This is a genomic window from Actinoplanes sp. NPDC048988, assembly GCF_043197815.1.
Classification (GTDB): Bacteria; Actinomycetota; Actinomycetes; order Mycobacteriales; family Micromonosporaceae; genus Actinoplanes.
This window is the reverse complement of the sequence record NZ_JBICTW010000002.1, coordinates 230,079-286,788: the sequence shown is the minus strand read 5'-3', so window position 1 is coordinate 286,788 and position 56,710 is coordinate 230,079. Positions and strand designations below refer to the sequence as shown.

The 56,710-nt window shown below is 72.3% G+C and carries 51 protein-coding genes and 1 pseudogene (1 of these 52 running past the window's edge); 26 read left to right on the top strand and 26 right to left on the bottom strand.

All coding sequences use genetic code 11. The features are described from left to right. Window positions 1–1,026 carry the 5' portion of a hypothetical protein gene (locus ACGFJ7_RS08330; protein WP_360244388.1) on the bottom strand. Its footprint begins 249 nt before the window's first position, so the window shows 1,026 of its 1,275 coding nt (coding positions 1–1,026); its start codon is at window positions 1,024–1,026; the stop codon falls past the left edge of the window. 115 nt (window positions 1,027–1,141) lie between these two features. On the opposite strand from ACGFJ7_RS08330, the gene ACGFJ7_RS08325 reads away from it, so the two are divergent. Together ACGFJ7_RS08325 and ACGFJ7_RS08320 are read left to right on the top strand one after the other, a co-directional pair. Further along, window positions 1,142–2,797, top strand: coding sequence for an L-lactate permease (locus tag ACGFJ7_RS08325; protein WP_392641559.1), 1,656 nt, complete (start codon window positions 1,142–1,144; stop codon window positions 2,795–2,797). A gap of 75 nt (window positions 2,798–2,872) precedes the next feature. Further along, the gene (locus ACGFJ7_RS08320; RefSeq protein WP_360244382.1) at window positions 2,873–3,700 is read left to right on the top strand and encodes a serine protease; all 828 of its coding nucleotides are present in this window, start codon (window positions 2,873–2,875) and stop codon (window positions 3,698–3,700) included. Window positions 3,701–3,704: 4 nt separating this feature from the next. Here the strand turns inward: ACGFJ7_RS08320 and ACGFJ7_RS08315 are convergent, their stop codons facing one another. Continuing rightward, window positions 3,705–4,061 (bottom strand): VOC family protein, encoded by a 357-nt coding sequence (locus tag ACGFJ7_RS08315; protein ID WP_360244379.1) that lies wholly within the window; start codon window positions 4,059–4,061, stop codon window positions 3,705–3,707. Between the two features lie 10 nt (window positions 4,062–4,071). After that, window positions 4,072–4,800 (bottom strand): hypothetical protein, encoded by a 729-nt coding sequence (locus tag ACGFJ7_RS08310; protein ID WP_360244376.1) that lies wholly within the window; start codon window positions 4,798–4,800, stop codon window positions 4,072–4,074. A gap of 352 nt (window positions 4,801–5,152) precedes the next feature. Between ACGFJ7_RS08310 and ACGFJ7_RS08305 the strand changes: the two genes are divergently transcribed. Continuing rightward, window positions 5,153–6,034: a carbon-nitrogen hydrolase family protein gene (locus tag ACGFJ7_RS08305; protein WP_360244373.1), complete on the top strand. Its 882-nt coding sequence runs from the start codon at window positions 5,153–5,155 to the stop codon at window positions 6,032–6,034. Window positions 6,035–6,092: 58 nt separating this feature from the next. Here the strand turns inward: ACGFJ7_RS08305 and ACGFJ7_RS08300 are convergent, their stop codons facing one another. The 5 genes from ACGFJ7_RS08300 to ACGFJ7_RS08280 all read right to left on the bottom strand — a co-directional run bounded on the left by ACGFJ7_RS08300 (window position 6,093) and on the right by ACGFJ7_RS08280 (window position 14,359). After that, a complete protein-coding gene (locus ACGFJ7_RS08300) occupies window positions 6,093–10,505 on the bottom strand; it encodes a fibronectin type III domain-containing protein (protein WP_392641556.1) in 4,413 nt (1,470 codons plus the stop codon). A gap of 139 nt (window positions 10,506–10,644) precedes the next feature. Continuing rightward, window positions 10,645–11,418 (bottom strand): hypothetical protein, encoded by a 774-nt coding sequence (locus ACGFJ7_RS08295; RefSeq protein ID WP_360244367.1) that lies wholly within the window; start codon window positions 11,416–11,418, stop codon window positions 10,645–10,647. A gap of 98 nt (window positions 11,419–11,516) precedes the next feature. Further along, window positions 11,517–11,816, bottom strand: a complete 300-nt coding sequence (locus ACGFJ7_RS08290; RefSeq protein ID WP_360244365.1) for a hypothetical protein — start codon at window positions 11,814–11,816, stop codon at window positions 11,517–11,519. Window positions 11,817–11,902: 86 nt separating this feature from the next. After that, the gene (locus tag ACGFJ7_RS08285; RefSeq protein WP_360244362.1) at window positions 11,903–12,916 is read right to left on the bottom strand and encodes a polysaccharide deacetylase family protein; all 1,014 of its coding nucleotides are present in this window, start codon (window positions 12,914–12,916) and stop codon (window positions 11,903–11,905) included. Window positions 12,917–13,156: 240 nt separating this feature from the next. Continuing rightward, window positions 13,157–14,359, bottom strand: coding sequence for a YncE family protein (locus ACGFJ7_RS08280; RefSeq protein ID WP_392641553.1), 1,203 nt, complete (start codon window positions 14,357–14,359; stop codon window positions 13,157–13,159). 93 nt (window positions 14,360–14,452) lie between these two features. Here ACGFJ7_RS08280 and ACGFJ7_RS08275 point away from each other — a divergent pair, with 93 nt between their 5' ends. The 3 genes from ACGFJ7_RS08275 to ACGFJ7_RS08265 all read left to right on the top strand — a co-directional run bounded on the left by ACGFJ7_RS08275 (window position 14,453) and on the right by ACGFJ7_RS08265 (window position 19,304). Further along, the gene (locus ACGFJ7_RS08275; RefSeq protein ID WP_360244356.1) at window positions 14,453–15,022 is read left to right on the top strand and encodes an RNA polymerase sigma factor; all 570 of its coding nucleotides are present in this window, start codon (window positions 14,453–14,455) and stop codon (window positions 15,020–15,022) included. After that, window positions 15,015–15,707 (top strand): hypothetical protein, encoded by a 693-nt coding sequence (locus ACGFJ7_RS08270; RefSeq protein WP_392641551.1) that lies wholly within the window; start codon window positions 15,015–15,017, stop codon window positions 15,705–15,707. The genes ACGFJ7_RS08275 and ACGFJ7_RS08270 overlap by 8 nt, the downstream gene beginning before the upstream one ends. A gap of 114 nt (window positions 15,708–15,821) precedes the next feature. After that, window positions 15,822–19,304 (top strand): S8 family serine peptidase, encoded by a 3,483-nt coding sequence (locus ACGFJ7_RS08265; protein ID WP_392641549.1) that lies wholly within the window; start codon window positions 15,822–15,824, stop codon window positions 19,302–19,304. A gap of 52 nt (window positions 19,305–19,356) precedes the next feature. On the opposite strand, the gene ACGFJ7_RS08260 is transcribed toward ACGFJ7_RS08265, so the two are convergent. Further along, window positions 19,357–20,304: a helix-turn-helix domain-containing protein gene (locus ACGFJ7_RS08260; RefSeq protein WP_360244347.1), complete on the bottom strand. Its 948-nt coding sequence runs from the start codon at window positions 20,302–20,304 to the stop codon at window positions 19,357–19,359. Window positions 20,305–20,378: 74 nt separating this feature from the next. On the opposite strand from ACGFJ7_RS08260, the gene ACGFJ7_RS08255 reads away from it, so the two are divergent. Genes ACGFJ7_RS08255 through ACGFJ7_RS08230 form a run of 6 tightly spaced genes read left to right on the top strand, consistent with a single transcriptional unit; the run spans window position 20,379 to window position 25,718 of the window. Then, a complete protein-coding gene (locus ACGFJ7_RS08255; RefSeq protein WP_360244344.1) occupies window positions 20,379–21,515 on the top strand; it encodes a type III PLP-dependent enzyme in 1,137 nt (378 codons plus the stop codon). A gap of 31 nt (window positions 21,516–21,546) precedes the next feature. Beyond that, window positions 21,547–21,897 (top strand): DUF4874 domain-containing protein, encoded by a 351-nt coding sequence (locus ACGFJ7_RS08250; protein WP_392641547.1) that lies wholly within the window; start codon window positions 21,547–21,549, stop codon window positions 21,895–21,897. 11 nt (window positions 21,898–21,908) lie between these two features. After that, the gene (locus ACGFJ7_RS08245) at window positions 21,909–22,625 is read left to right on the top strand and encodes a DUF4832 domain-containing protein (protein WP_392641545.1); all 717 of its coding nucleotides are present in this window, start codon (window positions 21,909–21,911) and stop codon (window positions 22,623–22,625) included. A 52-nt stretch (window positions 22,626–22,677) separates the two neighbouring features. Continuing rightward, window positions 22,678–24,054 (top strand): polyprenol phosphomannose-dependent alpha 1,6 mannosyltransferase MptB, encoded by a 1,377-nt coding sequence (gene mptB, locus ACGFJ7_RS08240; protein ID WP_360244341.1) that lies wholly within the window; start codon window positions 22,678–22,680, stop codon window positions 24,052–24,054. Continuing rightward, window positions 24,051–25,184, top strand: coding sequence for a glycosyltransferase 87 family protein (locus ACGFJ7_RS08235; RefSeq protein WP_360244338.1), 1,134 nt, complete (start codon window positions 24,051–24,053; stop codon window positions 25,182–25,184). The genes mptB and ACGFJ7_RS08235 overlap by 4 nt, the downstream gene beginning before the upstream one ends. A 9-nt stretch (window positions 25,185–25,193) precedes the next feature. Next, complete coding sequence (locus tag ACGFJ7_RS08230) at window positions 25,194–25,718, top strand: YbhB/YbcL family Raf kinase inhibitor-like protein (RefSeq protein ID WP_360244335.1); 525 nt, start codon at window positions 25,194–25,196, stop codon at window positions 25,716–25,718. Window positions 25,719–25,781: 63 nt separating this feature from the next. Here ACGFJ7_RS08230 and ACGFJ7_RS08225 read toward each other — a convergent pair whose 3' ends face one another. From ACGFJ7_RS08225 to ACGFJ7_RS08215, 3 genes are all read right to left on the bottom strand, one after another. Next, a complete protein-coding gene (locus ACGFJ7_RS08225) occupies window positions 25,782–26,285 on the bottom strand; it encodes a hypothetical protein (protein ID WP_360244332.1) in 504 nt (167 codons plus the stop codon). An 11-nt stretch (window positions 26,286–26,296) separates the two neighbouring features. Continuing rightward, window positions 26,297–26,719, bottom strand: a complete 423-nt coding sequence (locus ACGFJ7_RS08220; protein ID WP_360244329.1) for a hypothetical protein — start codon at window positions 26,717–26,719, stop codon at window positions 26,297–26,299. Window positions 26,720–26,884: 165 nt separating this feature from the next. After that, window positions 26,885–27,844 (bottom strand): zinc-binding alcohol dehydrogenase family protein, encoded by a 960-nt coding sequence (locus tag ACGFJ7_RS08215; protein ID WP_360244326.1) that lies wholly within the window; start codon window positions 27,842–27,844, stop codon window positions 26,885–26,887. Between the two features lie 136 nt (window positions 27,845–27,980). Here ACGFJ7_RS08215 and ACGFJ7_RS08210 point away from each other — a divergent pair, with 136 nt between their 5' ends. After that, a complete protein-coding gene (locus ACGFJ7_RS08210; protein ID WP_360244323.1) occupies window positions 27,981–29,024 on the top strand; it encodes an L-dopachrome tautomerase-related protein in 1,044 nt (347 codons plus the stop codon). A gap of 25 nt (window positions 29,025–29,049) precedes the next feature. Beyond that, a complete protein-coding gene (locus ACGFJ7_RS08205; RefSeq protein ID WP_360244320.1) occupies window positions 29,050–29,760 on the top strand; it encodes a hypothetical protein in 711 nt (236 codons plus the stop codon). Here the strand turns inward: ACGFJ7_RS08205 and ACGFJ7_RS08200 are convergent. Further along, window positions 29,732–30,871, bottom strand: a complete 1,140-nt coding sequence (locus ACGFJ7_RS08200; protein WP_360244317.1) for a helix-turn-helix domain-containing protein — start codon at window positions 30,869–30,871, stop codon at window positions 29,732–29,734. The two genes, ACGFJ7_RS08205 and ACGFJ7_RS08200, sit on opposite strands and share 29 nt — an antisense overlap. Window positions 30,872–31,004: 133 nt before the next feature. On the opposite strand from ACGFJ7_RS08200, the gene ACGFJ7_RS08195 reads away from it, so the two are divergent. Genes ACGFJ7_RS08195 through ACGFJ7_RS08180 form a run of 4 tightly spaced genes read left to right on the top strand, consistent with a single transcriptional unit; the run spans window position 31,005 to window position 38,402 of the window. Next, a complete protein-coding gene (locus ACGFJ7_RS08195) occupies window positions 31,005–33,605 on the top strand; it encodes a LuxR C-terminal-related transcriptional regulator (protein ID WP_392641540.1) in 2,601 nt (866 codons plus the stop codon). Between the two features lie 10 nt (window positions 33,606–33,615). Then, window positions 33,616–36,396, top strand: a complete 2,781-nt coding sequence (locus ACGFJ7_RS08190; protein ID WP_392641538.1) for a LuxR C-terminal-related transcriptional regulator — start codon at window positions 33,616–33,618, stop codon at window positions 36,394–36,396. Further along, the gene (locus ACGFJ7_RS08185) at window positions 36,393–37,097 is read left to right on the top strand and encodes an ABC transporter ATP-binding protein (RefSeq protein WP_360244308.1); all 705 of its coding nucleotides are present in this window, start codon (window positions 36,393–36,395) and stop codon (window positions 37,095–37,097) included. The genes ACGFJ7_RS08190 and ACGFJ7_RS08185 overlap by 4 nt, the downstream gene beginning before the upstream one ends. Then, window positions 37,098–38,402 (top strand): FtsX-like permease family protein, encoded by a 1,305-nt coding sequence (locus ACGFJ7_RS08180; protein ID WP_360244305.1) that lies wholly within the window; start codon window positions 37,098–37,100, stop codon window positions 38,400–38,402. On the opposite strand, the gene ACGFJ7_RS08175 is transcribed toward ACGFJ7_RS08180, so the two are convergent. Further along, on the bottom strand, window positions 38,388–39,239 hold the full coding sequence (locus ACGFJ7_RS08175) for a LysR family transcriptional regulator (protein WP_360244302.1): 852 nt from the start codon (window positions 39,237–39,239) through the stop codon (window positions 38,388–38,390). The genes ACGFJ7_RS08180 and ACGFJ7_RS08175 overlap by 15 nt on opposite strands. 70 nt (window positions 39,240–39,309) lie before the next feature. Here ACGFJ7_RS08175 and ACGFJ7_RS08170 point away from each other — a divergent pair, with 70 nt between their 5' ends. Continuing rightward, window positions 39,310–40,167: an NAD(P)H-binding protein gene (locus tag ACGFJ7_RS08170; protein WP_360244299.1), complete on the top strand. Its 858-nt coding sequence runs from the start codon at window positions 39,310–39,312 to the stop codon at window positions 40,165–40,167. 33 nt (window positions 40,168–40,200) lie between these two features. After that, a complete protein-coding gene (locus tag ACGFJ7_RS08165) occupies window positions 40,201–40,992 on the top strand; it encodes a metalloregulator ArsR/SmtB family transcription factor (protein ID WP_360244296.1) in 792 nt (263 codons plus the stop codon). 152 nt (window positions 40,993–41,144) lie between these two features. Here the strand turns inward: ACGFJ7_RS08165 and ACGFJ7_RS08160 are convergent, their stop codons facing one another. From ACGFJ7_RS08160 to ACGFJ7_RS08135, 6 genes are read right to left on the bottom strand one after another with little or no spacing between them, the layout of a single operon-like run. Further along, entirely contained in the window at window positions 41,145–43,391 is a 2,247-nt protein-coding gene (locus tag ACGFJ7_RS08160; protein WP_392641535.1) for a putative bifunctional diguanylate cyclase/phosphodiesterase, read from the bottom strand. Between the two features lie 50 nt (window positions 43,392–43,441). Beyond that, entirely contained in the window at window positions 43,442–44,497 is a 1,056-nt protein-coding gene (locus ACGFJ7_RS08155) for a VWA domain-containing protein (RefSeq protein ID WP_392641533.1), read from the bottom strand. Continuing rightward, window positions 44,497–45,465: a VWA domain-containing protein gene (locus ACGFJ7_RS08150; RefSeq protein WP_392641531.1), complete on the bottom strand. Its 969-nt coding sequence runs from the start codon at window positions 45,463–45,465 to the stop codon at window positions 44,497–44,499. Before ACGFJ7_RS08150 ends, ACGFJ7_RS08155 begins: the two co-directional genes overlap by 1 nt. Then, window positions 45,462–46,343, bottom strand: a complete 882-nt coding sequence (locus tag ACGFJ7_RS08145; RefSeq protein ID WP_392641529.1) for a DUF58 domain-containing protein — start codon at window positions 46,341–46,343, stop codon at window positions 45,462–45,464. The genes ACGFJ7_RS08150 and ACGFJ7_RS08145 overlap by 4 nt, the downstream gene beginning before the upstream one ends. Before the next feature lie 3 nt (window positions 46,344–46,346). Further along, a complete protein-coding gene (locus tag ACGFJ7_RS08140; RefSeq protein WP_360244281.1) occupies window positions 46,347–47,348 on the bottom strand; it encodes a MoxR family ATPase in 1,002 nt (333 codons plus the stop codon). Between the two features lie 15 nt (window positions 47,349–47,363). Continuing rightward, window positions 47,364–47,975 carry a S1C family serine protease gene (locus ACGFJ7_RS08135; RefSeq protein ID WP_392641527.1) on the bottom strand — a complete coding sequence of 204 codons (612 nt, stop codon included), beginning with the start codon at window positions 47,973–47,975 and terminating at the stop codon, window positions 47,364–47,366. Here ACGFJ7_RS08135 and ACGFJ7_RS08130 point away from each other — a divergent pair. Together ACGFJ7_RS08130 and ACGFJ7_RS08125 are read left to right on the top strand one after the other, a co-directional pair. Then, window positions 47,965–48,147 (top strand): hypothetical protein, encoded by a 183-nt coding sequence (locus tag ACGFJ7_RS08130; protein ID WP_392641525.1) that lies wholly within the window; start codon window positions 47,965–47,967, stop codon window positions 48,145–48,147. The genes ACGFJ7_RS08135 and ACGFJ7_RS08130 overlap by 11 nt on opposite strands. Window positions 48,148–48,295: 148 nt before the next feature. Continuing rightward, a complete protein-coding gene (locus ACGFJ7_RS08125; protein WP_360244275.1) occupies window positions 48,296–48,781 on the top strand; it encodes a TspO/MBR family protein in 486 nt (161 codons plus the stop codon). On the opposite strand, the gene ACGFJ7_RS08120 is transcribed toward ACGFJ7_RS08125, so the two are convergent. After that, on the bottom strand, window positions 48,778–49,062 hold the full coding sequence (locus tag ACGFJ7_RS08120) for a hypothetical protein (RefSeq protein WP_392641523.1): 285 nt from the start codon (window positions 49,060–49,062) through the stop codon (window positions 48,778–48,780). The genes ACGFJ7_RS08125 and ACGFJ7_RS08120 overlap by 4 nt on opposite strands. A 103-nt stretch (window positions 49,063–49,165) precedes the next feature. Here ACGFJ7_RS08120 and ACGFJ7_RS08115 point away from each other — a divergent pair, with 103 nt between their 5' ends. The 4 genes from ACGFJ7_RS08115 (at window position 49,166) to ACGFJ7_RS08100 (ending at window position 54,032) form a co-directional block, all read left to right on the top strand. After that, window positions 49,166–50,884, top strand: coding sequence for a YncE family protein (locus ACGFJ7_RS08115; protein WP_392641521.1), 1,719 nt, complete (start codon window positions 49,166–49,168; stop codon window positions 50,882–50,884). Further along, a complete protein-coding gene (locus ACGFJ7_RS08110; protein ID WP_392641519.1) occupies window positions 50,881–51,306 on the top strand; it encodes a sigma factor-like helix-turn-helix DNA-binding protein in 426 nt (141 codons plus the stop codon). Before ACGFJ7_RS08115 ends, ACGFJ7_RS08110 begins: the two co-directional genes overlap by 4 nt. Next, on the top strand, window positions 51,303–51,986 hold the full coding sequence (locus tag ACGFJ7_RS08105; protein WP_360244263.1) for a zf-HC2 domain-containing protein: 684 nt from the start codon (window positions 51,303–51,305) through the stop codon (window positions 51,984–51,986). The genes ACGFJ7_RS08110 and ACGFJ7_RS08105 overlap by 4 nt, the downstream gene beginning before the upstream one ends. A 117-nt stretch (window positions 51,987–52,103) precedes the next feature. Beyond that, window positions 52,104–54,032: a hypothetical protein gene (locus ACGFJ7_RS08100; RefSeq protein WP_392641516.1), complete on the top strand. Its 1,929-nt coding sequence runs from the start codon at window positions 52,104–52,106 to the stop codon at window positions 54,030–54,032. Window position 54,033: 1 nt separating this feature from the next. On the opposite strand, the gene ACGFJ7_RS08095 is transcribed toward ACGFJ7_RS08100, so the two are convergent. The 5 genes and pseudogenes from ACGFJ7_RS08095 to ACGFJ7_RS08075 form a co-directional block, all read right to left on the bottom strand. Then, the gene (locus ACGFJ7_RS08095; RefSeq protein WP_360244257.1) at window positions 54,034–54,672 is read right to left on the bottom strand and encodes an SDR family oxidoreductase; all 639 of its coding nucleotides are present in this window, start codon (window positions 54,670–54,672) and stop codon (window positions 54,034–54,036) included. Window positions 54,673–54,768: 96 nt separating this feature from the next. Next, a complete protein-coding gene (locus tag ACGFJ7_RS08090) occupies window positions 54,769–55,083 on the bottom strand; it encodes a hypothetical protein (RefSeq protein ID WP_360244254.1) in 315 nt (104 codons plus the stop codon). Window positions 55,084–55,173: 90 nt separating this feature from the next. Continuing rightward, complete coding sequence (locus ACGFJ7_RS08085) at window positions 55,174–56,136, bottom strand: zinc-binding dehydrogenase (protein WP_360244251.1); 963 nt, start codon at window positions 56,134–56,136, stop codon at window positions 55,174–55,176. Then, a complete protein-coding gene (locus ACGFJ7_RS08080; protein ID WP_392641975.1) occupies window positions 56,133–56,537 on the bottom strand; it encodes a 4'-phosphopantetheinyl transferase in 405 nt (134 codons plus the stop codon). Before ACGFJ7_RS08080 ends, ACGFJ7_RS08085 begins: the two co-directional genes overlap by 4 nt. 3 nt (window positions 56,538–56,540) lie before the next feature. After that, a pseudogene (locus tag ACGFJ7_RS08075) lies at window positions 56,541–56,690 on the bottom strand (hypothetical protein); the annotation flags it as partial. Window positions 56,691–56,710 lie beyond the last annotated feature (20 nt).

The window sequence follows — 56,710 nt, the reverse complement described above, 5'->3', positions numbered from 1 at the left end:
GGCCCGGGCGTGCTCGGTCAGCAGCCGGTACCAGTCGATCAGGGCCGGATGCCGGCCGAGCAGCCGGTCGAGGTCGGCCGGCTCGGCCACGGCCAGGTCGTCCACCGCCACGTCGATCGCGTCGAGCAGCCGCTCGGGCAGGGTCGGCTGGGTCATCAGGCCGTCGAGCGCGGCCCGTTCGCCGTCGAGCAGTGCCGGGTAGATCCGGCGTACGTGCCGGTCGTAGTCGGGGATCGCGATGCCGAGCAGGAAGTCGCGCTTGAGTGCCTCCGGGTCGAGGGCGCCGCTGGGCGGGATGTCGTCCTCGGTCCAGTGCACCGCGAACTGCCGGAACACGTCCATGAAGAACTCCGGCGGCATGCTCCTCTCCGGCGGCAGGGCCGCGAAGTCGAGGAACAACTGGCGCAGGGCGGTCAGCAGTTCGGTCGCCAGCCGTACCCGGCCGACGGCGTCCTCGCAGGTGAGCCCGGCCCCGTCGCGGGTCAGCGGATCGAGGACGTCGTTCACCGCGAGTTCCAGCACCTCGCCCTGCTTGACCAGCAGGAAGAACCGCTGCTCGCTGGCCGTCCCGGTGTAGCTGCGGATCCGCCCGTCGTCGAAGACCCCCGGCAGTTCGGCCAGGCACTCGTCGCCGCGATGCACCTGGAGGGTGCCCACGTTCCAGCGGACGAGGGAGGCGTAGCTGTCCCGGCCGTAGTGCCCGTGCCCGGTGTGGGTGGCCAGGGCCGCGAAGTAGTCCCGGAACGGCATCTCGTCGGTGCCGGCCAGCAGCCCGTCGAAGGCCCGTTCCGGATGGTGCCGCCCGTGCGGCGTCCACTCCTGGTAGTGCCGCGACAGCGAGGCGCCGACGAAGCCGAGCCGGACGACGAGCCGTTGCGCCTCGAGCTGGTCCAGCCGGCAGACGGCCGGCAGATGCGGGAGCAGGACCTCGCGGGTCTGCTCCGCGAGCAGCCCGGGCGGGGCGTCGCCGTCGAGGATGGCGCGGTTGAGGCGGGGCACCTCATCGTCCAGCCAAGCGTCGATCATGTTCCTTCTTTTCGACGTGATACCGCATTTCCTTAATCCCGAGGTGCGCTTCGGCGTCGATTCGGCGACCATGGCGGTTCAACCAGGGAATATCGATAACTCTGGATGGTGAGCCATGGATGAGACGTTCCGGATCGTCACCGACCCCGTGTCCGATTCCGTCGCGATCTCCGCGATCTTCGCGGCCCTGCCCCTGTTGACCCTGTTCGTCCTGCTCGGCGCGCTGCGCATGAGAGCCTGGCTGGCCGGGCTGATCTCGCTGGTGGTGGCGCTCGTGGTCGCCGTCGCGATCTACGCGATGCCGGTCGGCCAGGCGCTGCTGTCGGCCGGCGAGGGCGCGGCGTTCGGCTTCTTCCCCATCCTGTGGATCGTCATCAACGCCATCTGGGTCTACAACCTGACCGTGGCCAGTGGCCACTTCGACGTGCTGCGCCGCTCGATGGAACGGGTCAGCCCCGACATGCGGATCCAGGCCGTGATCGTGGCGTTCTGCTTCGGGGCGCTGCTCGAGGCACTGGCCGGATTCGGCACGCCGGTCGCGGTGACCGTGGTGATGCTGATGGCGCTCGGCTTCAAGCCGATCAAGGCGGCGGCGGTGGCGCTGATCGCCAACACGGCGCCGGTTGCCTTCGGCGCCCTGGCCACGCCGATCACCACGCTGGGTACGGTGACGTCCGGCGCCGCCGACGATCCGCGACTCAACACCGACACGCTCGGTGCGATGGTGGGCCGCCAGACGCCCGTACTCGCCGTGGTCGTGCCCCTGGTCCTGGTGGCCGTGATCGACGGCAGGCGGGGAGTGAAGCAGACCTGGCCGGTCGCCGTCCTGGCCGGCGTGGTCTTCGCGGTCGCCCAGTTCGTCGCGTCCAACTACATCTCGGTGCCGCTGACCGACATCATCGCCTCGCTGGTCGCGGCCGCCGCCGTGATCCTCCTGCTGCGGATGTGGCAGCCCGTCTCCTCCTATGCCGAGCCGGGCGGCGGCGGTGGTGGGGGATCGGTAGCGGTCAAGCGGGACACGACAATCGAGGTGGTGCGCGCCTACGCGCCGTACCTCATCATCATCGTCATTTTCGCCATCGCGAATCTCGGGCCGATCAAGGACGCCCTCGCCACCGAACCGTGGACGGTGAAATTCGCGTGGCCGGGCCTGCACGTGCTCGGCGAGAACGGGCAGCCACTGGCCTCGACCACCTTCTCCTTCGGCTGGCTCCCGGCCGCCGGCACCCTGATGATCCTGGCCGGCGTCATCACCGCGGTGGTGCTGCGTGTGCGCCCGGGCCGGGCCCTCAAGGCGTACGCGGACACGTATGTCGAACTGCGGCACGCGATCGTCACGGTGATGGCCGTACTGGCGCTCGCCTATGTTCTGAATCAGTCCGGGCAGACCAATACGCTCGGCGAATTCCTGGCCGGGGCGGGCGCGTTCTTCGTCTTCCTCTCGTCGATTCTGGGCTGGATCGGCGTGGCCGTGACGGGGTCCGACACGTCGGCCAACGCGCTCTTCGGCGCCCTTCAGGTGCAGACCGCGGCCGACGCCGGCCTCGACCCGCTCCTGCTGGCCGCGGCCAATTCCTCCGGCGGCGTCCTGGGCAAGATGATCAGCCCGCAGAACCTGGCCATCGCCGCGGCCGCCGTCGGCATGGCCGGCAAGGAGGGTGACATCTTCCGCCGCGTCGTCGGCTGGAGCGTCATCCTGCTCCTGGCCATGTGTGTGCTGGTCACCCTGCAGGCCACGCCCGTGCTGGATTGGATGGTGCCCTCGGTATGACGCCGACGTTATGCATTGACATCTATTAATTGGCGGTGCGAGGGTCGGGACTGCCAAAAGCAGAAAGGAACACCCATGCGCGTACGCCGTGCCCTCGCTCTTGCCGCCGCCGCGGTCGCCGCCGCGACCGGAGTTCTGGCCGGGCCCGCATCGCCCGCCCAGGCGGTCGCCGCCACCACGCTCGCCAACACCATCGCCCTGAGCAACTGCTCGGCCTCGCTGGTCCGCTATCCCAGCTCGGTCAGCAGCGACCGGGCCATGATGCTCACCAACGGCCACTGCTACGAGGGCGGCTTCCTCAGCGCCGGCCAGGTGCTGGTCAACCGCACCTCCAGCCGCTCCGGCACGCTGCTCAACAGCTCCGGCGGCTCACTCGGCACGGTCCGGGCCGACCGCGTGCTGTACGCCACGATGACCGGCACCGACGTCACGCTCTACCGCCTCACCAGCACCTTCGCCACGCTCCAGTCCCGCTACGGCGCGACCGCGCTGACCATCGCCGGCGCCAAGCCCGCGGTCGGCGCGAGCATCGCGATCCCCTCCAGCTACTGGAAGAGGATCTGGAACTGCAAGGTCGACGGCTTCGTGGGCCAGCTCCGCGAAGGCGAGTGGACCTGGAAGGACTCCATCCGGTACGACGCCGCCTGCGACACCATCCACGGCACGTCCGGCTCGCCGATCGTGAGCGCCTCCAGCGGACAGGTCGTCGGCATCAACAACACCGGCAACGACGACGGCGAGATGTGCACGCTGAACAACCCGTGCGAGGTCAACCCCGACGGCACGACCAAGGCGGTGCAGGGACAGAGCTACGGCCAGGAGACGTACTGGTTCACGACCTGCCTCACGTCGACCCGCACGATCGACCTGAACAAGTCGGGCTGCCTGCTGACCAAGCCGTAACGGGTCAAGCCACGCAGAACTCGTTGCCCTCCGGGTCGAGCATGACCACATGACTCAGGTCAGGGCCATACCGATGATCCCGTACGGACGTCGCCCCGGCGGCTTCGAGCTCGGCCACCTTCGCCCGGATGGCCGGCTCGGAGCCGACCCGGACGTCGACGTGCATCCGGTTCTTGGCCGTCTTGGACTCGGGGACCCGGAGGAAACTCAGCGCGGGCGCCCGCCCCTCCGGATCCACGATCGACGCGCCGTCCGGCTCGTCATGACCCGGCTCCGGTACGTATCCGAGGGCCAGCGCCCAGAAAGCGGCCAGCCGATGCGGATCCACCGCGTCGCAGCCGAGCGTCCACAACGTCGTCATGACACCGAATCTACGGCTCCCGGCGCCCGAACTCGATGTCGTCGAGATCCCCGTGGAACTGGTCGGTGTCGACGTCCGTCTGCGCCGCGTTGATCCGCTTGCCGCCGATCACCACGTTCCCGCTGGGCAGGATGTCCCGCAGCGGGGCGGTCTGCTGCCGGGGCGGCGTGACCTGCCGTCCGGTCACGGCGTCGTGCACCCTGATCTGGAACAACACCGGCGACAGGCGGATGCAGGTCACCCGGTACCAGCGCCCCACGGCCAGGGTGAGATCCGCCGGCAGCAGGACGAAATCGGTGCCGTCCGACCACCGGCACGACGGCACCCCGTAGTCCACCTGGAGCTTCCACTGGCTGATGCCGGCGGCGGCCGCGCCGAACTGGAACACGTTCATGCCGGCCTCGGGCGACGGCGGCTCGGTGAGCCGGATGTCGGCCCCGTAGACGAACCGCCCGTCGCCCGGCGTGAGGGTGACGGCGCTCGCCGGCCGGACGATCCCCTGCGGGCAGGGCGCGGTCGTGCAGTGCCCGCCCGGGAAACGCAGGAAGCGGTTGCCGTCCTCGGTCACCGACGTGACCGTGCCCCCGCCGCCGGTCAGGATGGTCCCGTTCAGCCCGTTGCCGCTGCTGTCGGCGACCTGGGTGGGACCGGCGAGATCACCGGCATAGCGAAGCTCCAGATGCCCGGGCGGCGGAGCGGCCAGGGCGAGGACACAAACGGCGCTGGTCAGAATCGTCATGCTGAGCAGTGCAGCGTCATCCCGGCCGACGGGCACGGCGGTTTTGTGCGACGCCACCCGACGGGGATCTGTGCTAGCGTCCGGATCGGCGTAGCCCACGCCCAACCTCCAGCGACCGTCCCCGACGCGCGGTCCCCGACGGAGGCAAAGGGACTCGTCGTCTCGGGCCGCTGTCCTGACTCGTTCGTCTCGGACGCATCGATCGCGCGGGGGATCGGCGTGCGGGACAGCGGAGGTCCAGATGACAGCCAACCGGAATCTCAAACGCCGGGTCCGTGCCCGCGCGGCCAAGACCGGCGAGTCCTACACCGCTGCTCTGCGGCACTTCCGCACGACTCCGCGAGGAGATTCGATGCCTTCTGTACGACTGTCAGTCGCCCAGCTTCCGGTCGGAACCGACCCGGGCGACACCGCGGCCCTGCGCGACAGCGGCGAGCGGATCCGCCGCCTCATGCGCGAGGCCCACACGGCCGGCGCCCGCCTGCTGCACCTGCCCGAGGGCGCGCTGACCAGCCCCAGCAAGAAGATCATGTCCGCCACCGGCCCCGACCTGATCGGCCCGGCCGACTGGCAGCGGGCCGACTGGGCGACGCTCGCCGCCGAACTCCAGAAGATCGCGGCCCTGGCCGGTTCGCTCAAGCTGTGGACGGTCCTGGGCTCGGTGCACCCGCTGACCCCACCCCGCCGCCCCCACCTGAGCCTGTACGTCATCGCCGACGACGGCACGATCGCCACCCGCTACGACGAGCGGATGCTGTCGAACACCAAGGTCAGCCACATGTACACGCCCGGCTCGGAACCGATCACCTTCATCGTCGACGGCGCCCGGTTCGGCTGCGCGCTGGGCATGGAGGCCACCTATCCCGAGATCTTCAGCGAGTACGAACGGCTTGACGTCGACTGCGTCCTGTTCTCCACCCACGGCCCCGGCGCCGGAGTGAACAACGGCCCGTTCGCCCTGCAGGCCCAGGCTTTGGCGGCCGCGAACAGCTACTGGGTCAGCTACGCCGGCACGGCCCAGGACGCCCCCAACGCCCCCTCGGGCATAGTGACGCCCTCCGGCGACTGGCTGACCCGCTGCCCCGCAACCTCCGAGCCGTCCCTGGTCACCGCCGACCTGGACCTGACCGCCGAAAACCAGGCCCGCCCCTGGCGGCGAGCGGCCCGCTCCGGCCTCTACACCCAGTACCAGGCCCCCGCCGACCCCAGAAGCCTGAACCGGGCCACCAGCTGACCGACCCACCCCGTCCCGGCCACGCGAGTCCAGCCCCCGGGCTGGACTCGCGCGGCCGCTAGGCCGATCCGCCGGGGTTGACGCAGGCGCGGTCCGTGCGGGTTCGTTTGATCCAGTTGCCGTTCTGGTCGAGGAAGTATGGCGCCCAGGCCAATGTGTTCACGCACACCGTGGGGCCGACCGGGCTTGCCGGTGGGCGGCTCGTGCCGTGGTTCCAGGTGACCTTCCGGCTGGTCGAGACCGTGCAGCTGCCCCGGGGCACGCCGGGGTCGAGCGGCTCGCAGACGGCGATCGCGGGGGCCTCCGAGTCGGAGCCGGAGAAGCCCCACTCGACGTTGAGGTTCAGCCCGGCCCGGAAGTCCTGCGACCAGTCGGTCAGCCGCGCCGTCGTGGTGATCGTGCTCTGGCAGATCCAGAAGATGTCCACCGGGTGGCACGACGACGGACCGGCCGAGGTGGCGGTGACCAGGTTCCCGGCCGGCGGCGTCGGGTGCTGCGGGCCGAGGGAGGCGACATTCGACGGGGCTGTCTCGCCGCCGTAGCCGATCCGGGTCACGTAGAACTCGTACGAGCTGGACCGCAACGGGGCGATGATCTGCGAGATCCGGCCGCTCGTGGGCAGGCTCTGCCGCTGGAAGCCGCCGCCCGCGGCCACGTCCCGCACATAGATCCAGTACATGCCGGCCGGATCGCCGTCCCAGGCCAGCTGGGCCGAGCGGTGGTCCTCCCAGTGGGCGGTGAGCCGGGTCGGCACCGGCATGAAGGTGACGCCGCGGGCGACGTTGGACAGCGGGCTCTCGCCGCCGGCGTTCGCGGCGGCGACGCGGAACTCGTACGTGTGGTTGAGCACCAGGCCGGTCGCGGTGAAGGTCGTGCGGTCCTGCAACGGCAGGTCCAGCCGGCGGAAGGACTGGCCCGCGCTCACGTCGCGCATCTCGATCCAGTAGAACATCGACGGCCCGGACGACACCCAGGACAGCCGGACGTTGCCGTCCGCGTCCGGGGTGGCGGTCAGGTTGCCCGGCGCCGGTGGTGGCGGCACCTGTGGCCGGGCCTGGACGACGTTCGACGGGCTGCTCTCCACGCCGGCCTTGACCGCTGTCACGTAGAACTCGTACGTCTGCCCGTTGGTCAGCGGCAGGGCGGTGAAGGTGGTGACGTTGTTCGCCGGCAGGTCGAACCGGTTGAACGCCGCCTGCCCGACCGGGCGGTAGTAGACCCAGTACATGAGCCCGGCCTCCGGGGCCGACCAGGTGAGCGTGGCCCGGCCGTTGCCGGCGGTGGCGCGCAGGTTGGCCGGGGCGCCCGGTGGGGGGATCCGCGAGGTGGCGCGGGCGGTGTTCGACTGGGCGCTCTCCGCCTCGCCCGGCCCGAGCGCGCTGACCCGGAACTCGTAGACGTCGCCGATCTCGAGCCATCCGGCGGTGTGCGTGGTGCCCGAGACCACCGGGTAGACGGACTTGCCGAACTCGGTCTCGCCGTTGCTGACGTTGCGGGTCCACACCCAGTACCAGATGCCCGGCCCGGAGCTCGACCACGACAGCCCGATGCTGCCGTCGTTGTTGGAGGTCGCGGTCAGGTTCGCCGGCACCGGCGGCGGGGCGTACCGGGAGGTGGCCGACGCGATGGCCGAGGGCGGCCCCTCGGCGCCGTTCGTGCTGATGGCCGACACGCGGAAGTCGTACGCCTGATTGTTGGTCAGGTAGGAGGCGGTGAAGGTGGTGCCGGTGGTGACCGGGTACTCCAGCTTGGTGAACTGGGTCTCGCCGGACTTGCGCATCCACACCCAGTACCAGTGGCCGGGCCCGGTGGCCGTCCAGGCCAGCCGGATCGAGCCGTCGGTGTTCGGTGTGGCGGTCAGGCCGGTCGGCGCGGGCGGTGGCGGCGCGGTCGGTGTGACGCGCACGGTGTTCGAGCGCGGGCTCTCGCCCGAGTTGTTGTACGCGGTGACCTGGAACTCGTACGGGGTGCCGCTTCGGAGCCCACTGACCCGCGCGGTGGTCCCGTTGACCACGGCGTTGCGGGCCGGGCGGAGTTGCGGATCGTCCGACGTGGTGTCCCGTTGGTACACGCGATAGTTGACCAGCCACGGCTCGGGGGTCGTGACCTCGTCCCAGATCAGCGTGACGCTGCCGTCCGGGTTGGCCGTGCCGGTCAGGTTCGGTGGCGCCTGCGAGGGCGCGGGCAGGGGCACGGGGAGTGAGGCCGGTATGGACGGCGGCCCCTCCCCGGTCAGGGTCTCGGCCGAGACGCGGTACTCGTAGACGCCCGCGTAGGCGACATCGAACTCCGTCTCGGGGCTGGGGACGGGCGTGCTCCGGCGGGTGAAGTGGGTCGCTCCGACGTCCCGGCCGGTCGGGGTGAACGTCTTGCGCCGTTCGTAGACCCAGTACTGGACGAGGTTCACTTGCGGCACCGGGTCCCAGGTGAGTCGTACCTTGGCGTTCCCGGCCAGGACGGCTTGCAGGTTCCGCGGTGCGTCGGGCAGCCAGGTGCCGCTCTCCGGCGGCCCGGGGATGGTGGCGTTGACGAACCGGGGCCGGTAGACGCGCGCGTCGCGGTAGACCTCGTCCGGGTCGAAGCTGTTGACGTTGTACGAGATCACCGCGGTCGCGCCGCCCGCGTCCTGCTCCAGGTGCAGCCGGGCGTTGTACGTGTACCGGCTGGCCGTCGCCTCCGTCGCCCGGTGGATCAGCGAGCCGTGCCGGAACGGCCCGGTGGGCACGCCCGCGTGGTAGGCGAAGATCCGGTTGTCCAGCCCTTCGCTCTCGTCGAAGGTCACCAGGACGAACGACTGGTAGGCCGGGATGTACTTCACGCTGAAGCTGGCCCCGACACCGGTCATGACGCTGCTCGCGTCGGCCTGGCTCGCGGACCACTGCTCGGCCGGCGTGGCGGCGCCGGTCCAGAACCGCCACTGCGCCCGGTCGGTGAGCTGCCCCTGGGGCACGCGGGCCACGTACAGCCGGCGGTGTTTGTCGACGATCTCCCGGCCGTAGACGTAGGTGTACCCGTCCTCGCCGTCGACCAGGGCCGAGCCCCAGCTGATGGGACGGTCGACGCCCAGGCCGGGCAGCCGGGACAGGCCCAGCAACGCCAGTGTCGACGCCGAGAACCGGGCGACCGCGATCTCGTCGGTCTTGAACGGCAGCGGGCCGCCCTGCCCGTCGTCGACGACGTGCGTGTAGAACACCTGCACCTCGTCGCCGGCCACCAGCCCCTCGGACGGCCACCAGCCGAAGTCACCCGGCGTGTCGTCGGGCCCGGTGGCGACCAGCGACGACGGGCTGGCCGCGGTGCCGCCGTGCAGCGTCGCGGTCAGCGTCAGGCCGTCCTGCACGACCACCGAGTTGTGGATCATCCTGGTGTCGCGGGACCGGCTGTGGTCCGGCTCGACCTGCCCGAGGAACGTGTCGCCGAAGAACCACGCGACCCGGCCGTCCGGCAGCTTCAGCGACATGGTCTCGTCGCCGCCGGTCCAGTGGCCGCCCGCGTCCCCGTACCGGTTGAACAGCTCGTTCAGGTCCCGGCTGGGGGTGGCTTTCCCGGGCTGGGCCGGCGGCGCCACGAACAGCAGCCGTTTCGGCGAGTCGGCGCTCGTGCCGTAGATCTCCTTCTTGGTCGCGTCGGCCATCAGGGCCGCCTCGACCTGGCCCGGGGTGTAGTTCGGATGTGCCGCGATGATCAGCGCCGCCGCCCCGGCGACCTGTGGGGCGGCGCCGGAGTTGCCCTCGAAGAAGGCCGTCGCCGCGGCGTCCTCGGTGGACGCGAGGTCGAGGTCGGCGGCCGGGGCGAAGATCTCCACGCACGACCCGTCGCCCGAGCCCTTTTCCGGCGTGACCCACCGATTGTCATTCTGGTCGCTGCCGCCCACCGTGATCATGCCGGCCAGGCGCGGGGCGAGCTGCGCCGGGGACCAGCCACAGGCCGGCTCCATGGTGTTGTTGGCGCCGGTGACCACCGTGTAACCCCTTTTCACCAGGGTTTCGATGGCCGACTCGATCTCGGGCAGCACTCCCTTGTAGGCCAGGCTGATGTTGACCACGGCCGGGGCACGGCCGTGGAGGGCGATGGCGTCGAGGCCCGCCCGCAGCTGGACCGAGGTGGCCTCGTCGCAGTGGGACACCTTGACCGACATGATCGGGGACTGCTTCGACACGCCCCGGGTGCGGCCGGCGGCGGCCGAGGCCACCGCGGTGCCGTGCGGACGGCAGGGTTTCCCGTCCTGTCCGGCCCCGGTCACGTCGGCGAACTTGACCACCCGGCCGCCGAACTCGGTGTGCTCGGCCCAGACGCCGGAGTCGACGATGTAGATGGGCACGTCGCTGACGCCGTGGTTGAACCGCTGGTCGCGCTTGACCGGCCGTTGATCGTCCCGGTCGAGATGCCAGGGCAGATCGGCCGTCTGGGTGTCCTTCGCGGCGGCCGGCGACGCCAGCCCGGCGGCGATGATCGCCGCGAGCGCGAGCACGGCTGTTCCTCTGCGCACCATGGTCCTGCCTTCCCCCGTCGGCAGACTGCTGTGGTGGGCATCACATTGACCGTGGCGGGGTCACGCGCGCTACCCCGCCCCGTCGTTTAGGCGCGGGCTGCGAATCCGGTCAATCGGTTCAGAGGAGGCCCGGGCGGGCGGCCATCGCGTGCGGGGCCAGGCCGGTCGCGGTGGTGGGGAGCAGGTGGCGCAGGCGGTTCGCGCGGTCGGTGGCGGACCACGATTCCTGGCGGAGGCTGTCGCTGGTCGAGCGGGCCAGGCCGGCGTCGTGGCGGGCCTCCTGCTCCGCGCGGACGGCGCGTTCGTAGCGGTCGCGCAGGTGACCCTCGGCCGCGCGGTGAACCACCAGTTCCTGCTCCAGCGGGTGCAGGCGCGGGTCCCAGCCGGCGCGGCCGGCCAGGGCGTCGGCCACGGCCGCGGTGGGCAGCCAGCCGTGGGCGGCGGCCTCGCGGACGGCGCGGTGCAGGAAACGCTCGCGGGCCGCGTATTCGGTGGGGGTCTGTGCGCTCCACGGTGTGCCGAAGGCGGCGGCCGAGCGGCGGGCCCGCAGCCGGGCGTCGGCGTCCAGCCAGGACTGCCAGGCCTCGGTGACGTCGTCGGTGGTCTGCTCCCAGCGCTCCTGCCAGCGGGCCGCCGCCAGCTCGGCCCGGTCGGCGGCCACCCGCACCTCGTCGGCGTACTGGGCGGCGGCCAGGGCCTCCAGCGGGAGCCGGCGGCGGCGGTCGCCCCGTTCGCGGATCAGGGCGACCACGTCGCGCAGGGCCTGCCGGGGGTGGCGCACGCCCTGCGGGCTGGCCAGCACCAGCACCGCCGGAAGGGTGAGCAGCATCAGGGTGGCCCAGATGGCGGCGGGGGCGGGGGTGGTCAGCAGCATTTCGGCGACGACGTTCATGGGTGTGGGAGTCCTGTCCGCTCAAAGGAGAAAGTCCGCAAAAGGGCAGCGACCACCTGGGCGCGGCGGCGGGGCCGCGGCGCGATGTCAGAAGGTGGTCAGGCGTGCGCGGACGGCGGACCGCGGGATCCGGTGGCCCCGACGGTGTGCTGAGCGGAGAGGACGCGCGTGCGGTCGGCGGCTGGAGCGCCGGGCGTACGGGCGGGCGCCGTGTCCGGGGATTCCGGAGTGTCGGCTGTGGACCCTGCGGCCGGTGCGGCGGGGGAGTTGGTGCTGTGGGTGACCCCGGCGGCGATCGGCCCGGCGGCCGCTGCGGGGGCGACGAGGCCCAGCGTCAGCAGCAGGAGCAGGGCAGGCAACGATCGCAGCAGAGCGCCGCGTAGAGAGATCGTTGCCATGTCCCTAATGTACCGATTTGGTCACGGGAAGTTCGTACGCCACTCCGGCGCGACGCGACAAGAGCGCCGCGCCGGAGCGCGAACCGTCAGGCCGTTCGGCAGGACAGGGACGGCCAGGTCCAGTTGCCGCCGTGCTGGACGGTGAAGCCGAAGACATTGCCGCTTCCGTTGGGGCGCGCGGTCATCACCAGGCCGGTCGAATCCCAGCTGGCCGCGGTGTTCCAGGTGGCGATGACCCGCTGCGGGGAGCGGAAGGTCACGGTGACGATCCAGTTCGGCGAACCGCTCACGGTCACCTGGCCGTTGAAGCGGTCCGACCACTTCTGACCCTCGGCGTACGTGGCGGTGCAGCTGCCCCCACCCGTCGGCGGCGGGGTCGTGGTGGGCGGCGTGGTGGGCGGCGTGGTCGGGCCGTCCGAGGGTGCCACCGCGCGACCGGTCGACGAGGAGATCATGCCGGCGCAGAGGCCGCGCTGGGCCAGGCCGGCCGCGATCTGGGGGATGGCCTGGATCGTGGTCTGGTAGTTGTCGTGCATCAGGATCAGCTGGCCGTTCGTGAGCCGGCCGGCGGCCTGCACGATCTGCGCGGTGCTGGCCCCGTTCCAGTCCTGCGAGTCGACGTCCCAGGTCACCGTGCGCAGGCCGAGGGCCGACGCGGCCGATTGCAGGGTGCCGTTGGTCTCCCCGTACGGCGGCCGGAAGATCGTCGGTGTGCCGCCGCCGCCGTTGCGGATGGCGGTCTGGGTGCGCGACAGCTCCGAGGACATCTGGCTCTGGTTCAGCGAGAGCATGTGCGGGTGGGTGTAGCTGTGGTTGCCGACCCACATGCCGGCCGCGACCTGGGCACCCACGAGGCTCGGGTTGGCGGCGGCGTTCTGGCCGGTGTTGAACATGGTCGCCCGCAGGCCGGCCGAGCGCAGCGCCGACAGCAGCTGGTTGGTGGTGCTCGGGTTCGGCCCGTCGTCGTACGTCAGGCCGACGTAGCCGTTCTGGCAGGAGGCGTCGGCCGAGGCGCTGAGCGGGGGCGCCACGGCGACGGCGCCGGCGGCGAGCAGAGCGCCGGCGAGGAGCAGGGATCGAGGACGGATCCAGCGGGGCATGGGGAGTCACCTCTCGTCGCTAAGGGGGAGTGGGGCGGGCCGCCGGTGGAAGCGGCCCGTCCACGCGAATCGACGATCGTCGTTGAATCCCATCTTGGGAGCCACGACACAGGTGCGTCAACCATTAACTTCCGGCAATTCTCCGTAACTTTCGAACGGTTCGACCAGTAGCTCAACCGAGCAAAGATCAACAGATCGAAAAATTCAAACCCGCAAGTTCCGGTCGTACGCCGGAAAGTGTCATCCCACGTGCGCCAACCCCGTCAACCCGTCGACGGCCGCCCGGCCCAGCACCCGGCCCGACGACACGTCCAGCCAGGCGATCCGGTCACGGCCACCCGCGTACAGGAGCCGGCCGTCGCGGCCCAGCCGCAACCCGCACACCGGATCGGCCAGCGACCACTGCGCGGCGACCCGGCCCGTGTCCCGGGCGAGCGCGTGCACCTCCGTACCGCAAGCGGCGTAAGCCCGGCCCCCACCCAGAGCGAGATGACCGGCGGCCCGGCCCGCCGGAATCCGGGCGGTCTTCTCGATCGCCAGCGAGCTCGCCGAGGCGAACGCGACCGAGCCGCTCGACGCGTCCAGAACGGCGAGGTGCGTGGCGTCGGCGGCCAGCGCGTGCCCCTCCGGCGGCCCGTGCCCGAACGGCTCGGGCAGGTCGAGGCAGAAGGCCCAGCGCTCGCCGAGGTGCAGCACGTGCACGAAGGCGTGCACGTCGTTGCGGGTCCCGGCGAGCAGGTTGCGGGTGTGCTGGTGGTCGGGCTGATGCGTGTACAGCGTGTAGAGCACCTGCCGGTCCGGCGACAGCACCGCCTGCCGCCCACTGCCGCGCATCTCCTCCTCGGCGCCTGGCGGCACCGGCACCTTGGTCCGGGTGAACAGCGGCTCCAGCTTCCCGGTGGCCAGATCGAGCAGGCGTACCCGGTAGCGGTCCGGCAGGTCGGGCGGAAGCCACTCCAGCACGAAGAGCCCGGCGCCGTCGGTGGTGAACGCATCCGGTTCGACCACTCCGGACAGGTTGAACTTCCGGCGCTGACCGTCACCGACCACGAGCAGGCCGCTGGACGTCCGCGGCGCCGGCGGTTCCGCGTACGGCGTCGTGGTGAGCACGCAGGCGTTTCCGCCCTCGGCCACCACGCGGGGCACCCATCCACCCCCGATCTCCGTCTTCTGGATGGACGCCCCGGTGATGGTGTAGGTGCGGGTCAGCCCGGTGTCGTCGGCGACGTACGCGATGGTTCCGTCCCGGCTCACCGCGGCCGCCCGGCCGAGCAGCCGCGACTCGGCGCCGCTCAGCCGGACAAGTCCCCGCTCGGTCTCCGCCAACACGAGATCCGGTACGGCGACCGGAGTCGCGACCGCCTGGGGCTCGCGGCAGGCGGCGATCCCGGAAGCGGCGATGGCGCCCCCGGCCAGGGCGAGAAAGCGGCGTCGCGTCGTCATGCCCGGGTGACACCGGCCGCGGCCAACAGGTTCCCGGCGGAACCCTTTCGCGGTGGGCGGTGTCAGTGCAGTGTCGGTGCGGATGAGGTGGAGGTGTCCGAGCTGAGCGAGACCACCGAGCTGGAGGACGCGGCGGCCGTGACGCGGGCCCGTGGGGGCGATCGAGGGGCGTACGAGCTTCTGGTCGCCCGCTACACCGTGGCCGCGCACCGGGCCGCCGTGCTGCTCGGGGCCGGGGACGACGCCGACGATGTGGTGCAGGAGGCGTTCGTGAAGGCGTACCGGCAGTTGTCGCGCTATCGCGGTGAGTCCGGGTTCCGGCCCTGGCTGCTGGCCATCGTCGCCAACGAGACCCGTAACCTGCACCGCTCCCGCCGTCGCCGGGACGGGCTCGCGTTGCGGGCCGCCGTCGCCGAGGGGCCACGGCCCGACGCGCCCGACCCGGCCGAGTCGGCGATGGCCCACGAACGCCGCCGGCGTCTGGTCGAACACTTGAAGCGGCTCGGCGACCGCGACCGTGAGGTGCTTGTCTGCCGCTTCCTGCTGGACCTCTCCGAACAGGAGACCGCGGCCGCCCTGAGCGTGCCCAAGGGAACGGTCAAGTCCCGGACCAACCGCGCCCTGGCCCGGCTGCGCGAAGGCATGGAGGTGCGCGATGCCTGACCGCGACGACGACCTGATCGCCGAACTCCGCGACCTGTCCACCTGGCTCGAGACCCCCGAGCCGGCCGACCAGCGCGCAGCGGTCCGCACGCGCCTGGCCCAGCCGCCGATCCGTTGGCGGGCCTGGGTCGCGGGCGTTCTGGCCGCCGTCGTGGCGACCGTGATCGCGGTCGCGCCGGCTCGGGCGGCCGTGGTGGACGCGGTGGCCGAAGTGCTCGGCGTGGCGGGGATCGAGGTGCGCCGGGAAAGCGCCCCGCCCGCGCCCGCGCCCCGCCCGAGCCCGCTGCCCGGCGCGGGTACCGTGTCGCTGGACGAGGCCCGGAAGATCGCCAGGTTCCCGGCCGCGCTGGGCGATCCCGAGCGGGCCGAGGTCTACGACCAGCGCCGGGTCGTCTCGCTCTTCTACCGGGGTGGTTCGATCCGGCTCGATCAGTTCGACGGGTCCGCCGCGGCCTTCCTCAAGCAGGCCGGCCAGGCCGAGTGGACCGATGTCGGCGGCGCCCTCGCCGTCTGGCTTCCGGGGCCGCACACGCTGACGTACTACGACCGTTCCGGTGTCGAGCGCACCGCCACCGCCCGCCTGGCCACACCCGCCCTGATCTGGGACACCGGCGGGACCACCTATCGTCTCGAGGGCTTCACCGATCTGGCCGAGGCGCGGCGGGTCGCGCTCTCCGTGCAGTGAGGCAACGGTTGTCCACATCGCGCCATGTCGCCACTGCGGCACCCGGCAGATCTCCCGGCAAGCAACAGGTGAACTCCAGAATGCGTGTCAACTCGCACGTTAAGGAGCCCGACCTTGCCTGCATCGAAGCGCCTTGCCGGTGCCCTCGTCGGCGTCCTGGTGGGAGCCGGCGGCGCCACCTGGTCGCCGCCAGGTTCCGCCGCTGCCGCCACCCCGGCTGTACCCGCCCGCGCGACCGTTCCCCCTGCGGCCGCGCAAGCGATCACGCTCATCACGGGCGATGTCGTCGAACTGGCTCCCGCCGGTGACGGCCGGGTCGCGGCCACGGTACGGCCGGGGTCCGGCCGCGAACACGTCCGCTTCGCCACCGTCGAGACGAGCGAGGGCGTCCGCGTTCTGCCGTCCGACGCTCTTCCCCTGCTGCGCGAGGGACGGCTCGACGCCGAACTGTTCGACGTGCAGCACCTGATCGAGCAGGGCTACGGCGACGCCGCCCGGGGCACGCTGCCGTTGATCATCCAGGGGGCCGCGGCGAAGGCCAGGATGGGCGGCACCGCGCTTCCCAGCCTCGGCGCGGTGGCCGTCAAAGCCGACAAGCAGGGGCTCAAGGACTTCTGGCGTACGCAGGTGGCCGCCGGCACCGGCGCCCGGACCGCCACCACCGCGACCCACATCTGGCTCGACGGCAAGGTGAAGCCGGTGCTCGACCGGAGCACCGCGCAGATCGGCGCCCCGCGGGCGTGGGCGGCCGGGCTCGACGGCCAGGGCGTCAAGGTGGCCGTGCTCGACACCGGCGCCGACGCGGGCCACCCCGACCTGGCCGGCAAGATCGATGAGGCGCGGGACTTCAGCGGCAGCGCCGACACCGGCGACCACTTCGGGCACGGCACCCACGTCGCGGCCACCGTCGCCGGCACCGGCGCCGGCTCCAACGGCACCCGCAAGGGCGTCGCCCCGGGCGCCCGCCTGCTGATCGGCAAGGTGCTCGACGACAGCGGCTCCGGCTACGAGTCCGGCATCATCGCCGGCATGGAATGGGCGGCCCACGAGGGCGCCCGCGTGATCAACATGAGCCTGGGCGGTGAGGCGACCGACGGCACCGACCCGATGAGCGCCGCCGTCGACGAGCTTAGCGAGGCCACCGGCGCGCTCTTCGTGGTGGCGGCCGGCAACGAGGGCGCGAGCTACCGGGTCGGCACCCCCGGCGCCGCCGCCGGCGCCCTGACCGTCGGCGCCGTCGACCGCGACGACCGGATCGCCGGCTTCTCCAGCCGTGGCCCGCGGGTCGGCGACGAAGGGCTCAAGCCCGAGATCACCGCGCCCGGTGTGGACATCGTCGCCGCCCGGGCCGCCGGCACCGAGATGGGCACCCCGGTCGACGACCTCTACACCGCGGCCTCCGGCACCTCGATGGCCACGCCGCACGTGGCCGGGGCGGCCGCGATCGTCGCCCAGCAGCATCCCGGCTGGACCGGCTCGCAGATCAAGGACGAGCTGGTCAGCACCGCGAAGACCACGCCGGACACCCCGGTGTTCGCGCAGGGCGCCGGCCGGGTCGACCTCGCCCGGGCCACGACCCAGAAGGTCGCGGGAACGGGTGTGGCCGACTTCGGCCTCCACCAGCTGGGCGAGAAGCCGGTCACGCGGACCGTCACCTACACCAACGGCGGCACCGCCCCGATCACGCTGACCTTGACGGACGACCTGGCCGCGATCACCCCGTCGCGGACGACGGTGACCGTGCCGGCCGGGGGCCGGACGGACGTGGTCCTCACGCACGACCTCAAGACCCCCGGCCAGATCAGCGGCTGGCTGACCGCGTCCGGGCCGGGCGGCGTGCTCGTCACGACCGCGCTCGCCGGCACGCTCGACCGCCCGCACCACACCGTGACCGTCAAGGCCGTGGACCGATCGGGGAAGCCGGCCGCGGCGCCCGCCTTCCTGATGTTCGGCGACGATCCGCGCTTCGACGTGCTCGACGCGATCTTCGAGGGCCAGACCCGGACGTACGAGGTGGCCGAGGGCGACTACCTGATGAACGCCACGATCGCCGACGGCTACCCGCTCGACGAGCAGGACTCGCTGATCACCAACCCCGAGCTCAAGGTCGACCGTGATCTCACGATCACGCTCGACGCCCGTACCGCCAGGCCTGTCAAGATCGAGACGCCGAAGCCGGCCGAGCAGCGGACCGTGTTCAGCTACTACGTGCACCGGGTGACCGGGTCGGGCCGCGGCATCATCAACGGCTTCATGAACTTCAGCTCGGTCCAGGCGCTGAACGTCACCCCGACCGCCAAGCCCCGCCGGGGCAGCTTCGAGTTCTCGTCGCGCTGGCAACTGGTGGCCCCGCTGGTCCGCTCGTCCCTCCCCGGCGTCGACATCAACCTGACGGCCTCCTCCCCGGCCTACACCGGGACCCGGCGGTACGACCTGGTGGCCGGGCTGAACGGCGACGTCAGGGGCAAGGCCGTGGTGCTCGAGACGGACAACTACTACGACGCCGCGCTGCAAGCGGCCGAGGCGGGCGCGGCGGTCGCGCTGGTCGTCTTCCCCGACACCATGTCGGCCTGGGGCTCCTGGCAGCCGGACGGCGAGCGGATGCCGATCATCAACGCGGTCGTTCCCAACGACGACGGGCAGAAGCTGCTCGCCCAGGCCCGCAAGCGTGGCGCCTCGATCTCGCTGACCCTCACGCCGAGCAGCCCTTACCTGTACGACGTCTTCCAGGTCACCAGGGACCGCGTGCCCAGCCAGATCGTCTACCGGGTGACGGCGGCCAACTCGCAGCGGATCACCTCGCGCTACCAGCACAACGGCGGCTTCGACTGGGTACGCGAGCAGCGGTTCGGCTGGCGGCCGGCTCAGGAGTACTCCTGGAACGACGCCCAGCGGGCGGTGCGGACGCCGTCGGTCCGCGAGGAGTGGGTCAGCATCGGCGACACGCTGTGGCAACACCAGGTCCACCACGAGTACCCGTTCAACTCGATCGGCGCCGCACTCGACGGTGGTTTCCAGGACGACCCGATCGCGTACGGGAAACCCGGCCGTTCCGCCGAAACGTGGACCGCTCCGGTCCTGCGGCCGGCCGGTGAAGGCACCCGGGAGGGCAACCTGCTGAAGCTGCGGGTGGCCGACTTCGTCGACGCGGACGGCCACTATCAGCTCGACCCGGCCGGCCAGGCGGCGACGCTGTCCCGCAACGGCGTGGTCGTCGGCGAATACCCCAACGCGTGGCGCGATGTGGCGGTGCCGGCCGGCGACTTCACGTTGTCGGTCACGACGAAGCGCGGTGGCGAGGAGTGGTTGTACGGCACGTCCACGTCGACCGAGTGGACCTTCAAGTCCGCGGCGAACGGGAAGCTGCCGCTGCTTCAGCCGTCGTACGACGTGCCGGTTGATCTTCAAGGGGTTGCCGGCCACCACGCCGAGATCAGCGTGCCGGGCGCCAACCGGGTAAAGGTCGAGTATTCGATGGACGATGGCCGGACCTGGCGCACAAAGGCCGGCGCGGGGATCGTCTCGCTGCGGGTCACCGCGAGCGACCGGGCCGGCAACGCCGTCCGGCAGACCGTGATCAGGGCCTACGGCCGATGAGGCCCTTCGACGAGAACGCCGGTCCGGTCGGCGTGCCGGTGTACCACCTGCGTCACAACCAGCCGCGCCGGGCGGCCTGGAACGCCAGCCCGGGGCGGGTGTCCACGCCGGCGATGTCCATGAGGCGGTCCAACCGCCGCTGGACGGTCCTGCGGCTCACCCCGAGCTGGGTCGCGATCGACTTGTCCGGCAGGCCGGACACGAAGAGCGAGAGCAACAGCCGATCGGGCTCCTCGGTGCCACCGTCCGGCACCAGCGGGGTCGCCCGGTCCCAGTAGCTCTCGAAGAGCGCGACCAGGGCGTCGAGCAGCTCGCTGGGGCGGATCAACGCCGCGGTGGGCGGCCCGACGCCCCGCGCGGCGTCCGGCACCAGGGGACAGATGGCCAGGCGGTGGTCGGCGACGGCCAGGCGCACGGGCAGGGCGGGCAGCGTCCGGGACTGCTCGCCCAGGCTCATCGCCTCGACGATGCTGTCCAGCTCGCCCGGCTTCTCGAGCAGCTCCCGCTCGTAGATCGCCCGGTACCGGACGCCGCGCTCCAGCGCCGAGTTCTCCTCGGTGTTCTCCGGGCCCTGCATGGCTATCGGGTTGGCCCGGCAGAACCACAGGATCTCCTTTTCGGCCGAGTCCTGCATCTCGCGCAGCCGGTCGCGCAGCGCCGGGGCGCCGACGACGATCTCGACGAGATGGTCGGCGCTGCGCCGGCGGGTGTTGCTGCGGTACTCCTCGCTGAGCGAGGCCACCATTCGCCGGGCCGACTCGAGGGCCTGCTGCTCGCGCAGGAGCGCGTCGCCCAGCGCTACGTCGGCCGGCAGGGCGTGGAAGGCCGGGCCGCCGGTGGCCAGGCCCTTGCGGTGCAGGGATTCCAGCACGTCGGCGGCCTCGGCCGCGGAGAGGCCGTCCTGCTCGGCGAGGTCGTCGGCGGTGGCGCCGGACATGCGCACGAGCAGGCGGTACGCGTGCTGCTCCGGGGCGGAGAGCAGGTCCAGCCGTTCTGACACGGCGACAACTGTAAACCTGTCTATTCGTGTCACCGGATCGACAACTCTATGCGTTCATGGCAATACTCTGTGTTATGACCGTGACTGCGGATGAGGAAGTGACGGCGTCCGGCGCCCTCGGCCGGACCCCCTGTCTGGTGATCGACGTGGAGGTGGCCGGCGAGCAGTACCGCCGGATCGCCGCCGCCTTCGCCGGCGCGCAGATCCATTACGCCGTGAAGGCCAACCCGGAGCCGGCCCTGCTGCGCGCGCTCGTCGAGGCCGGATGCCGGTTCGACGTGGCCAGCCGGACCGAGATCGACCTCTGCCTGGCGGCCGGGGCGTCCCCGGCGGCGCTCAGCTACGGGCACCCGATCAAGAAGGCGGTGGACATCGCCTACGCGTACGCCCGCGGGGTCCGTCTCTTCGCCTTCGACAGCGCCGGGGAGCTCGACAAGATCGTCGCCCACGCGCCCGGATCCGGGGTGATCTGCCGGCTCCTGGCCTCGTCGAAGGGCGCGCGATGGCCCTTGAGCCGCAAATTCGGATGTACGCCGGACATGGCGGCCGACCTGATGACATCGGCGGCCGCCCGCGGGCTGGATCCGGCCGGGCTGGCCTTCCATGTCGGCTCGCAGCAGCTCGACCCCGAGCGGTGGGAGCCGAGCATCGCCGTCGCGGCCGACATATTCCGCTTCTTGCAACAACGTGGACACTCGCTCCGCATTCTGAACGCCGGCGGCGGCTTCCCGGTCGACTACCGCGTCTCCGCCCTTCCGATCACCGCCTACGCGGCGGCCATCGAGGCCGCCATATCGCGAAACTTCGGGCAACGCCGCCCGGCGCTGATGATCGAGCCCGGGCGGTACATCGCGGCGCCGGCCGGCGTGCTGCACGCCGAGGTCGTCCTCGTCGCCCAGAAGTCCTATGAGGACGAACAGCGGTGGGTCTATCTGGACGTGGGCCGTTTCGGCGGGCTGGCCGAGACCGAGGACGAGGCCATCCAGTACGCCCTGGCCACCACCCGCGACGACGGCCCGATGGGCCCGGTGATCCTGGCCGGGCCGACCTGCGACAGCGTCGACATCATGTACCAGCACGCCCACTACGAGCTGCCGCTCGCGCTCGAGGCCGGCGACGTGGTGCGGATCCTCGGGACCGGCGCGTACACCGCCACGTACGCCTCCGTGGGGTTCAACGGCTTTCCCCCGCTGCGGACCCAGATCACTTAAGTACCGGGCGGCGGGGCCGATTGTCGTCCTCGTGCGCTTTCTCCCCGCCGCCGCCGTGGCCGTCGCCGTCCTCCTGCCCGGCACCGCCGTGGCCGCGACCCCGTCCACGGTCACCTACGCGCCGTCGACGGCCGCCATCGCCAACCCCGGGCGCGGCTTCTTCACGTACACCGAAACGCACTTCGGGTCCTACACGCCGCTCAGCGCCTCGTCGTTGACGAAAGCCCGCGTCGATCAGGCCCGCAGCCTCGTCTACCGGATCTTCTACCTGGAGAAGTACCAGGCCGTCGACCAGATCTCGGCGGCCGACCTGGCCCTGGTGAGGGCCGACTTCGCCGCCGCCCGGGCCGCCGGCGTGAAGATGGTGGTCCGGTTCGCGTAACGCGCGGGCGCGTGCTGGCCGCCCTGCTCGCGGCCACCTCGCCCTCGACCGTCGTGCAGGTGCGGACCCCCGCGATCAAGCGACGTCTGCACCCCACCCTGGCCCGGGTCGGCGTGCACGACGACTGCTTCCTGGCCGGCACCGACGACTACGGCACCTTCACCGGCGACGACGCCACCTGGCTGGCCTCCTCCCCGATCCTGGTCGGCGGCGAGACCTGCGACGTCTCGGCCCGCTCGGCCTGGCCCAACGCCCGCGCCGAGATGGCCCGGTACCACTGGACGTACCTCAACCCGTCCTTCGACACCGACGTCCTCACCTCGTGGGGGAGTGGCGGGCTGGCCGAGGCCGGCCGTCGCCTCGGCTACCGGATCCGCCTGGTCAAGGCCGTCCTGCCCACCACCGTGAAGGCCGGCGCGAAGGTCACGGCCACGATCACGCTGGTCAACGACGGCTACGCCGCGCCCGCCCAGAACCGCCCGGTCCGCCTGGTCGTCGGCTCCAAGATCGTCAGTGTGCCGGCCGATCTCCGCACATGGGTGCCCGGCCGGCAGGTGACTCTCGAAGCGACCTTCACCGCCGTCCAGGGCGCCTACTCCCTGAGCCTGCCCGATCCCGCCGCCGGACTGGCCGGGAGGCCCGAGTACGCCATCCAGCTCGCCAACCCCCGCGTCTGGAACGCGGCCAAGGGCTGGAACAGCCTCGGCCGCTCGCTCACGGTTAAGTAGGCCGTTCATCGGCCGTACCCACTTCGACACCCTTCGCTGAAAGGGTGCTGCGGTGTTCGGGGATCACGGCTGGTCGCGCGCCGTCGGATTTTTCGGGGCGGTGCTCATCGCCGTGGGCGGCCTGGGCGCCGGGGCGCTGCCGGTCGGGGTCAGCTTCTTCGCCGGGCTCACCCACGTGCGCCTCGGGCTGGTCGCCGTCTACGGCGGGCTCGCCCTGCTGCTGCTCGCCTGGTGGTGGTACGGCCAGGTGCTCCCGGACGACGTCGGCGCGATGTGGCGGACCCTGGCCCTGTGGTCGGCGCCCCTGCTGGCCGCGCCGCCCCTGTTCAGCCGGGACGTCTACAGCTACCTCGCGCAGGGCCTCATGGCCGGCGAAGGGCTCGACGTCTACCGGCAGGGCCCGGCCGGCCTCGGCGGCTTCATCGCCGCGCAGGTTCCCGAGATCTGGCAGCACACCCCCAGCCCGTACGGCCCGGTCTTCCTGGGCCTCGCCCGTCTCCTCGGCGGCGAGCATCTGCTCGGCGGGGTGGTCGCGATGCGGTTGGTCGCGGTGGCGGGGCTGGCGCTTCTCGCGTACGTCCTGCCGATCCTGGCCCGCAGCACGGGGATCCGGCCGCCGGCCGCCCTCTGGCTGGCCGTGCTCAATCCGCTCGTGCTCATCCACTTCGTGGGCGGCGCCCACAACGACGCCCTCATGGTCGGCCTGCTCGCCGCCGGCCTGGCCGCCGCCGTCCAGCGGCATCCCGTGCTCGGCGCCGTCCTGGTCACGGCGGCCGCGCTGGTCAAGGTGCCCGCCATCCTGGGCCTGGCCGCGGTCGCGATGATCTGGGCCGCTCAGCTGCGAGGCCGGTGGCCGCTCGCCCGGGCCGGCGGCGCGGTCACCGCCACCGCCGCCGCCACGACCGGGATCCTCACCGCGGTCGCCGGCACCGGATACGGCTGGCTCGGCACCCTCGACACCCCGATCTCGCCCGGCAACCTCTCGCTCGTCAACGTCCTCGGCCGCTGGACCGCCGGACTGCTCTCGGGCGACGGGGTCGGCGAGGTCTTCGTCCTCAACCTCTGGCGGTGGGCCGGCGTGCTGGCCACCCTCGTCGTCGCGGGCCTGGTCTGGTCGCAGATCAGGGAGCTCGGCGTGCTCTACGGCCTCGGCATCGTGCTGGTCGCGGTCGTGGCCTTCGGCCCGGCGCTGCGGCCCTGGTACCTGATCTGGGGCCTGGTCCCGCTGGCCGCCGCGGCCGGTCACCGCTGGGTGCGGCACACCCTCGCGGTCGCCTGCGCGGTCCTGGTGCTGGCCGTCCTGCCGGACGGCTTCGCCGTCGACACCGAGGAGTTCCTCCTCGCCACCGCGGGCGTGCTTCTCGGTTTGTCGGGCTTTCTCGGCGTACGCCTGGCCACGGCCCCCGCCCTGGAGGCGACCACCCGATGACCCGGCCCCGCGCCTTCGCCCTCGTCGCCGTCGCCACGCTCGCCGTCGGCGTCTTCCTGGTGACCGTGCCGACCTTCCGCGAGTTCTTCGACCTCGGCGTCTACCGCGGCGCCGTCCGCTACTGGCTGGTCGACGGCGGCGAACTGTACGACTACCTCTACCAGGACACCGAGTACGGCTTCACCTATCCGCCGTTCGCCGCCCTCGTCCTCAGCCCGCTCGCGCTGACCAGCTGGCCGGTGGCGATCGCGTTCAGTGTCGCGCTCAACGCGGCCTGCGTGGCCCTGCTGCTGCGCTGGTATCTGCTCCCGATGCGGCGCCGAAGTGTGTGGATGCCGGCCGCGCTGGCCTTCCTGGCGGTCCTCGTCTTCGAACCGGCCCGCGACACGTTCAGCTTCGGCCAGGTCAACCTGGCCCTGCTCGTGCTGGTCTGCTCCGACCTGCGCCGCACCCAGTGGCGCGGCGTCGGCATCGGCCTGGCCGCGGCCGTCAAACTGACACCGGCCGTCTTCATCGGCTACCTGATCCTGACCCGCCAATACCGGGCCGCCGCCGTCGCCACGGGCACGGCCGCCGCCGCGACCGTCCTGGCCTACCTGGTCGCCCCCGACACGTCACGCCGCTTCTGGACCGGGGCGCTGTGGGACACCGACCGGGTGGGCAACCTCGCGTACGTCTCGAATCAATCCCTGCGCGGAGTCGTCGCCCGCCTGGGCGTCTCGCCGCTCTGGTGGCTGCTCGCCGTCGCCGTGATCCTGCTCATCTGGTGGCTGGGCGTGCGCGCGGCCCGGGACGACACGACCGGCTTCGCCCTGACCGGCATCGTGGCCTGCCTGATCAGTCCGGTGACCTGGGTGCACCACCTGGTGTGGCTGCTGCCGGCCCTGTTCCTGCTGGCCGGCCGCGCCTCCCGGCGCGGGCTGATCGTGCTGGCGGCCGTCTACGTGGTGCTCAGCAGCAGCGTCGTCTGGCTCTGGTGGGCCGGCGCCCACGGGTTCCTCGCCCTGATCGGCAGCAACACGTACGTCTGGATCTCGATCGGCCTGCTCCTGGCCCTGGAACCACCCGGTCGAGCGACTTATGGGCGATGGCGCCGCGCTCCTTACGTTCGAAGGGTCCCAACGACCTAGGAGCAAAACGTGACCACCCCGTACGACGCGATCGCGAAGGTCCCGTCCTTCACCCTGACCAGCACCGACGTCAGCGACGGCGCGGAGATGAAGCTCCCGCAGGCGAGCGGCGTCTTCGGCGCCGGCGGCGAGGACGTCTCGCCGCAGCTCTCCTGGTCGGGCTTCCCGGCCGAGACGAAGAGCTTCGTGGTGACCGTGTACGACCCGACGGCCCCCACGGGTTCCGGATTCTGGCACTGGGCGATCGCCGACCTCCCGGCCTCGGTGACGTCCCTGCCCACCGACGCCGGCGCGGAGAACAGCACGGCGATTCCCGAGGGCGCCTGGCAGCTGGCCAACGACGCCCGGCTGCGCCGCTACATCGGCGCCGCCCCGCCGGCCGGCAGCGGCCGCCACGACTACTACATCGCCGTCCACGCCGTCGACGTCGAGTCCATCGGCATCGACCAGGACTCCACCCCCGCCTTCCTCGGCTTCAACCTGACCGGCCACACCCTGGCCCGCGCCGTCATCACCCCGTACTTCTCAGCCTGAACCCGGAAAGGGGGCCACGCGGCCCCCTTTCCGGGTTCTTGACCGGCTCTTCTCGTCCCGTCGCTAGTCGGTTGTGCAGTTGGTGTTGCCTACCGCGAAATGTGGGGTGGCGATGCTGGCGGTGCTGGTCGGCACCCCGTTCGGCAGCACGATGTAGGTGTTCGCGGTGATGCCCCAGTAGTCGTAGCCGCACTTCAGCGCGATGACCGGCGACGAGTTGACGATTTTGGCGGCCCGGCACGGCGAGTGGCCGGCGCTGCCGCATTCGCCGCGTCCGCTGTAGGCGCACTGGGCGTAGGCGTTCGAGCAGGTCCCCGGCTGCTCCCGCAGGGACTTGCAGGCCACGATCGTGGTCACCCCGTTCTGGACCTTCTGGCAGTAGACGGAGTTGTCGGAGGCCGCGAAGGGGCCGTCCCGGTAGACGTCGATGCAGTGCACACCCTGATAGACGCCGGACGTGCCGATCACCGCGCAGCGGTGCCCGGCGGCCGCGGCCGGCTGGGCGGACACGAGGAAGGCGCCGAGGAGGATCGTCAGCGCGGCCAGGAACGTACTCAATTTGCGCATGGATCTTCCTCTCAGAGACCGACCAGGTTGCAGGTCTGCGGCGGGAGCCAGATCGTCGGGTGCCCGTCCCAGACCACCCGGTACTTGCGGACGGTTCCGGGGATGTCGAGGATGCCGGTGTTGTCGTCGGCGGACTGGTCGTACGACCTGACTGTCGAGCCGACGTCCACCCGCAGCTCGGTCCGCGCGGTGTCGCTGGTGTCCAGGTCGAAGATGCCGAAACTGTTGGGCGACCCGAAGTACCAGTTGACCTCGCCCTTGTACCGGCCGTTGTCGGCCACGAAGTAGATCTTCTGCCCGATGATGTAGTCCACGCCGTCGTAGATGCACTCGGTCCGTTTCGTGAACGCCATCGCGGGCGCGCCGAACGCGACCACCGACGCCGTCGCCGCCGCGACGACGACCATGATCCTCGCAACCAGTTTTCTGACCATCTCACGTCCTCTCATCCGGTGGTGAGAGGCCGAGTGCATCAGCCCCGCAAGCCGTCCGGCCACCGTTCGGAACGTGCCCGCACTGTCCGGAACGCCCCCGAACACCCGGACGAAACAGGCGCTGGAGTCCCGCCTCGACCTCGACCTGGCCTGACGAGACGCGGGTCAGGCGGCCACCACGACCTTGCCGTAGTGGGAGCCCTTGCCGGTGCCGACCAGGCGGTGGGCCTCGGTCAGGTTCGCGGCGTTGATCGGGCCCAGGCGGGTGGTCAGTGTGGTGCGGAGGGTGCCGGCGTCGACCAGGCGGGCCACCTCGTCGAGCAGGCGGCCCTGGCTGTCGTCGGTCGGGGCGTACATCGGCTTGGTGAACATCAGCTCCCAGTGCCAGGTGATGCTCTTCGACTTCAGGTCCTGGATGCTGTCGACCGAGTCGATGGCGACCACGTGGCCGAACGGCTTCAGGATCCGGTCGAATTCGCCGACGTTGCCCTTGGAGTGCGGGGAGAAGACGTACTCGACGCCCGCCGGTGCGAGTTTCAGGACCTCGTTGGCCAGGCCCGCGTGATGGTCGATCACGTGGTGGGCGCCCATCTCCAGGGCCCACTTGCGGGAGTCCGGGCGGGACGCCGTGCCGATGACGGTCAGCTTGGTGAGCTGCCGGGCCAGCTGGGTGATCATCGAGCCCACGCCGCCGGCCGCGGCCAGGGCGACGATCGTGCCGGTGCTGTCGGCGTTCAGGCGCAGGTGGTCGAACAAGGCTTCCCAGGCCGTGATCGTGGTCAGCGGCAGGGCGGCCGCCTCGGCGAAGTCCAGGGTGGTCGGCTTGTGGCCGACGATGTGCTCGTCCACCACCTGGAGTTCGGCGTTGCTGCCCTGGCGGCGGATGCTTCCCGCGTAGTAGACCTCGTCGCCCGGGGCGAAGCGGGTGACCTTGGAACCGACCGCCTCGACGACGCCGGACGCGTCGTAGCCGAGGATGCCGTGGCCGCGGCCGGCGCTCTGCACGTCGACCGGGTTGACCGAGACCGCGTGCACCCGGACCAGCAGGTCGTGCGGGGCCGGTACGGGGGTGGGCGCCTCGACGTCGCTGAGGTGGTGAGCGGAGGTGACGGCTACCGCGCGCATGGTGTTCTCCTTTGTTCGACTTGCTGCGACGGTGCCCGTCCGCGAGTGAGGAACCATGCGTACGTCGACTGGGTTTCCGGCCGGACCAGTCGACGTACTGGTAGCGGGCGGGTGATCCGCGGGCAGGCTCGACGACATGACATCTGAGGCATTGGGCGCCTGGGTCGCGCCGAACTTCGAGGTAGTGGCGGAACTGCACGATCTGATGCCGACCGGTGTGACAGTCACCGACGACGGGCGGGTCTTCATCTCCGTTCCCCGCTGGGGTGACGAGGTGCCGTTCACGGTGGCCGAGATCGTGGACGGCAAGCCGGTCCCGTACCCGAGCCGGGAGTTCAACGACGAGCACCTGGTCTCGGTGCAGAGCGTCGTGGTCGATCCGCGCGGGCATCTGTGGCTGCTCGACACCGGCAGCCTGGCCTTCGCCCCCTGGGTCGAGAACGGGCCGAAACTGGTCGAGATCGACCCGGCCACCGGCGACCTTGTGCGGATCATCCGGCCGTCGGCCGAGGCGATCACGCCCACGACGTACCTCAACGACGTTCGTTTCGATCTCTCGCGGGGCGAGGCCGGGTACGCGTACATCACCGACTCGCAGCCGGAGGGCGCGCTCATCGTCGTCGACCTGGCGAGCGGCGAGAGCTGGTCGCGGCTGCGCGGCTACGCCAGCACGCGCGCGGTCGACGGTTTCCGCGCCGTCGTGCAGGGTGTCGTGCGGGACAACTATGTGGTCGGGGCGGACGGTATCGCGATCGACGCCACCGGGGAGCGGCTCTGGTTCTGCCCGCTGTCCAGCCGGCGGCTCTACAGCGTGCCCACCTCGGCGCTGGCCGACCGGGCGCTCAGCGACGACGAGGTCGCGGCGCTGGTCACCGATCACGGTGACAAGGGCGCGTCCGACGGGCTCGAGTCGGACACCGCGGGGGCTCTTTACGCCACGGCGTACGAACACAGCGCCGTTCTCAAGCGCGACGCGGACGGCACCTGGTCGACGGTGCTGCACGCGCCCGGCGCGCTCTGGCCGGACACGCTGGCCCTGGCCGCCGACGGCTACCTCTACGTCAGCGTCAACCAGCTGCCCCGGTCGCCCCTGTTCAACGGCGGCGTGGACGACCGGATCCCGCCGTACCAGATCGTGCGGGTGCCGGTCGGCGCCCAGCCGGTCCGGCTGGCCCGTTAATTCCCCCAGCGTCAAGGAGAGAGTCGTGCTCGACGAGATTTTCGACACCTACGGCGGCCGTAAGGCCTGGGAAGAGGCGCGGGAGATCAGCGCCCGCCAGTTCTTCGGCGGCGCGCTGTGGGCCATGAAGGGCCACCCGGGAGCGCTCGACGACGTCCAGGTCACCGTCGACCTGCACCGCGAACACACCCGGCAGGAACCGTTCTTCGCCGACGGGCACTACACGAACTTCACCCCGGAGCGCATCGCCGTCGAGACCGGCGACGGCGAGGTGGTCGAGGAGCTGCTCGACCCGCGGGCCTCGTTCGCCGGGCACGAACTGACCACCCCGTGGACCCGCCTTCAACTGGCCTACTTCTCCGGGTACGCCATGTGGACGTACACCAGCGAGCCGGTCTCACTGACCTTCGAGGGCGTACGGACCGAGGAGATCGGCCCGTGGACCGAGGACGGGAAGAAGTACCGGCGGCTGGCCGTCACGTACCCGGCGAACATCGCCACCCACACGGCGCACCAGATCCTCTACGTCGACGACGACGGGATCATCCGGCGGCGTGACTACACGGTCGACATCGCCGGCGGCACACCCGCCGCCCAGTACGCCACGGAGTTCACCACCGTCGACGGGCTGCTGATCGCGACCGAACGCACCATCTACAGCCGCGACGAGAACAACGACAAGGTCCCGGACCCGGTCGTCGTGTCGATCAGGCTGGACGAGGTGACGGTGGCGTGAGCAGGTAGAGCCGGAGCAGGTCGTGCAGATGGCGGCCGATGACGAGGCCGGCCTCGGCTAGCTCGTCGAGCGCGTCCACGGCGTCGACGGGCTCGTCACGAGCCAGCGCCTCCAGCGCCGCGTGGCTGGCCGGGGAGAGCCGGGCACAGGTGGCGTCGAAGGCGTCGCGCACCCGCAGATCCCCGGCGACCAGCCGGTCGAGCCGCCGGGCGGGATCGGCCAGCCGCTCGGCCAGCGTGGCCGCCGTCCAGCCCGGCCGGCTGGTCAGCCGGCTTCCGGCGATCCGCAGCGCGAGCGGATAGTTGCCGCACAGCCGAGCCACCTCACGCAGCGCCGCGTCGTCACCCACCAGGGACGTCGCGTGGGTGACGGCGCGCAGCATCGCCACCGCGTCGGCGTCGCCGAACGGGCGCAGGCGGACGCGGGTGGCGGAGGTCAGGCCGGCCAGGGGCCACCAGGAGGTGATCACCACGGTGGTGACGCCGTCGCCGGGGAGCAGGGGGCGGATCCGCGCCTCGTCCTCCGCGTTGTCGAGCACCAGCAGGCGCGGCCGCTCGGCGAGGGTCTGGCGCAGCAGGTCGGCCCGGTCCTCCAGGGCCGACGGGATGGCGGCCGGCTGGACGCCGCAGGCCCGCAGCAGGCGGGACAGCGCGAGCGCGGTGTCCAGGCCCTCCAGGTCGGCGAAGAGCCGCCCGCCCGGGAACCGGTCGCAGGCGCCGTGAGCCGCGTGCACGGCCAGCGCCGTCTTGCCCATGCCGCTCGGCCCGCACACCACCACCGTGGCGCCCGGCCGCATCAGCTCGTCGAGCGTGGCCAGCTCGGCCGCCCGGCCGGTGAAGTCCGGCAGGTCCGCCGGCAGCAGGCACAACGGGGGCGCCTCGGCGGCCGAGGGACGCGCCGCCTCGTACAGTGCCGTGCGGTCGGCGTCACTGACCTCGAGGGCATCGGCCAGTGCCCGTACGGTCCGGGATTGAGGCTCGAGGCTCTTCCCCCGCTCGATGTCGCTGATGGCCCGGACGCTGACGCCGGACCGCGCGGCCAGCGCCTCCAGCGTGAGCCCCGCCACCAGCCGAAACCCGCGTACCAGCCCGCCCAGCGGAACCGCCGACATGACCCTCCCCACACCCTGCCCGATTTCCGCTGCTTCGCCGGGAGCGGAACCGGCCGGCAGAGAGGTTCTGCCTGCGTTCTGCATGGTCGCCGCCCCGACTCGAAGCTTAAATCCGAAGCGGAGAGGAGGCACGATGAGCTTGATCGCTGAGTTACCGGGCCGCGCGGCGGAACGGGAACGTCTGAGCCGCGCGCTGCGTGACGCCGAGAACGGCCGGCAGGTGATCGTCCTGCACGGTGAGGCCGGCATCGGCAAGACCGCGCTGCTGCTGTCGTGCGCCGCCGAGGCCACCGCCCGCGGCTTCCGGGTCGTCGAGGCGGCCGGGCTGCTGCCGGGCGAGCCCGTCGACAGCCCGCTGGAGCGGCGGCTGACCGTACTCTCGTCGGTTCTCCAGCTCTGCCGCCTGGGCCCGGTGATGATCACCGCCGACGAGGTCGACGCCGAGACAGTCGGCCTGCTCATGTTCGTGGCCCGCCGGCTGCGCCGGGAGCGCCTGGTGCTGCTCTTCGCCGCCCGCAGCCTGCTCGCCTTCGGCCGGGTGAGCGCCGAGGTGACGCTGCTGCCGGTGGGGCCGCTGCGCCCGAACGCCGCCGCCGGTGTCCTCGACAGCCGTCCGGTGCCGCCGCGCGGCGCGGTCCGGGCCGAGATCCTGCACTACGCGGCCGGCAACCCGTTCGCGCTGACCGAGCTGGCCCGCGCGGTCGCCGGCGGCACGCTGGCCGCGCTGCGGCGCGACTACCGGATCAGCGTCACCGGATTGCTCGCCCGCACCTTCGCCCCCGAGCTCGACGGTCTCCCGCCGGCGACGAGACGGGTGCTGCTGTACGCGGCGGCGGCCGAACACGACGACCTGGGCGACGTCCTCGCCGCGGCCGGTGCGAGCCTCGCCGACTGCGCCCCGGCCGAGCAGGCGCGGCTGATCGCCGTGCTGGGCGGCCGGCTCAGCTTCGCCCGCCCGATGGTGCGGGCGGTCTGCTACTTCACCGCGCCCTTCGGCGACCGCCAGGAGGCGCACGCCCGGCTGGCCGCGGTCTCGGCCGAGTCGGCGACCCGGGACTGGCACGTGGCCCATGTCGGCGGCACCGCCGGCGACTTCATGGCGGTGGCGCTGGAGCGGGCGGCCGACGTCGCCGCCGCGCAGGGCCGGGGCCTGGAGGTGGCCGCCCTGCTGGAGCGGGCCGCCGAGAACAGCACCGACCGGCACGAGGCGGCCCGCCGGTACGGGCGGGCCGCGGCCGAGGCCGACCGCTGCGGCGACATCGACTGGAGCCGCCGCCTCTGCGACCGGGTGGTCGAGCTGACCGACGACCCGCGGCTGCTCGCCTCGGCCCTTGCCGTCACAGGCAACGTCCGCATGTACCGCCCCGCTACCGAAACCCTCACCGCCGCCGAACGCCTCTTGGCCACCGATCCCACCGGCCTGGCCGATCCGGCGCTGACCACCGGGGTGCTGGCCATCGCGGCGCGGTCGGTTCTCACCGACGGCGCGGCCGAGGGCGTCGCGACCCTGCGCCGGCTGATGACGAACCTGCCGGCCGGCGGGTCGATGCCGGCGCTGCGCGCGCTGGCCGAGTGCGTGGCCGACCCGGCCGGCTGGGTCGCCCGCACCGGCCCGCTGAGCGAGTCGTCGCTGCTCAGGCCGCTCGACGGGCCGGCCGAGCGGGTGCGGCTGCTCGCCGTCGGCGGCGTCGCCTGGATCACCGACGAGGTCGACGTCGCCGCCGACCTCTACCGCCGCGCGGTCGACCGGGTGCACGCCGACGGTTCCATCGGCGTTCTCGCGGTGGCCACCGTGGCCCTGGCCGAGTCGCTGTTCGACCTGGGCCGCCTCGACGAGGCCGGCCGGGTGCTGGCCGACGCGGCCGACCTGGTCGGCGCCAACTCGGCCAGCCCCATGCGCCGGGCCGTGGTCACCCAGCTGGCCGTCCTCGCCGTACGCCGGGGCCGGCTCGACGAGGCACGGCGGCTGCTCGGCCAGGCCGGTGACCCGTCGGACGCGGAAAGCCCGTTCGTGGCCTATCTGATCCACCGGGCCGCCGGCGAGCTGGCCACGGCGGACGGCGACCACGAGGCCGCCGTCCGGCATTATTCGGCGGTCTTCGCCGACGACGGCACCCCGGCCCACTTCCTGATGTCGCATCGCGTGGCCCTGCAACTGGCCGGCGCGGCCCTGGAGACCGGTCGCCGCGCCGAGGTGCTGGCCCGGCTGCGGACGGCGCGGGAGCGGTCCGAACCGCCGAGCGCCCGTCGCCGCTGGTCGTGGGAGCTGGCCTTCGCGCTCCTCGGGTTCGACGCCGACCCGGACCGCCCGATCCGGCTGCTGGCCGAGCCCGACGCCGGGGTGCGCTGGCCGTACGAGCACGCCGTCGCCCAGGCGCTGGTGGCCGAGGCGCTGCGGACGCGGCGCCGGCCCGTCGAGGCCCGGCCGCTGCTCGTCTCGGCGCTCGACACGTTCCTGCGGCAGGGCGCGGTCCACGACGCCGAGGCGGTGCGGGCCCGGCTCCGGGCCACCGGCGTGGTGCGGGCCCAGGCCGGCGAGGAGTCCGCGTTCGACCAGCTCACCGCCCAGCAGCAGCAGATTGCCCGGCTGGCCGTCCGCGGACTGTCCAACCGGGCCATCGCGGAGCAGTTCGGGTTGTCACCACGGACCATCGGGTTCCACCTTTATCAGATCTACCCGAAGCTCGGGATCGCGCGCCGCGACCAGCTTCGCGACGTGATCCCGGCGTGCTGAGGGGGCGGACGTGACGGAGCTGGCCGGGAGAGAGAACGAGTTACGGACGCTCGGCGCGCTGCTCGACCCGGGGCGGCGCGACAGTGCGGCGATCGCGGTCACCGCGAGCCGGGGCCGGGGCACCACCAGCCTGCTGGCCGAGGCCGCGGGCCGGGCCGCCCGTCGCGGTTTCCGGGTGCTGCGGGCCACCGGGCACCGCGACGAGCAGGACCTCGACGGGCTCGGACTGCACCAGCTCATGCAGCCGTTGCGGACTTTGGTGACCACACTGTCCGATCAGGAGCAGGCGGCCGCCCGGGCCGCCGTCACGTTGCGGTCCACCGCCGCCGCGGTTCTCGGGGCCGGAGCCCGGGCCCTGCTCACCGCGGCCGCGCAGCAGCAGCCGGTGCTCGTCGTCGTGGACGATCTGCACCTGCTCGACCGGCTCTCGGCCGGCGTGCTGCGCGACCTGATCGCGGCGGTGTCCCGGCATCCGGTGGTCTTCCTTCTCGGGGTACGGGCTCGGCACGCGGCCGGCATCCGGTCGGCCGGCGTCGCCGTGCTGCCCCTGGAACCGCTGTCCCCGGTCGCCGCGGCCGAACTGCTCAACCGTCAACCGGACGTCCCGCGCGGCCGGGGCCGCCTGGAGATCCTGCGCTGGGCCCGGGGCAACCCGCGGGCGATCCTCGACCTGGCCGCGGCCTTCGCCGGCGCGACGAGCGACGAGGTGCTGCATCCGCAGCTGGGCCGTGTCCTGCCGATCCGCGAGCGCTACGCGGCCGACCTGACCCAGCTGTCACCGGGCGCGCTGCGGCTGGTCCGCCAGGTCAGCGCCCGCGTCGCCGACGAGAGCCTGACCCAGGTGCTGGCCGCCGCTCAGGTGTCCGATGCGGACGTTCGCCTGGCCCTCGACCTGGGCCTGCTCGAACGGTACGGCGCCACGCTGCGCCTGGCCGACCCGCTGGCCGGCATCGCCGCCTACTGCGCCTGCCCGGCCGCCGAGCGCGCCGAACTCCACCGCCGCTTCACAGCGGTCCTTCCGCCGGGCTCACTCGCCCACGCCCTGCACCGCGCCGCCGAAGCCACCGGCCCCGACGAGGCCATAGCCGCCGCCCTGGAAAAAGCCGCCCTGGAAAAAGCCGCCACTGGAGAGGCCGCTACGGGAAAGGCCGCCGCGAGGGAAAGCGACGCAGGTGAGGGCGGCGCAAGGGAAGGCGGCGCAGGGGAAGACGGCGCGGGAGAAAGCGGTGAGGGTGGCGTCACGCGGAATCCGGCGGCGTGGCAGCGCGCGGCCGAGCTTTCGCCGGAGCCGGCCGACGCCTGTCGCCGTTATGCGGCGGCCATCGAGGCGGCGAGCGCCATCGGCCAGACCACCTGGGTGCTCGACCTGCACGCCGCCATGGCCGCCGTCGACGACGGCGCCGCCCTCGCGGCGGGCACCGCGCGGTCGGTGGCCCTGGCCCTGTCCCGGCGGGGCCGCCAGCGCCCGGCCATGGACCTGCTCGCCGACAGCTGCCGCCGGCATCCGCCCCGCACCCGGCGGGACGCGATGCTGATGGCCGTCTCGGCCGCGCACATCAGCCGCCTGTCGGGGCTTCCCGAGCACCGGGCCGTCGTCACCAGCCTGGCCGGGCTCGCCGATGCCCTGCCCAGCGACGACGGGGACGAGCGGTTGCTGCGCCTTGCGGTTGACGCGGCGGCCGACCCGTACATGTCAATCGGCTCTGAAGATCTGACCGCGCCCGAGGATCCCACCGAGGCCACCCTCCTGGCCTATCTGGCCGACGCCGCCGGTGACCTCGCCACCGCCACCAGCCTCCGCGCCGGCGCCCTGCGAACCGTGCTGGGCCACGGCGATCCGGCCGGCGTGGTCGAGGCCCGGCAGCCCTACGCCACCAACCTGGGCGATCAGGGACGCTGGCGGGAGGTGTCCGAGGTGCTGGCCGAGGGCCGGCGTCTGTGCGCGACCGCCGACCTGCCCCTGCTGGAGTGGGAGATCTCCCTCCAGGAGTCGGTGATGGCGGCCCTGTTCGGTGACGCCACCCGGTCGCGGGAACTCGCCGAGTCCGCCTGGAACGGCATCGACCTGCAGCAGAACCGCCGCCTGCGCTACTTCCTGGAGGTGGCGGCGGGCAACGCGGCCATGGCCGAAGGCGATTTCGCCCTGGCCTACCGGCACTTCCAGGTGCTCTTCGACGCGGGGCGCTTCCACCCCGACGGTGGCGCCTACGCGCTGCTCGGGCTGTCCGTGATGGCCCCGCACGCGGGACGCCAGGAGGAGGCTCTGGCGCTGCTGGCCGGTCATCCGCTGCCTGGCCGGGCCCGGATGCGGCTGCTGGCCGACCACGCCCGGGCCGCGCTCACCGACGACGAGCGCACCGAGGAGCACTTCCGGCGCGCGGTCGACGACCCGGCGGGGGAGATCTGGGCGTTCGAGCGGGCCCTGGCCCGGCTGCACTTCGGCGCCTGGCTGCGCCGCAAGCGCCGCCCGCTCGAGGCCCGGGTCCAGCTCACGGCCGCGCTGGGGGTGCTGGAGGCGATGGGTTCGGGCCCGCACGCCGAGATCGTGCGGACCGAGCTGGCGGCGGCCGGCGAGGGCGCCGACTCCGAGCCGGCGGCCGGCGATCCACTGAGCCGGCTCAGCCCGCAGCAGCGGCAGATCGTCCAGTTGGCCGCACGTGGCCTTCGTAACAGGGAGATCGCGGCCCAACTGCGGGTATCCCCACGTACGGTCGGCACGCACCTGTACAACGCGTACCCCAAACTCGGCGTTAGCGGACGCCGGGAACTCGGCACCCTTCTGGCGGGATGATGGCATCAGTAGAGGTCGACGGCCTCACGAAAGAGTTCGACGGCACCCCGGTGCTGCGCGGCGTCAGCCTCGGCGTGGAGCCCGGGGAGTTCCTGGCCGTGGTCGGGCCGAGCGGGTCCGGCAAGTCGACGCTGCTCTACTGCATGTCCGGGCTCGAGCCGGCCACCTCCGGCTCGGTGCGCATCCTCGGGCACGAGCTGGGCGGGATGCGGCGCGGCGCCCTGGCCGCCCTGCGCCGCGACCACGTCGGGTTCGTCTTCCAGTCGTACAACCTGATCCCCTCCCTCACCGCGCGGGAGAACGTGGCGCTGCCGGCCCGCCTGGCCGGCCGGAAGATCTCCGCCACCGACGTCGACCAGGCGCTGGCCGACGTGGGCCTGGCCGAGAGGGCGGCCTACCGGCCGTCCGCCCTCTCCGGAGGTCAGCAGCAGCGGGTGGCGATCGCCCGGGTGCTTGCCGTACGCCCGGACGTGGTCTTCGCCGACGAGCCCACCGGGGCCCTCGACACCTCGTCCGGCACCCAGGTGCTCGACCTGCTGGCGAAGGTGCCGACCGACGGCCGCTCGGTGGTGATGGTGACGCACGACCTCTCCGCCGCGGCCCGGGCCGACCGGGTCGTCGTACTGCGCGACGGCCTCGTCCACCGGTCGCTTCTCCGCCCGTCCACGGCCGAGATCTTCGCCGCCCTCGGGGAGTCCTGAGTGCTCAAGCTGATCCTCAGCGACCTGGTCGCCAACGTCCGGGTCTGGCTGGGCACCTTCGTCATCGCCGCGGCGGCGGCAGTGGTCGGCTCGGTCGTCGCCAGCGAGATCGACACGGCGCTCTCGGTGGGCGGCAACGACGCCCTGGCGCTGTACGGCATCAGCGGCACCGTGGCCGCCTTCACCATCGTCACCGCGCTGATCGTGGTCGGCTCGGTCGCGGGACTGACGGTCACGCTGCAACAGCGGGGGTACGCGCTGTGGCAGCTGGTCGGTATCCGGCCGGCGCTCGTCCGCACGGTCGTGACGAGCCAACTGCTGATCGTCTCCCTGCTCGGCGCGGTGCTCGGCTGCCTGGTCGCGATCCCCTTCTTGAAACCGCTTTACGGGTACGTCTTCACGAGCTCACCGGAGCTGGCGGCGCTGCACCCGCGGTTCAGCGTCGCCGCGGCCGTCCCCGTCGTGTTCTTCGTGGTGGTGGTCCTGACCATCGGCGGTTCCCGCAGCGCCGGCCGCGCCTCGCGCACCCCGCCGATCCGGTCGCTGCGCGAGACCGAGCCGCCGGACCGCCGGATGACGGTGGGCCGCTGGATCGGCGGCGTGGCCACGGCCGGCATCATCCTGGCCATCCTGGCCTCGCTGCCCGGCACCGGCCGCGACACCATCGCCGAGCCCCTCATGCTGATCGCCCCGCTGGTGGCCGGCGCGCTGGCCGCGTTCGGCCCGCTCTTCCTGGCCCGGCTGGTCCGCGCCTGGACGTCGCTGCTGCCGTTCGCGGGCCCCTGGTACCTGGCCCGCAACAGCACGGCGTTCAACGTCGGCCGCAGCACGGCCACGATCAGCCCGCTCACCGTGGCCATCGCCCTGGCCGGCGGCCTCTACTCGGCCAACGACACGGCCAGTGGCGGCCAGTCCGACCTGGGCACCGGGGCGGTGGTCCTGCTGCTGGGCGGCCCGCTGCTGCTGGCGGTCCTGGGCGCGGTGGCCACGGTCTTCATGTCGAGCCGCCGCCGCGAGCGTGAGTTCGCCCTGATCGTCGCGGCCGGCGGTACCCCCGGCACGGTCCTGACCGCGGCCGCCTGGGAGGCGGTCATCTACGTCGGCACGGCCCTGATCCTGGGCGGCGTCTCGGTGCTGGCCACGGCCCTGGCCGGCGCCTGGGCTGTCGGCGGCGCCCCGTCCTTCGGCGCGGTGCCGGCCCTGACCGTGGCCCTGGGCAGTCTCATCCTCGTCCTGCTGGCCACCGTCCTGCCGACCGCCGTCGCTCTGCGCCACGAGGTCCCGAGCGTTCTAGCCCCCGAGTAGGGCGGGCGTCTGCGCGACCTCGCGGGCGACCCGGACGAACGCCGCCACCTCCAGCGAGCGTGACCCGGCCGGCCAGGCCACTTTCAGGTCCACCGGGTCGAGGTCCTCGACCGGGCGGAAGGCCGTGTTCGGCCGGGGGAAGCGGCGGGCCACCCACTCCGGCAGGAACCAGACCACGCCGCTCACCTCGACCAGGTTGAAGATCTGGGACAGGTCGAACTTCCGTACGCCGGCCGCCATCCGGCCCTCGGCCGCGTCCGTCCCGTCCGGCAGCCTCTTGCCCCGCAGGTCGGCGAGACGCACCGAGGTGCGGGCGGCGAGGGGGTCGGCCGCGGCCACGGCCACCACGCTCGGACCGGTCAGCAGCGTCTCGGTGTCCAGCCCGCGCTCGTCGAACGGCGCCGGCAGCAGCGCCACGTCGGCCCGCCCGTCGTGCAGCGCCGGCACCTGTTCGCCGCGCCCGCCCAGCTCCAGCTCCACCGGCATGACGTCGTACGCGTCGAGGATCCGCGGCAGCAGCCCCGCGTCGTAGTCGGCCTTCATGGCCAGCCGCAGGGTCCGCGCCGGCTGCCCGGCCCGCCGCGCCCGGCGCTGGGCCGCCGCCACCGCGTCCAGCGCCACCCGGGCGTCCGCGAGCAGTGTCTCGCCGGCCTCGGTCAGCGCCACCTGCCGTGTCGTACGGACCAGCAGTTGCACCCCGAGCTGCCGTTCCAGCTCCCGGATGGCCCGCGACAGCGGCGGCTGCGCCATGCCGAGCCGCTCGGCGGCCCGCCCGAAGTGCCGCTCCTCGGCCACCGCCACGAAGTACCGCAGCTGCCGCGTCTCCAGGTCACTCATACCGCCACGGTATCAATACGGACGCGATCGGTCTTTCCCCTTTCCGCCCGCCCGGCGTTCACTCATAGTCATGATCGTTGTTACCGCACCCACCGGCCAGATCGGTGCCCAGGTCGTCGAGAACCTGCTCAAGACCGATGTTCCCGTACGCGTCGTCGCCCGCGACCCGGCCCGCCTCGCCCCCGGCGTCGCCGAGCGTGCCGACGTCGTCCAGGGCTCCCACGGCGACCCGGCCGTGGCCGCCGCCGCCCTGGAAGGCGCCGACGCGGTGTTCTGGCTCGTGGCGGCCGACCCGCACGCCGCCACCATCGACGACGCCTACTCCGGCTTCACCCGCCCCGTGCTCCCGTCGCTGGCCAAAGCCGGCCGCGTCGTCGGCGTCTCCGCCCTGGGCCGCGGCACCCCGGCCGCCGCCCGGGCCGGCCACGTCACCGGTACGCTGGCCCTGGACGACCTGATCGCCGCCACCGGCGTGCCCTACCGGGCCCTGACCATGCCGTCCTTCATGGACAACGTCCGCCGGCAGGCCGCCACCATCAAAGACCAGGGCATCCTGCACGGCCCGTACGTCCCCGGCCTGCCCCTGCCGGCCGTAGCCACCCGCGACATCGCCGCCGTGGCCACCGGCCTGCTGCTCGACAACACCTGGACAGGCTTCGAGGAGGTCCCGGTGATCGGCCCCGAGGACCTGACCTGGACCGAGATCGCCGCCGTCATCTCGGACGTGCTCGGCCGCCCGGTCCGCTACGAGCAGACCCCACCCGACGTCTTCAAGGCGAACATGCGGCGCTTCGGCAGTTCCGAAGCCGTCGCCCAGGCCTACCTCGACATGGCCCTGGCCAAGAACAACGGCCTCGACGCGGTCGCCCCGGCGACCCCGCGCACCCCCACCACGTTCCGCCAGTGGTGCCTCGACAACCTCGCTTGATATGCAGCCAATAGGCTGCCTATTGTGGGGCTCGTGGATGACGTGTTCAAGGCGCTCGCCGACGCCAGCCGGCGCCGCCTGCTCGACAGCCTCGAGGAGCACGACGGTCAGACCCTGCGCGAGCTGTGTGCCGGCCTCGCCATGGCCCGGCAGTCGGTCAGCAAACACCTCGCCGTGCTCGAGGCGGCCAACCTCGTCACCACGATGCGGCGAGGGCGCGAAAAGCTGCACTTCCTGAACGCCGAGCCGATCCACGCGATCACCGAGCGCTGGATCAGCCGCTACGACCGGGATCGCGTCCTCGCCCTGGCCACTCTCAAGACCGCGCTCGAGGAGGACACCACGGTGGAGCCGTTCGTCTACACCACCTACGTCAAGACCACGCCCGATCGCCTGTGGCGGGCCCTGACCGATCCGGCGTTCACCGCCCGCTACTGGGGGGTGACCTTCGAGTCCGGGTGGAAGCCCGGCGCCACCATGACCTGGACCGAGAACGGCAACACCATCCTCGACGCCGAGCAGGTGGTGCTGGAGTCCGATCCCGGCCGCCGGCTCTCGTACACCTGGCACACCTTCACCCCCGAGTGGGCGGCCGCCGCCGGTGTCGCCGATGACCTTTTGGCCAAGCTGCGCGACGAGCAGCGCTCCCGCGTCACCTTCGACCTCGAGCCCGCCGGCGACACGGTCAAGCTGACCGTGACCCACGATCGCTTCGACCCGGACAGCACCCTGCGCACGATGATCAGCCAGGGCTGGCCGGCACTGCTCTCCAGCCTCAAGACGCTGCTGGAGACCGGCCGTCCGCTACCCGAGCCGGCGGCCTGAGCGCTGCCAGTCGCGGAAGACGAAGCGGTGCACCGACTTCAGGCCCACCCGGTGGCGGACCGTGACCGTGGTGGTGCGGGTGATCCGCACTGGCGCGCGGCGCCCACCTGGCCGGACTCCTCGGGCAGCCGGCACCGACGGCCTCGCCACGTTCATGAGCTGAGGGCGGTCGCCGCGCCGAGGCGGCCGCGCAGGTCGGCCGCGCTCATCGGGCGGGCGAAGTGGAAGCCCTGGGCGCGTTCGTAGCCGAGCCGGGTCATCAGGGCCGCCTGCTCCGCGGTCTCTACGCCCTCGGCCACCGTCTGCAACCCGAACGCCCGGGCCATCTGGGCCACGGCGTCGGCGATCGCGTCCGAGCCGCCGTCCGGCACGAAGGAGCGGTCCAGCTTGATCTGGTCGACCGGGCAGCTGGCGAGCAGGCTGAGCGTGGACGCGCCGGTGCCGAAGTCGTCCAGCGACAGCCGTACGCCCAGGTCCCGCAGGCCCTGAAGGTTCTCGGTGGTCGCGCCGCCGCCGACCGCCACCGACTCGGTGATCTCCACGGTCAGCCGGTGGGCCGGGAGACCGCTGTCGCGCAGCGCCGCCGCCACCACGGCCGGGAATCCGTCCTCGCGGAGCTGCCGGGCCGACACGTTCACCGACACCGTCGGCTCGCCGGGCCAGGTCGCCGCCTCGCGCGTGGCGGCACGCAGCACCCAGACGCCGAGCGGGACGATCAGGCCGGTCTCCTCGGCGGTGTCGATGAAGGCGCCCGGCCCGAGCAGGCCCTCGACCGGGTGCTGCCAGCGGACCAGCGCCTCGGCGCCGGTGATCCGGCCGTCCGGCAGCGTCACCACCGGCTGGAAGTACACGGCCAGCTGGTCCTCGGTGATGGCCGTGCGCAGCGCGGCGGCCTGGCGGCTGCGTTCGGCGCCGCGCGTCTCCATCTCCGGCCGGTACCGCTCGTATCCGCCCTCGCCCCGGCCCTTCGCCTCGTACATCGCGATGTCGGCCCGGCGCAGCAGGTCACCGGCGTCGTCGCCGCGGTGGCCGTCGGCCACGCCGAAGCTGGCACGCGCGGTCAGCGGCCGGCCGTCGACGAGGGCCGGCTCGAGCAGGGCGGCCGCGATCCGCACGAGCATCCGCTCCACGTCCTTGCCCGCGGCGCCCTCGAAGAGGATGGCGAACTCGTCGCCGCCGAGCCGGGCGACCGTGTCGACCGGCCGGACGTTGGCCCGCATCCGCTCGGCCACGTGCACCAGCAGCGCGTCGCCGGTGGCGTGCCCGAGGGTGTCGTTGACGGTCTTGAAGTCGTCGAGGTCGATCAGCACGACGCTGAACGGCTCGTCCGGGCCGGAACGGGTCACCGCGGCGGTGACCCGTTCGCCGAACAGCGCCCGGTTGGCCAGGCCGGTCAGCATGTCGTGCGAGGCCTCGTAACCGATCCGGGCCAGCAGGGCGTCGTTCTGCCGGAAGGCGATCAGCTGGCGGACGACCACCAGCGCGGTCAGTGTGACCGCGACGCCGTCGATCAGCAACCCGTCCCCGGTGCCGCGGACGTTGTGCAGCAGGACCAGGGCGTCGACCGCCGCGACGGCCAGGTACGGCATCAGGCTGTAGCCGCGCGGGGCCCGCCGGGACCGGGCGCCGGCCGCGGTGTCCACCACCTGCGTCCGGGCGCCGGTGGCGGCGGCGAACGCCGCGAACGGCAGCACCAGGAGCAGCAGGTTGCCGTCGGGCTGGTGCGGATGGAGGAAGCTGATCGCCGAGCCGAGCCCACCGATCAAGGCCGACGCGCCGATCCAGTACAGCCCGCGCCGGGCGAACGAGTCGACACCGGCCAGCACCACCTTGGCCGCCAGGTAGACGCCGTTCAGGCCGGCGCCCATGATGGTGGCCGCGGCGAGGACCCGGGGCACGGTGACCCGGCCGTCGGCGAACAGGGCGGACGCGGCGAAGTGCCAGACCAGCAGCCCGGCGGCGGCCGACAGCATGCCCAGATCGAGCCAGACGCCGACCATGCGGGTGCGGTCGCGGGCGCTGAACGGCAGGCCGATCAGCGGCCAGGTCAGCACGACGCCGCCCAGAATGTGCAGGACCACCGAAGCCGGCAGCAGCCAGCCGGCCACGCCGGCTTCGGCGAGAACGCGCAACCCGGTGACGCCGACGAAGAGGGAGATGCCGACCTCGACCGTGCGCCAGTAGCGGCGCACCACCGGGGCGGAGCCCGGATCGGTCTGCACCCGCCGGCACAGCACGAGGGCCGGAACGATGACCGCGATCACCAGGAGCCAGTTCACCGGCGCCGGCCACAGCGGTCCGGTGCCCTCCTGGACCAGAAACGCGGCGACATTGACGATCAGCAATGCCGTGACGGCCTGGAACGCGCGATCGGCGAAGAGGGGCGGACGGTCGGGCACGCCTGTTCATCGACAGGCCCGGGGCCGAGGTGAGCACTCGGCTGGAGTCTCTATTCCTTCGGCCGGGGTGCCCGGTTCCACCAGAGCGAAAGCCCCACCCCGGCGAAGACCAGCACGGCGCCGGCCAGCACGAACCAGACCGTCGCCTCGACCTTCTGCTCGCGCAGGTTGAATTCGCGCGGCAGGTCGGTCAGCACGTCCACCAGTTGATCCGCGTCCTCGGCCCGGAAGTACTTGGCGCCGGTCACGTCCGCGACCTGGGTCAGGGCGTCCTCGTCGATCTCCTGATTGCGGCCGGTACCCCGGCCGCCGCCGCCGAACCGGCCGCCGCCGAAGGGGGAGTCGCCGCCGATCTGGTCGGCCGTGCAGACCATCGGGGCGGGCGTGGTCGTACCGAAGCCGATCGTGTAGACGCGTACTTTGCGCGCCGCCGCCTGCTCGGCTGCCGTCACCGGGTCGACGCCGGTCGTGTTCGAGCCGTCCGTCAGCACCACGATGGTGTCCGGCTCGTAGTCGCCGGTGTTCTCCGACGGTGGCAGGTCGGCGCCCGTCTTGGCCACGTTCGGGTTCGTCTCGGCGATGGCGTCGATCGAGGTCAGAATGGCCTGGCCGATCGCCGTGCCACGGGCCGTGCGCAGGGTGCCGATCGCGTCGAGCAGGGAGTCCTTGTCGGTGGTCGGCGCGACCAGCAGGCCCGCGATGCCCGAGAAGGCGACCAGCCCGATCCGGGTGCCGTCCTGCTGGGCCTTGATGAACTCGCGCGCCGCGTCGGTCGCCACGGTGAACCGGTTGGGTTCCACGTCGGTCGAGCACATCGAGCCGGAGACGTCGATGGCCAGCAGGATCGAGGTGCTGTTGGACGGCACCGACACGGTCGCCTGCGGGCGGGCCAGGCCGACGGCCAGCGGCAGGAAACCGGCCAGGAAGAGCCAGACCGGGATGCGGCGCTTCCAGGACGTCCGCCCGGGAAGCGCGGCCCGGATCACCGCGACGCTGGAGACGGTGACGGCGGTGCGCTTGCGGCGCCGGTTCAGCCACCAGCGGGCCGCCAGCAGCAGCGGCACGGTCAGCAGCGCGAGCAGCGCCCACGGCCAGCTGAACGACATCAGACGATCCTTCCGTGCCAGCGGGTGCCCAGCAGCGCGCCGAGCATGAGCAGCAGCAGGGCGGCGCCGGCGAACGGCGCGGTCAGCTCGACCGGCTCCTTCTTGGCGGTCAGCCGCAGGTCGATCGATTTCGTCGTGTCGGACACCGCCGCGGCGTCGCCCGCCGGGTGGTAGGCGCCGCCGGTGACCTGCGAGATCGTGGTGAGGGTCCGCTCGTCGAGCTGGGTGCCCAACTGATAGCCGTCGACTTCGACGGTCGCGCCCCGGGCCGTGCCCACGCCGACGGTCTGGACGCGTACCCCGGCCGCGGCCGCCAACTCGGCCGCCGCCTCGACGTCGGGGCCGCCCGTCTCCTGCCCGTCCGAGAAGACCACGATCGTCGCCGACGGCCAGTAGCCGAGCTCGGGCGCCGGCGCGCCGTCCTCGGGCAGGGCGACCGGCTTGCCGGTGATCGTGCCGAGCCCGACCAGGATCGCCTGCCCGAGCGACGTGCCGCCACTGGCCGAGAGCCGCCCGATGGCGGACACCGCCGCGCCGTGGTCGTCGGTCGGCGCCTGGGTGAGCAGGGCCTGCTCACCGAAGACGAGCACACCCACGTCGACCGTGTCCGGCTGGTCCTCGACGAACTCCGTGGCCGCCTGCTGTGCCGCCGCCAGCCGCGACGGGCTGACGTCGGTCGCCCGCATGCTGTTCGAGACGTCGAAGGCGAGCAGGACGGTCCCGGACACGCGCGGCACAGTCAGCTCGGCCTGCGGCCGGGCCAGTCCCACCAGCAGGACCGGCAGGGCCAGGAGGATCAGGCCGTACGGGAGGTGGCGGCGCACCGCGGACCCGCGGGACATCAGCGACGCGAAGCCCGCCGCGGCCAGCGCCGAGCTGCGGCGCCGTTGAAGCCAGAGGTAGCCGTGGACCGCCGCCGCCGTGACGACCAGGGCGACGATCAACAGCAGGGGATGGAGGAAGCTCACCGGCGCCCCCGTCCGGACGTGCGGACCATCTCGACGAGCGCGGCCAGCATGTCCTGGTCGGTGGTGACCCGGTGCGCCGCCACCCCCGCCTTGCGCATGCCCTCGGCCACCGCGTCCTCGCGAGCACCGACCTGCTCGGCCAGGCGCCCGCGCAGCAGCGGATCGCTCGTGTCGACGAGCAGTTGCTCGCCGGTCTCGGCGTCCTCGACCAGGATCACGCCCACGTCCGGCAGATCCAGTTCCGACGGGTCGACCACCCTGATCACGACCACCTCGTGCCGGTGGGTCAGCATCGCCAGCGACCGGTCCCAGCCGGGTTCGCCGATGAAGTCCGACATCACGAACACCAGGCTCCGGCGCCGGGAGGTGGTGGCCGCCGCCATCCGAAACATTTCAGACAAATCCGTAATAGCCGAGGATTTCGGTGCAGGAGCCAGCAGGGCTCTCATGATCCGCAAGATCTGATCACGGCCGGGCCGCGGTGGGATCACCTGGTGCGAGTCGTTGTCGAACAGGATCGCACCGACCCGGTTCCCACCCTGGGAAACGAGCCGGGCCAGCGCGACCGCCAGTTCGGCGGCGACGGACTCCTTGCCCTCGCCGCGGCCGAAGCGCATCGAGGCCGACCGGTCCACCACCAGCCAGGCGGTCAGCTCGCGGTCCTCGGTGTACTGCCTGATGTACGGCTCGTCGAGCCGCGCCGTGACGTTCCAGTCGATGTGGCGGACGTCGTCCTCGGCGGTGTAGGCGCGCAGGTCGGTGAAGTCGATGCCGGTGCCGTGCCACACCGTGCGGTACGCGCCCTGCAGCCGCCCGTCGAGGCGGCGGCCGAGCCGCCACTCCAGGCGCCGCAGCAACCTGTCCGAAGGGGTGGTCATGCGTCAGCGGCCTCGCCCGGCGGGCTCCGGGATCGCCACGTTGGCCAGGATCTTCGACAGGATCAGATCGGGCGTGACCTCATCCGACAGCGCCTCGTAAGACAGCACCATGCGGTGTCGCATGACATCGAGGGCAAGGTCGGTCAGATCTTCCGGTACGACGTACTCGCGCCCCCGGACGAAGGCCAGCGCCCGCGCCGCGAGGACCAGGCTGATCGACGACCGAGGGCTGGCCCCGAAGGTCACGTACCGGGCCAGGTCGGTCAGGCCGATCCGGGCCGGGTCCCGGCTCGCGTGGGCCAGGTTCACCGCGAACTCGATGAGGGACGGGTCGACGTACACCCGGTCGGTCTGCTCTTGAAGCTCGACCAGCGTGTCGGGGTCGATGATCTTCTGGATGACCGCGGCCTTGGTCAGCGCCCGCTCGACCACCACGAACTCCTCGGTCGGGCTCGGGTAGCCGACCAGCACCTTCATCATGAAGCGGTCGACCTGGGCCTCGGGCAGCGGATAGGTGCCCTCGGTCTCGATCGGGTTCTGGGTGGCCATGACCAGGAACGGGTGGGGCACCTTGTGGGTCTCGCGGCCGATCGTGACCTGGCGTTCCTGCATGACCTCGAGCAGCGCCGACTGCACCTTGGCCGGCGCCCGGTTGATCTCGTCGGCCAGCAGCAGGTTGGTGAAGACCGGGCCGAGCTGCACCTGGAACTCGCCGGTCGGCTGGTGGTAGACGCGGGTGCCGACGATGTCGGCCGGCACCAGGTCGGGCGTGAACTGCACCCGGTGGAACTCGCCGCCGATCGCCTCCGCGAGCGATTTCACGGCCAGCGTCTTGGCCAGACCGGGCACGCCCTCGACCAGAATGTGCCCGCGTGCGAGCAGGGCCACGATGAGCCGTTCGAGCAGGACGTCCTGCCCCACGATGGTCTTCTTGACCTCGTAGAGCACCTTCTCGATCGGCCCGGCCGAGGCCGCCGGAGCGTCGGTCCAGTTGTAGGGGCTCATAGTCCGTCCTTTTTCTCAGAGGGGCGGTGCCTGTCCGTCGCCCTCGCCGCCGCCGAGAGCGGCCCCGATGGGCACGGCGAAGCCGATGCCGATGAAGGTGCCGGCGTCCGTCGGGTTGGCCAGCGCCACCACGACGCCGACGACCTGGCCCTGCGTGTTGATCAGCGGGCCGCCCGAGCTGCCCGGGTTGACCGCGGCATCGAACTGGATGAGCCCGGCGATGTCGCCGCCCCGGTCGCGGGCGAGCGTGCGCTCGAGGCCGGAGACGACGCCGCTGGTGGTGGTCGCGGTCAGGCCGAGCGGGTTGCCGATGGCCACCACGTCGTCGCCGACCGCCGAGCCGCCGCCGAGCACCGCCGGCACCACCGTCTCGGGCAGCTTGGCCGGGGTGAGGGTGGCGATGTCCTGCGCGGGGCTCGAGCTCGCGACCTGTGCGGTCGTCTCGCTGCCGTCGGCGTACGAGATCTGGATGTTCTTGGCGCCCTCGATCACGTGGTGAGCGGTGAGGATCGTGCCGTCCGCGTTGATGATGAATCCGGTGCCGCTGTCGGCGCCCTCGCCGCCGCCGCTGGCCTTGATCAGCACGACCGAGGGACGCAGCGCCTGATAGACCTCGGTGACTGTCAACGGCCCCGGAGAGGCCGACGGCGACGCGGACGGCCGGGGCGTCGCGGCGGGCTCCGGAGAGGACCGGAAGAGCACGACCGCGGTGATCGCCACGGCCCAGACCGCGACCGCGCCGACCAGAACTCTGCGCCCCGTCGAACGTCGCGGCTTCGGCGTTTCCCGCGGCGTCTGATCAGTGCCGGGCGGCAGGACTTCCATCACGTCGCACCCGCAACAGTGAGCATCCCTCGACTCTAAGAGCGGATTCTCAAAATCCGCTAAGAGCTTGCGCCGCTTTTCCTAAGGCGTTTCACCTGCCGGGACGCGGGCATTCCGGTCTTATGACGTACGCCGCCCGAAGCCCGCGCGCCACCCACCGCTGGATCGCCCTGCTCGTCTTCGGGTTCGCCGTCTTCGTCGCCGCCGCCATCGGCGGCCTGGGCGTCGCCGGCACGTCCACCGAGTACAACAGCTTGCAGCAGCCCGCCTGGGCCCCGCCGTCGTGGCTGTTCGGCCCGGTCTGGACGGTGCTCTACGTGATGATCGCCCTGGCCGGCTGGCTGGTCTGGCAGCGGGCGGGCTTCACCCGGCCGCTCTGGCTCTACACCGCCCAGCTGGTGCTCAATGCGATCTGGACCCCGCTGTTCTTCGGCGCCGGCCAGTACGGCCTGGCCTTCGCCGACATCGCCGTCCTGTGGCTCCTGATCGGCGCCACGGTAGTCACCTTCTGGAAGGTCCACCGGGGCGCCGCCCTGCTCCTGCTCCCGTATTGGGCCTGGGTGACGTACGCCAGCGCCCTCAACCTGGCCATCTGGCAACTCAACTAGCGCATCGAGGCGAGCAGCCCCACGCCCCCGGCTACCGCGCCGTCCTGGGCCAGGGCGCGGAAGTCGGCCTCGACCTCGTCCCGGGACAGGGTGCCGTTGCGGACGGCCCGGTAGCGGACCATGTGCCAGACGAAGACGCCGAGGTCGGCGAACCGGGTGCCGGCCTCGATGACCTCCTCCTCGAGCTCGACGATGCCGTCCGGGGAGGGGAGGAAGCGGGCCAGATCGGCGTCGAGATCGCGCTCGATGTGGCCGGTCAGAGAAGCGACGGTGAGAGCCACCGGCGGATCTCAGCGGCCGCGACGGATATCGAAACAGGTGCCAACTTCGCTCCGTGTCTTCCAAAAGGCGCCATCGTCACAGCATGATGATCGCGGGGACACTATGAGTGAAGATCAGTTGCCACCGAGTGCACTGGCCGAGATCGGGAGCCCGATCCGGGAGACCAGGCTGTCCGGCGTGGAGACTCTGGCCCGGCTCGCCTGGGGCGCCGACCTCGAGACCGCCTCCGCCGCCCGGCTGGCCCTGCAGCGGATGATGGACGACGACAGCCGCAGCGTCTCCGCCGCCGCGGCCACCGCCCTGGAGCAGACGGCCGTGCGTCTCGACCCCGAGCGGGTCGACTTCGGTGTGGTCGCGGCCGAGACGCCGCGCCTGGTGGCCGACGTCCGGGTCGAGGGGCCGCCGCTCGCGGTCGCCGGCGCCACCGTGACCGTCTCCGGTCCCGGCCTGCGGGCGATGCTCACCGACCGCCAGCTGCGGATCATGTGGCTGCCCCGGTCCGACTGGCTCGACGGCTCGGTGACCGTGCGCGGCCCGGCCGGCTGGGCCGAGGTCCGCGTCACCGGTCAGGTCGCGGCCACGGTTCCCCTCGAGCGGGTGCCGGCCGAGGCCGGCGGCCTGCGGACGTACGACGGGGTGTCCGGCTACGGCGGCTACGGCCCGGCCCGGGTGACAGTGCTGCCCCCGCCGCCACCGCCCCCGCGCCGCCAGATCGGCACGACGGTGTTGGTCGCGATTCTCACCACGCTGGTCGTCCTCGGCGGCGCCGGTGTCGCCATGGCCCTGCTCAACGACACCTCACCGGGCCGGAACGTGGCCGCCGAGCCGACCGCGCCGGAGGCCAACGAGGAGATCGGCCCCGCCGGTTCGCTCGCGCCGCAGGTCACCCGGGTGCCGCTCGGCGCGCGGGTGAAGAGCCTGGCCGCGCCCACTGTCGCCGGCACCGTCCGGGTCGGCACCGAACCCGAGGGCCTGGCCATCTCGCCCGACAGCCGCACGGTCTACGTGGCCAACCAGAACTCGCACGTTCTCTCGATCATGGACGTGCCGAGCCGCAAGGTGACCTCGGTGACCCTGCGGAACAACCCCCGGTTCGCCACCACCTCCCGCGACGGCCGCCTCGTCTTCGTCTCGATGTACGAGAACGACAAGCGCACCGGCAGCGGCGTGGCGGTGGTCGACGCGCGTACCAAGAAGGTCGTGCGTTACCTCCAGACGGGCCTGCAGCCGTACACCCTGTCGGTCGGCCCCGACGGCAACCTGTGGGTGCCGATCCACAGCGAGGGCCGGGTCGAGGTCTTCAAGGCCGGCAGCCTGGAGCGCACCGGCAACATCACTCTGCCGCCCAACCCGCACGCGGTCGGCTTCTCGGCCGACCTGGGCCGCGCGTTCTCGGCCAACCACGAGTCCAACCTGGTCTCGGTCATCGACATGCGGACGAACAAGCTGGTCACCACCATTCCGGTCAGCCGCGCACCGCACAGCATCGCCGTCTCCCCGGACGGCCGGGTGGTGCTGGTGGCCGGCTACGAGGCGAACACCGCCGACCTCATCGACGCCAACACGCTGCGGCGCAGCGGGCCGTACCAGGTGGGCCGCGAGCCGCAGAGCGTCGGCGTCTCGGCCGACGGCCGGCACGCGTACGTGGTGAACGAGGGTGACAACACGGTCTCCGTGCTGAACACGACCACCGGCGTGGCGACCGCCACGGTCAAGGTCGGCGGCAGCCCGCGCAGCATCACGGTCGCCCCCGACGGCCGCTTCGCGTACGTCTCCAACGGCAAGGACCACACCATCACGGTGCTGCGGGTGGGGGAGTGAGCCGGCGCGACCGTGCCGCCGGCGAAGTGCTTGTGCGGCGGCTCTTCACCGAGCACGGCGCCGCCCTCCTGGCGTACGCGTCGAGGCTGCTCGGCGACCACACCCAGGGGGCCGAGGTCGTTCAGGAGACGCTGGTGCGTGCCGCTTTCACCGACACCAGGGCGGAGCTTTTCGAGGCCGTACGAGATCTGGCCGTGGCCCGTCTCCGCACGCGCCCCCAGGCCGTCGTGCCCGCCACCGGGTCGATCGCGATGCTGCGGGCCGTCGAGGCCCTTCCCGCCGAGGAGCGCGAGGTGCTGAACGCGCTCTACTTCCAGGGCCGCGACCTCAAGGAGGCGGCGGCCACGCTCGGTGTGCCCGCCGAGACGGTCAAGGTGCGCGGCTACCAGGCGCTGCGCCGGCTGCGCGGGGTGACCGCGTGACCGGGCACGAGACCGATCAGCTCGGCGCGTACGCCCTCGGCGTCCTCGACGACGACGAGTGGGCGGCGGTCCACGCGCACGTCGAGAGCTGCGCGGACTGCCGGCGCGAGGTGGCCGAGCTGCGGGCCACGGAGGAACTGCTGGGCGAGGTGCCGCCCGAGGCCTTCCTCGACGGGCCACCCCAGGGCGGCGATGCGCTGCTGCAACGGACGCTTGCGGAGGTACGGGCGGAGGGCGACCGCCGCGACAAAGGCCGCCGTCTCGTGTGGACCCTCGCCGCCGCGCTGGTCGCGGTGGCCGCGCTCGGCGGCGGGGCCTGGGCCGGCCGCAGCACCGCGCCCGCGGCCGTGGCGGCCACCCAGTCGCCGGCGCCCGCCTCCGCCGCCCCGCCGGTCTCCGGCGCCGCGACCAACGCCGCGACCGGGGTCAGCATGAACGTCACCGTCCGGCCCGCGGCCGGCTGGGTGCGGCTCAGCGCCTCCGTCGGCGGCGTCCCCGCTGGTGAGCAGTGCCGTCTCTATGTCGTCGGCCAGGACGGGGCCCGGCAACTCGCCGGCAGCTGGCTCGTGTCGGAGCCGGAGACCAGCGTCGAGGGCAGCGCCCTGATCGCTCCGGCCGACGTGGCGTCGGTGGAGGTCGAGACGTACGCGGGCCGGCCCTTGGTCGAGGTTGACCTGTAGTTGGTCTTGGCCCAGCTATCGCGCTTGTCTAGTTGGACGCATATCATCAGAGCGTAATTGGACGGTCGCGTAGCGTCACTTTCTCGATAGCGTCACCTTCTGGCGGGGGTGGTTCGGATGACCACAGCAGGGTGGTTCGCTCTCGGCATCACCGTGTTCGGATCCCTCTGCTACGCGACCGCCTCCATCCTCCAGGCCGTCGGCGCCCGCCGCAGCGTCGGCACGGTCCGCACCATGGCCCACCCGCTCTACATGCTGGGCCTTCTCTTCGACATCCTGGCCTGGATCGGCGCCATGATCGCCCTGCGCGAGCTGGCCGTGTACGTCGTCGAATCCATCCTGGCCGGCTCGCTCGCCATCACCGTCCTCGTGGCCCGCTTCGCCCTCGACTGCCGCCTGCGCAAACGCGACGCGGCGGCGGTCGTCGTCACGATCGCCTCGCTGAGCTTCCTGGCCCTGTCGGCCGGCCCGCAGGACGACGTGCACACCAGCGACGAACTGCGCTTCGCGCTCTGCGCCGCCGCGATGGTGATGGTGCTGGTCGGCTGGGGCGCGGCCAAGGTGCAGGCCCCCGGCGGCCTGATCGCCGCCTTCGCCGGCCTGTCACTGGGCGGCGCCGCCCTGATCGGCCGCTCCCTGCCGGTCCCCGAGGGCCTGAGCGCCGGCCAGACGGCCCTGGCGATCGTCACCGAACCGCTCACACTGGCCCTGCTGACGTTCGCGGCCACCGGCATGATGCTCTACGCGCACGCCCTCCAGCACGGCGACGTGGGCCCGGTCACGGCCATCCACTGGACGGCCGAGGTCTGCGCCCCCTCGGTGGTGGCGATGGCGTTCCTGGGCGACACCGTCCGCGAGGGGTGGCTGCTCCCCGCCGTCATCGCGGGCGTCGCCACGGTCACGGCGGCCGTGGTGCTGGCAACGGCCCCGGCCACCCACGTCACGGCCAAGCCGGAGGAGAGCGCCCAGCCGGCCCTGGCCCAGCGGGTCCGGGCGGCGCTGCCCGCCCCCGAGATCCCGGCCTGGGTACGCCCCCTGGGCGAAAAGGTCATCTGGTGGGGCGCCCCGCCGATCTGGCGCCCGCCCAACCGCGCTCACCCCATCGAACCGGCCTACCGAGCCGCCGCCGTCCCCTCCGCCGCGGCCGTCCCCGCTTACCCCCAGTCCCGCTACCAGCACCCGCAGCCCCACTACGCCCAGCCTCAGTACGGCCAGCCTCAGTACGGCCAGCCTCAGTACTGGCAGCCCCAGCACGGCCAGCCTCAGTACGGCCAGGCCCAGCATGCGCAGTCCGACTATCCGCAGCCCGCCTATATGGAGTCCGGCCATCCGGAGTCCGGCTACCCGCACTTCTCCGCTCTCCCCACGGCAACGGCTCACGCCCAGGCGTCGGTGCCGCCGTATCAGGGTGGTTCCGCGCGGCCGGCCCAGGCTGAGGCGATGGTGCCGCCGTACCAGGGCGGCTCCGCGCGGCCGGCCCAGGCTGAGGCGATGGTGCCGCCGTATCAGGGTGGCCCCGCTCGGTCGGTTCGGGCCGAGGCGATGGTTCCGCCGTATCAGGCAGGGCCTGCCGTGTCGCCGTATCAAGAAGAGCCCGCGCCGACCGCCCATGATGAGACGGTGGTGCCGCCGTACCAGGGTGGGCCCGCGCCGACCGCCCATGCCGAGATGATCGTGTCGCCCTACCAGGGCGGGCCCGCGCCGACGGTTCGTGGCGAGGCGATGGTGCCGCCCTACCAGGCCCGGCCCCTCGTCCCGCCGTATCAGGGCCAGCCCGCGCCGGCAGTCCGCGCCGAGGCGATGGTGCCGCCCTACCAGAGCCGGCCCACCATGCCGCCGTACCAGGCCACGCCCGCCGCGCCGCCGGCCCACAGCCGGCCCGTCGAGCCGCTGTCCCACAGCCGGGCCACCGAGCCGCCGGCCCACGGCCGGCCCGGCGCGCAGCCGGCCACGACCGTTGCGAAGCTGGATGAGGATCGGACTGGGCCGGCGCCGCGGACCGATCCGCGGTGGTGGAGTGATCCGGCGGTTGATGGGGAGTGGTGAGTTACAGAAGGCGTACGGCCTCGGGAATCGGGGTCGCGCCGTTGTTGAAGTTGATGGTGCGCCCGTAGGTGGACGGCTCGCCCAGCACCTCGGCCACCACCGCCGCCACGTCGGCGCGGGACACCGAACCCGACGTGGAGCCCTGCTCGGCCGTCTCGATGCGGCCCGTTCCGGGGGCGTCGGTCAGCGCGCTCGGCCCCAGGATCGTCCAGTTCAGCTTCGACTCGCGCAGGTGGGCGTCGGCCGCCGCCTTCGCCTCGGCGTAGGCGTAGAAGCCGTTCTCCGGCGGCACCCCGTGCTCGGGGCCCGCCCCGAAGTACGACACCATCACATAGCGGTTCACCCCGCCGCGGGTCGCCGCGTCCATCGACCGGATCGCCGCGTCGCGGTCCACCGCGTACGTCCGCTCCGGGTTTCCGCCGCCGGCCCCGGCCGACCAGACGATCGCGTCGTGGCCCTCGAACAGGGCCGCCATCTCCTCGACGCTCGCCTGTTCCATGTCGAAGACCACCGGTTCCGCGCCGGTCGCGGCCACCTCGGCCGTGTGTTCGGCGTTCCGGAAGACCGCAGTCGCCTCGTCGAGCAGCGGCAGCAGAAGCCGCGCCACCTTTCCGTGCCCACCCACCACAAGAACGCGCATTCCTGACACGGTACCCGCGGTAGGGCCTCGGCGACGTCGTCGAACGATCCAGGGGGAGCGCGCCGCCCTGGAGCGCGTAGGCGCCGCCGAGGCGGCTCAGCTCGCCGCGCGGTGGAGTTCGTCGCGCGGCACGCGCAGGTTGACCACGGCCGGCTCGCCCTCGACGCTGTCGGCGATCTGGTCGCCGCCCGCGTACACGTCGTTGGAGAGCAGGCCGGTGCCGTCGATACGCAGGTAGCCCGTGGCGACCAGGCTCTCGGCTACTCCGGCCACCGTGTCGGGCCGTACGTCGGTGCCCGGCATCTGGACGGCGGTCACGGAGCCGACCTCGTCGCCGGTCGCGTCGACGACGGTCATGCCCACGTTCACCCGGGCGATGGGAAGGGGTTCGGTCGGACTGTTCGGCTGCATGACGTCGGAATTCCCCGACAGACCAGCGCAAAACGCGACGGCGGGTGGAGCGCCGGATCAGCCCGTCCCGAGGGCGGCCGGCCCGGCTCGTCAACGCCCGCCGGGCGGCCTCACCGTGATCTTGCCGGTGGTGCGGCGGGCGAGCAGGTCGTCGACGGCCCGGCGCACGTCGGTCATCGGATAGGTGGCCTCGACGAGCGGCCGGAGCCGGCCGGCCGCCACGAGGCCGAGCATCTCGGCCAGCGGCTCGCGGTAGGCGCCGGGCACGGTCAGCGCCGGCCGCAGCCAGAAGCCGGCGACCGCCAGGTTCCGGTCGGCCAGCACGCCCGGGTCGACCGGCGGGCGGCCCTCCCGTGACGCGTTGCCGAAGGTCACGAGCCGGCCGAAGTTCCCGAGCGCGTCGAGCCCGGCGCTGAACACCCGGCCGCCGACCGAGTCGAGCACGACGTCCACGGGGCGGCCGCCGTTGGCTTCGACGACCCTCTCGGCGTACCCGCAAGCGTCTGAAGGAACCGCGACGTCCGCTGCCAGCGCGACCACCAGATCGCGTTTGGCCTGGGTGGAGGCCGTGCCGATGACGCGGCCGGCGCCGAAGTGCCGGGCGAGCTGGACGGCGAGCGAACCGACCCCGCCGGCCGCGGCGTTGACGACGACGGTCTCGCCGGGCGCGAGGCGGGCGCTGTTGCGCAGCACGTGCCAGGCGGTCAGGCCCTGCACCAGCAGCGCCAGTGCCTCGGCGTCACCGACCCCGTCGGGCACGTCGACGGCGTCGGCCGCGGCCACGACCGCGCGCTCGGCGAAGCCGCCACCGTCGAATGTGGTCGCCATGACCCGCCGGCCGTCGCCGGTGCGCCCGATCACCTCGGTTCCCGGCACGAACGGCAGCGCGGGCGTGGGCTGGTAGCTCCCGGCGATCCGGCCGGTGTCGGCGAAGTTCAGCCCGGCCGCGCTGACCTCGACCAGCAGCTGCCCCGCGCCGGCCACCGGCTCGGCCACGTCGGCCAGTTCCAGGACTTCGGGCCCGCCGAAACGCGAGCACTGCACCGCGATCACGGCCGCGACCCTACCGTCACCGCGGTCAGGACCAGGTCGTGCTCGACCGTGAAGCGGCCGTGGAACTCGGGGAGCGGGGAGTCGACGAGCGGCCGGCCGGTGAACGTCCGCGCGGCCGGGTCGATGGTCAGGACGCACTCGTCGAAGCCGAGCCAGCGCTCGGTCAGCGGGAACCACGCCTTGTAGATGGACTCCTTGGCGCTGAACAGCAGCCGGTCCCAGTGGAGGTCGCCGCCGAGCCCGGCCAGCATCTCGCGTTCGGCGGGCAGCGTGACGCCCGGAACGACTTCGGGTGGCAGCGCCGCGTGCGGCTCGCCGTCGATGCCCACCGACGCGATGTCACCGGCCCGGGCCACCGCCGCCGCCCGGTAGCCGGCGCAGTGCGTGATGCTGCCGACCACCCCGGCCGGCCACAGCGGCTGCCGTCGCGGGCCGGTCAGGATGGGCGCCGGCGGGAAGCCGAGCCGTGGGCGCGCCCCCCCGGGGCGGCCGCGGGCCGGGGGGTCGGAGCGGCCGCCCCCCCCCCGGGGCCCCGGGCGCCCGTGTTGAACCACACGGGACCGGGAGAGGCCGC

Bases quoted from the DNA above. Each gene is read 5' to 3' on its own strand.
- ACGFJ7_RS08325 (WP_392641559.1), top strand. From the start codon at position 1,142: ATGGATGAGACGTTCCGGATCGTCACCGACCCCGTGTCCGATTCCGTC.
- ACGFJ7_RS08320 (WP_360244382.1), top strand. From the start codon at position 2,873: ATGCGCGTACGCCGTGCCCTCGCTCTTGCCGCCGCCGCGGTCGCCGCC.
- ACGFJ7_RS08315 (WP_360244379.1), bottom strand. From the start codon at position 4,061: ATGACGACGTTGTGGACGCTCGGCTGCGACGCGGTGGATCCGCATCGG.
- ACGFJ7_RS08310 (WP_360244376.1), bottom strand. From the start codon at position 4,800: ATGACGATTCTGACCAGCGCCGTTTGTGTCCTCGCCCTGGCCGCTCCG.
- ACGFJ7_RS08305 (WP_360244373.1), top strand. From the start codon at position 5,153: ATGCCTTCTGTACGACTGTCAGTCGCCCAGCTTCCGGTCGGAACCGAC.
- ACGFJ7_RS08295 (WP_360244367.1), bottom strand. From the start codon at position 11,418: ATGAACGTCGTCGCCGAAATGCTGCTGACCACCCCCGCCCCCGCCGCC.
- ACGFJ7_RS08290 (WP_360244365.1), bottom strand. From the start codon at position 11,816: ATGGCAACGATCTCTCTACGCGGCGCTCTGCTGCGATCGTTGCCTGCC.
- ACGFJ7_RS08285 (WP_360244362.1), bottom strand. From the start codon at position 12,916: ATGCCCCGCTGGATCCGTCCTCGATCCCTGCTCCTCGCCGGCGCTCTG.
- ACGFJ7_RS08280 (WP_392641553.1), bottom strand. From the start codon at position 14,359: ATGACGACGCGACGCCGCTTTCTCGCCCTGGCCGGGGGCGCCATCGCC.
- ACGFJ7_RS08270 (WP_392641551.1), top strand. From the start codon at position 15,015: ATGCCTGACCGCGACGACGACCTGATCGCCGAACTCCGCGACCTGTCC.
- ACGFJ7_RS08255 (WP_360244344.1), top strand. From the start codon at position 20,379: ATGACCGTGACTGCGGATGAGGAAGTGACGGCGTCCGGCGCCCTCGGC.
- ACGFJ7_RS08235 (WP_360244338.1), top strand. From the start codon at position 24,051: ATGACCCGGCCCCGCGCCTTCGCCCTCGTCGCCGTCGCCACGCTCGCC.
- ACGFJ7_RS08225 (WP_360244332.1), bottom strand. From the start codon at position 26,285: ATGCGCAAATTGAGTACGTTCCTGGCCGCGCTGACGATCCTCCTCGGC.
- ACGFJ7_RS08220 (WP_360244329.1), bottom strand. From the start codon at position 26,719: ATGGTCAGAAAACTGGTTGCGAGGATCATGGTCGTCGTCGCGGCGGCG.
- ACGFJ7_RS08215 (WP_360244326.1), bottom strand. From the start codon at position 27,844: ATGCGCGCGGTAGCCGTCACCTCCGCTCACCACCTCAGCGACGTCGAG.
- ACGFJ7_RS08210 (WP_360244323.1), top strand. From the start codon at position 27,981: ATGACATCTGAGGCATTGGGCGCCTGGGTCGCGCCGAACTTCGAGGTA.
- ACGFJ7_RS08200 (WP_360244317.1), bottom strand. From the start codon at position 30,871: ATGTCGGCGGTTCCGCTGGGCGGGCTGGTACGCGGGTTTCGGCTGGTG.
- ACGFJ7_RS08195 (WP_392641540.1), top strand. From the start codon at position 31,005: ATGAGCTTGATCGCTGAGTTACCGGGCCGCGCGGCGGAACGGGAACGT.
- ACGFJ7_RS08185 (WP_360244308.1), top strand. From the start codon at position 36,393: ATGATGGCATCAGTAGAGGTCGACGGCCTCACGAAAGAGTTCGACGGC.
- ACGFJ7_RS08175 (WP_360244302.1), bottom strand. From the start codon at position 39,239: ATGAGTGACCTGGAGACGCGGCAGCTGCGGTACTTCGTGGCGGTGGCC.
- ACGFJ7_RS08170 (WP_360244299.1), top strand. From the start codon at position 39,310: ATGATCGTTGTTACCGCACCCACCGGCCAGATCGGTGCCCAGGTCGTC.
- ACGFJ7_RS08155 (WP_392641533.1), bottom strand. From the start codon at position 44,497: ATGTCGTTCAGCTGGCCGTGGGCGCTGCTCGCGCTGCTGACCGTGCCG.
- ACGFJ7_RS08145 (WP_392641529.1), bottom strand. From the start codon at position 46,343: ATGACCACCCCTTCGGACAGGTTGCTGCGGCGCCTGGAGTGGCGGCTC.
- ACGFJ7_RS08140 (WP_360244281.1), bottom strand. From the start codon at position 47,348: ATGAGCCCCTACAACTGGACCGACGCTCCGGCGGCCTCGGCCGGGCCG.
- ACGFJ7_RS08125 (WP_360244275.1), top strand. From the start codon at position 48,296: ATGACGTACGCCGCCCGAAGCCCGCGCGCCACCCACCGCTGGATCGCC.
- ACGFJ7_RS08115 (WP_392641521.1), top strand. From the start codon at position 49,166: ATGAGTGAAGATCAGTTGCCACCGAGTGCACTGGCCGAGATCGGGAGC.
- ACGFJ7_RS08100 (WP_392641516.1), top strand. From the start codon at position 52,104: ATGACCACAGCAGGGTGGTTCGCTCTCGGCATCACCGTGTTCGGATCC.
- ACGFJ7_RS08095 (WP_360244257.1), bottom strand. From the start codon at position 54,672: ATGCGCGTTCTTGTGGTGGGTGGGCACGGAAAGGTGGCGCGGCTTCTG.
- ACGFJ7_RS08090 (WP_360244254.1), bottom strand. From the start codon at position 55,083: ATGCAGCCGAACAGTCCGACCGAACCCCTTCCCATCGCCCGGGTGAAC.